Annotated in this window: 48 protein-coding genes and 1 riboswitch (1 of these 49 running past the window's edge); of the genes, 29 read left to right on the top strand and 19 right to left on the bottom strand. The window is 70.6% G+C overall.

The features are described 5' to 3' along the window. Positions 1–522 carry the 3' end of a glycogen debranching protein GlgX gene (glgX, locus tag ACFVDP_RS02580; protein ID WP_383484281.1) on the top strand. 1,554 nt of this gene lie to the left of the window's left edge, so only the last 522 of its 2,076 coding nucleotides appear in the window; its start codon lies off the left edge, out of view; the stop codon is at positions 520–522. A gap of 49 nt (positions 523–571) precedes the next feature. Here the strand turns inward: glgX and ACFVDP_RS02575 are convergent, their stop codons facing one another. Continuing rightward, the gene (locus ACFVDP_RS02575) at positions 572–5,767 is read right to left on the bottom strand and encodes a CHAT domain-containing protein (RefSeq protein ID WP_383482027.1); all 5,196 of its coding nucleotides are present in this window, start codon (positions 5,765–5,767) and stop codon (positions 572–574) included. 308 nt (positions 5,768–6,075) lie between these two features. Here ACFVDP_RS02575 and ACFVDP_RS02570 point away from each other — a divergent pair, with 308 nt between their 5' ends. Next, entirely contained in the window at positions 6,076–6,759 is a 684-nt protein-coding gene (locus ACFVDP_RS02570) for a hypothetical protein (RefSeq protein WP_383482024.1), read from the top strand. Continuing rightward, the gene (locus ACFVDP_RS02565; RefSeq protein WP_383482021.1) at positions 6,759–7,448 is read left to right on the top strand and encodes an RES family NAD+ phosphorylase; all 690 of its coding nucleotides are present in this window, start codon (positions 6,759–6,761) and stop codon (positions 7,446–7,448) included. Before ACFVDP_RS02570 ends, ACFVDP_RS02565 begins: the two co-directional genes overlap by 1 nt. A gap of 263 nt (positions 7,449–7,711) precedes the next feature. On the opposite strand, the gene ACFVDP_RS02560 is transcribed toward ACFVDP_RS02565, so the two are convergent. From ACFVDP_RS02560 to ACFVDP_RS02545, 4 genes are read right to left on the bottom strand one after another with little or no spacing between them, the layout of a single operon-like run. Further along, positions 7,712–8,674, bottom strand: a complete 963-nt coding sequence (locus ACFVDP_RS02560) for a LysR family transcriptional regulator (protein ID WP_383482018.1) — start codon at positions 8,672–8,674, stop codon at positions 7,712–7,714. A 25-nt stretch (positions 8,675–8,699) separates the two neighbouring features. Further along, positions 8,700–9,938: an acyl-CoA dehydrogenase family protein gene (locus ACFVDP_RS02555; protein ID WP_383482015.1), complete on the bottom strand. Its 1,239-nt coding sequence runs from the start codon at positions 9,936–9,938 to the stop codon at positions 8,700–8,702. Continuing rightward, on the bottom strand, positions 9,935–11,143 hold the full coding sequence (locus tag ACFVDP_RS02550; protein WP_383484278.1) for a CaiB/BaiF CoA transferase family protein: 1,209 nt from the start codon (positions 11,141–11,143) through the stop codon (positions 9,935–9,937). The genes ACFVDP_RS02555 and ACFVDP_RS02550 overlap by 4 nt, the downstream gene beginning before the upstream one ends. Positions 11,144–11,145: 2 nt before the next feature. Next, complete coding sequence (locus tag ACFVDP_RS02545; RefSeq protein ID WP_383482012.1) at positions 11,146–12,516, bottom strand: MFS transporter; 1,371 nt, start codon at positions 12,514–12,516, stop codon at positions 11,146–11,148. Positions 12,517–12,683: 167 nt separating this feature from the next. Between ACFVDP_RS02545 and ACFVDP_RS02540 the strand changes: the two genes are divergently transcribed. From ACFVDP_RS02540 to ACFVDP_RS02530, 3 genes are all read left to right on the top strand, one after another. Then, positions 12,684–13,793: a PIG-L deacetylase family protein gene (locus ACFVDP_RS02540; RefSeq protein WP_383482009.1), complete on the top strand. Its 1,110-nt coding sequence runs from the start codon at positions 12,684–12,686 to the stop codon at positions 13,791–13,793. Between the two features lie 143 nt (positions 13,794–13,936). Then, entirely contained in the window at positions 13,937–14,899 is a 963-nt protein-coding gene (locus ACFVDP_RS02535; RefSeq protein WP_383482006.1) for a S8 family peptidase, read from the top strand. Between the two features lie 89 nt (positions 14,900–14,988). After that, positions 14,989–15,074, top strand: a riboswitch (ZMP/ZTP riboswitch). Between the two features lie 22 nt (positions 15,075–15,096). Further along, complete coding sequence (locus ACFVDP_RS02530; RefSeq protein WP_383482003.1) at positions 15,097–15,957, top strand: bifunctional 5,10-methylenetetrahydrofolate dehydrogenase/5,10-methenyltetrahydrofolate cyclohydrolase; 861 nt, start codon at positions 15,097–15,099, stop codon at positions 15,955–15,957. 27 nt (positions 15,958–15,984) lie between these two features. Here the strand turns inward: ACFVDP_RS02530 and ACFVDP_RS02525 are convergent, their stop codons facing one another. Next, on the bottom strand, positions 15,985–16,971 hold the full coding sequence (locus ACFVDP_RS02525) for an alpha/beta fold hydrolase (protein ID WP_383482000.1): 987 nt from the start codon (positions 16,969–16,971) through the stop codon (positions 15,985–15,987). A gap of 139 nt (positions 16,972–17,110) precedes the next feature. Between ACFVDP_RS02525 and ACFVDP_RS02520 the strand changes: the two genes are divergently transcribed. Beyond that, on the top strand, positions 17,111–17,761 hold the full coding sequence (locus ACFVDP_RS02520) for a helix-turn-helix domain-containing protein (RefSeq protein WP_383481999.1): 651 nt from the start codon (positions 17,111–17,113) through the stop codon (positions 17,759–17,761). 7 nt (positions 17,762–17,768) lie between these two features. Here the strand turns inward: ACFVDP_RS02520 and ACFVDP_RS02515 are convergent, their stop codons facing one another. The 3 genes from ACFVDP_RS02515 to ACFVDP_RS02505 all read right to left on the bottom strand — a co-directional run bounded on the left by ACFVDP_RS02515 (position 17,769) and on the right by ACFVDP_RS02505 (position 19,980). Further along, the gene (locus ACFVDP_RS02515; protein ID WP_383481997.1) at positions 17,769–18,173 is read right to left on the bottom strand and encodes an FKBP-type peptidyl-prolyl cis-trans isomerase; all 405 of its coding nucleotides are present in this window, start codon (positions 18,171–18,173) and stop codon (positions 17,769–17,771) included. 81 nt (positions 18,174–18,254) lie between these two features. Continuing rightward, complete coding sequence (thpR, locus tag ACFVDP_RS02510) at positions 18,255–18,887, bottom strand: RNA 2',3'-cyclic phosphodiesterase (RefSeq protein ID WP_383481995.1); 633 nt, start codon at positions 18,885–18,887, stop codon at positions 18,255–18,257. 106 nt (positions 18,888–18,993) lie between these two features. Further along, a complete protein-coding gene (locus ACFVDP_RS02505) occupies positions 18,994–19,980 on the bottom strand; it encodes an Lrp/AsnC family transcriptional regulator (protein WP_383481993.1) in 987 nt (328 codons plus the stop codon). A 156-nt stretch (positions 19,981–20,136) separates the two neighbouring features. Between ACFVDP_RS02505 and ACFVDP_RS02500 the strand changes: the two genes are divergently transcribed. Together ACFVDP_RS02500 and ACFVDP_RS02495 are read left to right on the top strand one after the other, a co-directional pair. After that, entirely contained in the window at positions 20,137–21,579 is a 1,443-nt protein-coding gene (locus ACFVDP_RS02500) for an MFS transporter (RefSeq protein ID WP_383481990.1), read from the top strand. Between the two features lie 46 nt (positions 21,580–21,625). Then, entirely contained in the window at positions 21,626–22,825 is a 1,200-nt protein-coding gene (locus ACFVDP_RS02495) for an amidohydrolase (RefSeq protein WP_383481987.1), read from the top strand. Positions 22,826–22,855: 30 nt separating this feature from the next. Here ACFVDP_RS02495 and ACFVDP_RS02490 read toward each other — a convergent pair whose 3' ends face one another. Beyond that, the gene (locus ACFVDP_RS02490) at positions 22,856–23,635 is read right to left on the bottom strand and encodes an isocitrate lyase/phosphoenolpyruvate mutase family protein (protein ID WP_383481984.1); all 780 of its coding nucleotides are present in this window, start codon (positions 23,633–23,635) and stop codon (positions 22,856–22,858) included. Between the two features lie 184 nt (positions 23,636–23,819). On the opposite strand from ACFVDP_RS02490, the gene ACFVDP_RS02485 reads away from it, so the two are divergent. Further along, the gene (locus tag ACFVDP_RS02485) at positions 23,820–24,245 is read left to right on the top strand and encodes a pyridoxamine 5'-phosphate oxidase family protein (RefSeq protein ID WP_383481981.1); all 426 of its coding nucleotides are present in this window, start codon (positions 23,820–23,822) and stop codon (positions 24,243–24,245) included. Between the two features lie 34 nt (positions 24,246–24,279). On the opposite strand, the gene ACFVDP_RS02480 is transcribed toward ACFVDP_RS02485, so the two are convergent. Next, positions 24,280–25,023, bottom strand: coding sequence for a hypothetical protein (locus tag ACFVDP_RS02480; RefSeq protein WP_383481978.1), 744 nt, complete (start codon positions 25,021–25,023; stop codon positions 24,280–24,282). Between the two features lie 574 nt (positions 25,024–25,597). Between ACFVDP_RS02480 and ACFVDP_RS02475 the strand changes: the two genes are divergently transcribed. Continuing rightward, positions 25,598–26,638, top strand: coding sequence for an acetyl-CoA carboxylase biotin carboxylase subunit family protein (locus tag ACFVDP_RS02475; protein ID WP_383481975.1), 1,041 nt, complete (start codon positions 25,598–25,600; stop codon positions 26,636–26,638). Positions 26,639–26,677: 39 nt separating this feature from the next. Beyond that, a complete protein-coding gene (locus ACFVDP_RS02470) occupies positions 26,678–28,708 on the top strand; it encodes a hypothetical protein (protein WP_383481972.1) in 2,031 nt (676 codons plus the stop codon). 222 nt (positions 28,709–28,930) lie between these two features. Here ACFVDP_RS02470 and ACFVDP_RS02465 read toward each other — a convergent pair whose 3' ends face one another. Next, complete coding sequence (locus ACFVDP_RS02465; RefSeq protein ID WP_383481969.1) at positions 28,931–29,332, bottom strand: MerR family transcriptional regulator; 402 nt, start codon at positions 29,330–29,332, stop codon at positions 28,931–28,933. Between the two features lie 114 nt (positions 29,333–29,446). Between ACFVDP_RS02465 and ACFVDP_RS02460 the strand changes: the two genes are divergently transcribed. Both ACFVDP_RS02460 and ACFVDP_RS02455 read left to right on the top strand, forming a co-directional pair. Then, a complete protein-coding gene (locus ACFVDP_RS02460; protein ID WP_383481965.1) occupies positions 29,447–30,352 on the top strand; it encodes an NADP-dependent oxidoreductase in 906 nt (301 codons plus the stop codon). A 584-nt stretch (positions 30,353–30,936) separates the two neighbouring features. Then, a complete protein-coding gene (locus ACFVDP_RS02455) occupies positions 30,937–31,083 on the top strand; it encodes a hypothetical protein (protein WP_383481963.1) in 147 nt (48 codons plus the stop codon). A 235-nt stretch (positions 31,084–31,318) separates the two neighbouring features. Here the strand turns inward: ACFVDP_RS02455 and ACFVDP_RS02450 are convergent, their stop codons facing one another. From ACFVDP_RS02450 to ACFVDP_RS02430, 5 genes are all read right to left on the bottom strand, one after another. After that, entirely contained in the window at positions 31,319–32,125 is an 807-nt protein-coding gene (locus tag ACFVDP_RS02450; RefSeq protein ID WP_383481960.1) for a lasso peptide biosynthesis B2 protein, read from the bottom strand. Continuing rightward, positions 32,122–34,023 carry an albusnodin/ikarugamycin family macrolactam cyclase gene (locus ACFVDP_RS02445; protein ID WP_383481957.1) on the bottom strand — a complete coding sequence of 634 codons (1,902 nt, stop codon included), beginning with the start codon at positions 34,021–34,023 and terminating at the stop codon, positions 32,122–32,124. Before ACFVDP_RS02445 ends, ACFVDP_RS02450 begins: the two co-directional genes overlap by 4 nt. Positions 34,024–34,040: 17 nt before the next feature. Further along, the gene (locus ACFVDP_RS02440; protein ID WP_383481955.1) at positions 34,041–34,244 is read right to left on the bottom strand and encodes a lasso RiPP family leader peptide-containing protein; all 204 of its coding nucleotides are present in this window, start codon (positions 34,242–34,244) and stop codon (positions 34,041–34,043) included. Positions 34,245–34,638: 394 nt separating this feature from the next. Further along, complete coding sequence (locus tag ACFVDP_RS02435) at positions 34,639–35,832, bottom strand: ROK family transcriptional regulator (protein WP_383481953.1); 1,194 nt, start codon at positions 35,830–35,832, stop codon at positions 34,639–34,641. 605 nt (positions 35,833–36,437) lie between these two features. Then, entirely contained in the window at positions 36,438–36,812 is a 375-nt protein-coding gene (locus ACFVDP_RS02430; RefSeq protein ID WP_383481950.1) for a winged helix-turn-helix transcriptional regulator, read from the bottom strand. An 84-nt stretch (positions 36,813–36,896) separates the two neighbouring features. Here ACFVDP_RS02430 and ACFVDP_RS02425 point away from each other — a divergent pair, with 84 nt between their 5' ends. Then, a complete protein-coding gene (locus ACFVDP_RS02425) occupies positions 36,897–37,805 on the top strand; it encodes an NAD(P)-dependent oxidoreductase (RefSeq protein WP_383481946.1) in 909 nt (302 codons plus the stop codon). 170 nt (positions 37,806–37,975) lie between these two features. On the opposite strand, the gene ACFVDP_RS02420 is transcribed toward ACFVDP_RS02425, so the two are convergent. Next, entirely contained in the window at positions 37,976–39,616 is a 1,641-nt protein-coding gene (locus tag ACFVDP_RS02420; RefSeq protein WP_383481943.1) for a penicillin-binding transpeptidase domain-containing protein, read from the bottom strand. A gap of 85 nt (positions 39,617–39,701) precedes the next feature. Between ACFVDP_RS02420 and ACFVDP_RS02415 the strand changes: the two genes are divergently transcribed. From ACFVDP_RS02415 to ACFVDP_RS02355, 13 genes are all read left to right on the top strand, one after another. Beyond that, complete coding sequence (locus ACFVDP_RS02415) at positions 39,702–40,661, top strand: LysR family transcriptional regulator (protein WP_383481940.1); 960 nt, start codon at positions 39,702–39,704, stop codon at positions 40,659–40,661. Then, positions 40,658–41,542 (top strand): serine hydrolase, encoded by an 885-nt coding sequence (locus tag ACFVDP_RS02410; protein WP_383481937.1) that lies wholly within the window; start codon positions 40,658–40,660, stop codon positions 41,540–41,542. Before ACFVDP_RS02415 ends, ACFVDP_RS02410 begins: the two co-directional genes overlap by 4 nt. Positions 41,543–41,692: 150 nt before the next feature. Next, positions 41,693–42,343, top strand: coding sequence for an RNA polymerase sigma factor (locus ACFVDP_RS02405; RefSeq protein ID WP_383481934.1), 651 nt, complete (start codon positions 41,693–41,695; stop codon positions 42,341–42,343). Positions 42,344–42,420: 77 nt separating this feature from the next. Beyond that, positions 42,421–43,248, top strand: coding sequence for a hypothetical protein (locus tag ACFVDP_RS02400; RefSeq protein ID WP_383481932.1), 828 nt, complete (start codon positions 42,421–42,423; stop codon positions 43,246–43,248). Positions 43,249–43,470: 222 nt separating this feature from the next. Continuing rightward, positions 43,471–44,247: a polysaccharide lyase family 7 protein gene (locus ACFVDP_RS02395; RefSeq protein WP_383481929.1), complete on the top strand. Its 777-nt coding sequence runs from the start codon at positions 43,471–43,473 to the stop codon at positions 44,245–44,247. A 158-nt stretch (positions 44,248–44,405) separates the two neighbouring features. Next, positions 44,406–45,215: an SAM-dependent methyltransferase gene (locus ACFVDP_RS02390; RefSeq protein ID WP_383481927.1), complete on the top strand. Its 810-nt coding sequence runs from the start codon at positions 44,406–44,408 to the stop codon at positions 45,213–45,215. A 4-nt stretch (positions 45,216–45,219) separates the two neighbouring features. Further along, entirely contained in the window at positions 45,220–45,642 is a 423-nt protein-coding gene (locus ACFVDP_RS02385) for a hypothetical protein (RefSeq protein WP_383481924.1), read from the top strand. 420 nt (positions 45,643–46,062) lie between these two features. Continuing rightward, positions 46,063–46,845 (top strand): endo alpha-1,4 polygalactosaminidase, encoded by a 783-nt coding sequence (locus tag ACFVDP_RS02380; RefSeq protein ID WP_383484275.1) that lies wholly within the window; start codon positions 46,063–46,065, stop codon positions 46,843–46,845. 136 nt (positions 46,846–46,981) lie between these two features. Beyond that, positions 46,982–48,310 (top strand): ABC transporter substrate-binding protein, encoded by a 1,329-nt coding sequence (locus tag ACFVDP_RS02375; protein ID WP_383481921.1) that lies wholly within the window; start codon positions 46,982–46,984, stop codon positions 48,308–48,310. Between the two features lie 67 nt (positions 48,311–48,377). Beyond that, a complete protein-coding gene (locus ACFVDP_RS02370; RefSeq protein WP_383481918.1) occupies positions 48,378–49,406 on the top strand; it encodes a carbohydrate ABC transporter permease in 1,029 nt (342 codons plus the stop codon). After that, the gene (locus tag ACFVDP_RS02365) at positions 49,403–50,260 is read left to right on the top strand and encodes a carbohydrate ABC transporter permease (protein WP_383481915.1); all 858 of its coding nucleotides are present in this window, start codon (positions 49,403–49,405) and stop codon (positions 50,258–50,260) included. The genes ACFVDP_RS02370 and ACFVDP_RS02365 overlap by 4 nt, the downstream gene beginning before the upstream one ends. 61 nt (positions 50,261–50,321) lie before the next feature. Further along, a complete protein-coding gene (locus ACFVDP_RS02360) occupies positions 50,322–51,308 on the top strand; it encodes a carbohydrate kinase family protein (protein ID WP_383481912.1) in 987 nt (328 codons plus the stop codon). 64 nt (positions 51,309–51,372) lie between these two features. Continuing rightward, positions 51,373–52,713 (top strand): alpha-glucosidase/alpha-galactosidase, encoded by a 1,341-nt coding sequence (locus ACFVDP_RS02355; RefSeq protein ID WP_383481909.1) that lies wholly within the window; start codon positions 51,373–51,375, stop codon positions 52,711–52,713. A 117-nt stretch (positions 52,714–52,830) separates the two neighbouring features. On the opposite strand, the gene ACFVDP_RS02350 is transcribed toward ACFVDP_RS02355, so the two are convergent. After that, entirely contained in the window at positions 52,831–53,433 is a 603-nt protein-coding gene (locus tag ACFVDP_RS02350) for a hypothetical protein (RefSeq protein ID WP_383481907.1), read from the bottom strand. 372 nt (positions 53,434–53,805) lie between these two features. On the opposite strand from ACFVDP_RS02350, the gene ACFVDP_RS02345 reads away from it, so the two are divergent. After that, positions 53,806–57,351, top strand: coding sequence for a choice-of-anchor D domain-containing protein (locus tag ACFVDP_RS02345; RefSeq protein ID WP_383481904.1), 3,546 nt, complete (start codon positions 53,806–53,808; stop codon positions 57,349–57,351). Positions 57,352–57,460 lie beyond the last annotated feature (109 nt).

Raw genomic sequence — 57,460 nt, 5'->3', positions numbered from 1 at the left:
TGCCAGGACGGCGAACTCACCTGGATCGACTGGGAGTTGACGGACGAGGACGCGTCCCTGCTCGACTTCACCCGGCAACTCGGAGCCCTGCGCACCGCCCATCCCGTCCTGCGCCGACGCCGCTTCTTCTGGGGCGACAGCGCCCGGCACGACGACGAGCTGCGGCTGCCGGACCTGGTCTGGCTGCGCCCCGACGGCGCCGAGATGACGTCCAAGGACTGGCGGTGGCCCGACGCCCACGCACTCGCCGTCTTCCTCAACGGCGACGCGATCACCGAACCCGACCCGCTCGGCGACCCCGTCGTGGACGACTCCTTCCTGATGCTGTTCAACTGCTACTGGGAGCCCATGGAGTTCCGGCTGCCCGACGCGGCGTACGGAGCGACCTGGACGACCCTCATCGACACCGCGGAGCCGTCCGGCGACCCCGACGAGAAGGAACACAAGGCCGGCACGCGGCTCATCGTCGAGTCACGCGGGCTCGTCGTGCTCTCGCGGCCGCCGCTGCGGGAGAATGCCTGACGGACGTCGTGCGGAAGGGATCCGCCGCTCCGCCGTAGGGAACGACGTGTCAGTGCCCGTGGTGGGCGAAGGCCGCCCAGATGCGGGGCGAAGCGAAAGAGCGGTCGGGGGTCTCGACGGCGATGCCGTGCAGGGCGGCGGGAACCGTGCGGTGCGGGTCGAGCATCCACATCTGCGCCGCGCGCAGGGCGTCCGCGGGAGAGTCGGCTGCCTCCGGGGCCTCGGCATGCCCATGGCCGGAGAGGTAGTGGTGGAACATGAACATCAGGATCGAGGTGCGGCGGTCGTCCACCACCGACCAGCGTGAGCCGACCACGGAGGCGGCCCCGGCGCTGAGCAACGCGGTCGACAGGGTCAGGGCCTCGTCGTGCGCGGACAGCGCGAGATCGCTGACGCAGTTGGCCAGCACGACGAGACCCCCGGGAGCCCGCGGATCGCGCGCCGCGGTCAGCAGTTCGGCGATGGCCAGGCGGTGGCCGCGGCTGAGGTCGAGTCGCGACTCCGCGGGCGTGGCACCGGGCGTCGCATGGCAGTTGACGTGGCAGACGGCGACACCGGGAGCATCCCGGACGGGCCGTCCCGGCAGCAGTCGCCGCACCGTGTCGGCGGTGGCGGGCACCGGTGCCGGACCGGTCCACGGGCCGTCGCGCTCGGCGAGCCACCCGACCGAACCGGTCACCGTGGCCTGAGGATAGAACGCGGACCGGATCAGTCGCGTCTCCTCATGCATGACCGAGGAACCGTCCGGGTCGACGACGAACGCGTGGCGCCCGCCCCACGGCAGCCGTTGCCGCGCGGCGGCCTCGATGAGCTGCCGGGCCGTGGCGCACTGCGAGAGCACGGCCAGCCTGCCCGCGTAGTCGGCTCCTTGAGGACCGGCCACCCGCGCGGCCTGCCACGGCACCACGCCGAGCACCCCGACCGGTGCCAGCACCAGACGCGGCGGCCGCCCGGGCCAGCGTTCCCGCGCCCACCCCAGCACGTGGGTCATCACCGCCTCCCCGGCCCACGAACAGACCGCCTCCAGCGCCGTGGCCCAGCGCTCCTGCGCCTCCCGGGCCCGCTGCTCGGCCCGGTCCCGGACGCTCTGCTGGAGCGGCGTGTCGTGCGGCCCGGGTGGAGCGGGTACGCCCAGCACCGCCGCCTGGAAGGTGCTCAGCGCGTCGGCGTACTCGGTCAACGGCTGCCCGCCCGCCGTGTTGAGCGTCCGCAACGGCAGCTGCTCCACCGCCCCGGTGGCGGTGACCAGCAGGGCGTACCCGGGACCGTCCTCGCCCGGCACCAGGTGGACGAGCGCGTCCGACCCGACCTTGCGCAGGGCCCGGCCGGTCTCGGCGGGGGTCGGCGCCGACAGCACCCGTGCCTCGGCCGCCCCGCCCTCCAGCGCCTCGAGGACCTGGCGGCGCAATGCGCCCGGCCCGGCCTCAAGACCCTTCCCGGTCGCCGCCGTCATGTCCTCCCATGCGTCGGCGAGGCCGGGGTGCCCGGCGTCGCGCAGGAGCCCCGGGACGGTCGCCGAGACGGTGGCCGCGTTGAGCACCAGGCCGCGGCCCAGTTCGAGGGCGTCGAGCGCGGCGGTCGTCTCCCCGTCCTCCATGCACCAGCGGACGAGGCGCAGCATGTCGGGGCGTGCGGACCGGGCGATGAGGAGGGCCCGCGCGGTGCCGGTCTGCAGGAGTACGGCCCGCCTGTGCGTGGCCAGTACCGACTTCGCGGCCTCCCGGGACCAGCGACGCTGAGTGGTGTCCTCGGGCCCGTGGGCGCGGTGGGCCCGCGCCTGCGCACGGCCGAGGACGATCAGGAAGGCGTCCCCGGGCGCGGAGTTCAGCGCCATCCGTGCCTCGCGCAGGGTGTCCACGGCACGCCTCAGATCCTCCCGGTCCCCGCTCCGGTCGAACCGTGCCAGCAGCAGCCGGCCGATCCCGTACAGGCACCGCGAACGTCCGCCCTGGAAGCCCCGTTCGGCGTCGTCGAGTGCGCCGGACAGCAGCTCGATGCCCTGTTCCAGGCGCTCCGGCGCCCCCTCCGGGTGGGCGGAGAGGGTGAGGGCCGCGCGCAGCAGCAGCGCGGGCCGGTGGGCGCTGAGCGGCGGGCATGCTCCGGCGGCCGCGACCACCTCGCCGAGCGCGGCGTCCACCGCGGCCCGGTCGTCGGCCGCTCGGGCCAGGTCGAGGTCCAGCAGGCCGATCTCGCTGCGTACGGCGGGCCCACGGCAGTGGCCTTGCGGCAACCGGCGCAGTACCGCCCGCAGTTGTTCCCCGATCCGGCGCATCTCGGCGGCGCGCGCACCCCTGCTGCCGTGCTGCTGCCCGCGGACCGCCAGCAGCGCGGCGACGGCCGCCGCCGCGGCGAGTCCGGCGTGGAAGTCCCCTGCGGCCAGGGCCGGTACCTCCACCAGTGTGGCGCCCAGTCGCTGCTGCCCGGTGGCTTCCGCGTGCCGGCGCAGCAGCGGTACGAGTCCGGGGTGCTCGCCGCGTTCGGTGACGCGCCTCAGCAGTGCGGCATAGGTCTCGCGTGCCGTGTCCAGGTCCATCCGGTCGCCCAGCAGGGTGTACCGGTCCAGCAGCATCCCGGCGTGAAGGGCCGTCAGAGCGGTGTCGAGCGGTTCGACGGACCCTGCCGCGCCGATCGCCACCTGTGCGGCGGCGATGGCCCGCGTCAGGTCCTCGGTCCGCCGTTCGTGGATCCAACGGTCGTAGCGCGCCAGGGCGCCGATCCCGGCGGCGACGGCCGTCCCGACGGGATCACCGGCGGCGGTCCTGCCTTCCTCCGCGAGCTCCTCCACGCGTCCGACGGGTTCGGCGAACGGGTACGGCGACCCGTCGCCCGGCAGTACGGCGGCGACCCGCAGGGCCTCGGCGGTCTCCTGGTCGTCGAAGGCGACTGCGGGGTCCGTCCCGCGGGCGGGGCCGGGGGCATCGGCGGGTGACGGCGTACGGGCTCGACCGTCCTGCGTATCGCCCGTCGTCCGGCCGAACCACTCCCTCAGCAGCCTGGCCGCTCCGGAGTTCCGCGTCCGCAGCTCGGCCGCGAGCCGGTACAGGTCGCTTCCCGGGGGCACCTCCGAGGTGACCGTGTCGAGCAACTGGGTGACGCGGGCCCGCTCGTGCGGCACTGCCAGGCCGCGGTCGGACAGCTCCGTGCCGAACGCGGCGGCGATGAGACTCAGGAGAACCCGGGGGAACGGTTCGTCGATCTTCGCGCGCAGAAGCGTGTCCAGTCGCTCCCACCAGGTGCGGCAGTACGCGTCGGTGAGCGGCTCTCCACGGACGAACTCGACCATCAGATGGATGAGGGCATAGGCGAAGGACTCTGGCCCCGGCCTGCGGGTGGCTGCCGCCCGCAGGAGCTGCTCCAGCAGTTGCAGGCCTTCCTCGATGCTGGGGTGGCGGCTGACGTCGGGCATCGGCGGGGTGGTGGGGCGGCCGGGTCCTGTGGGCGGTGCGAACGGATTGCCGGCCCAGACGGAGAGCATGAGGGCGTGGATGACGAAGAACTCGTACTCCTCCATCGGCACACCGGAGGTGGGTGCTCGCCCGAGGACCAACCGGGTCCAGCGCAGTGCCTCCCGCAGCACGGCCGGATCGCTGTGCGGCAGGACGAGCAGATGGTCCATCAACAGGCAGACGCTGAGCGCCTGGGCGCCCGCCAGGTACATCTCATCCTGATAGTGGTGGAGACCGACGCCCTCGCGGAGGAGCTCGATCGCGCGCGCGGAGTCCTCGCGGGCGTCGGGTGCCAGCCGCGCCAGGGCGAGCGCGGGGTCGGGGACCATCACCCGCATCAGGTGCTCGGACTGCCGGTAGAGATGGGGCCCGACCTTGCGCTGCATGCGCGCGGACAGCGCCAGACCGATCCGGAGACAGATGAGTCCGCGTGCTTCGTCGTCGGCGGGGACGACGTCGACCAACTCCAGTCCGTGCCGCACCAGACGGTCGATGCGCTCGTCCTCGTCCTGGGCGTCCTCGGTGTGCAGCCAGGCGCTGAGCAGTTCGACCAGGCCGTTGAGGCAGTGGAACAGCTCCTCGTCACGGTCGGACGCCGACTCGCCGGCCGGGACCGGGCCGCGCAGCTCCGCCACGATGCGCTCGAACTGGTCGGCCGCCTCCCGAAGATCCGCCTGCGGGTCGTAGGCGCCGACGCGCGGGATGCGGGCCGGCGTCGTCCCATTCCCCGTCCCTGTTCCCGCGCCGCCCGCCTCCGCCAGGTCTATGAGCAGCAGGGCGAGGTCCATACGCACGCCGCGGGCGTCCAGGGGAGACGTTCCTGGATGCGCGATCTGGCGGCGGTAGAGGTCCACGAGCGCCGACGCGTGCTCCACGGATCCGTCATGCCGGTGGCGGTCATGGGCGAGCATCGTGGCAAGCTCCAGCGCCACGGCACCGTCCTCACCCGGATCGGCGGCCAGCGCCAGCAGAGGGGCGATGAGCGGACCGAGCTCCTGCGGCGGGGGAGACGCGGGGTCGCAGCGCTCGTCGTGGTCGGCGAAGCGCAGCCTCGCCAGGTCGAGGAGCACGAGGGGGCCGAGCCCCTCCTCGGTCGCGCCGTCCACTTCGTACGCCTCCTGGAGGTGGGTCAGCGCTGCGGCGCGGTCCGCCAGACGGTCCGGCGTGTCGAAGTCGGCAGCCCGCGAACGGTCGGCCAGTGCCAGCCCGAGCATGGAGTGCAGGAGTTCGAGGTCGGCCACGTCCGCCGCGTGGGGTCCGGCCAGCACCTCGGTCAGCAGCGTCACGAAACGGTCCAGATCCCGCGCCCGGGCCTCGGCGGACGGGACCTCCACGAGCCGATCCCACAGGACCCCGGCCAACTCCACGCGTGCCAGCGCCGCGTGGTACGCGGTCCACGTCTGCGGGTCGTCGGTCCCCGTCGCCGGATCGGTGCTGCCCGCCGGCAGGCCCCAGCGCGGGGCCGGAGCCAGCGCGACGGCGTAGAAGCGTACGGCGTCCTCCAACGTGACCGTGCCGACGCCGAGTTGTGCGGCACGGGCGGACAGCAGCGCGGCCCAGCGGTGGAAGGCGCTGCCGGCGGGGGTGGTGGCCAGCACCCCGTCCAGCAGGGGCAGCGCCTCGGTGACGTCCGAGGTGATCGCCGCCCCGGTCGCGTCATCGTCCAGGCACCGGTCGACGAGTTGCTGGGACAGGTCCAGGGCGGCGGCGATCTGCTCGGTCGAGCCCATGGCCCCGTGCGTGGCGAGCCACCGTAACGACTCGAAGGCGTCGTCCGGTTCGCCGCTCGTCACGGTCACCGGGCCGTGCCGTTCACGAAGGTCCGCCTCGGCGCACCTCCGCGTGTGACGACGGGCATGCGGCACCTCCGGAAACATGTCGGGCCGAATCGGGAAAGCAACGGTATCCGACCCCGATGCTTTTGACGACGGCTTTCCCGACGGCACTTCTGCCGTTCTCCGCGCAGTGTTTCGGGGAAAGATCGGATACCCGACTCGGCCCCGAATCGATGCTCGCCGATTTCGCCGATGGGGAGTTCCCGTTCACTGCGGTCGGTACTCTCCAACTGCGGCCCCGAAAAACCGAGTCCGGGACTGAGGAGGAGAACATGGATGCGAACGACCTGTCGATCCTCGCCGCTCTCACGCGCGATGTCGACGGCGTGCGGAACCTTCTGAGCGAGATCGACCGGAGGGAACTGGACCGGCTGCTGGCCATGTTCGCCCATGCCCCCGACGAGCAGGGCGCCGAGGCCGTCGGCGCGGCCGTCGTCCTGCATCTGATGAACAGCCTGCCGAGCGGCGAGCGGCAGAGACTGCGGCTGCGCGCGCCCACCGCCGATCCGGACCGCGGTGTGCTGCGAGAGCTGGCCGCCGTCTTCGGCTACCGGCAACCGGCCACCGGGCAGCCGGTGGACGAACCACCGCCACCGGCTGCCGGGGGCACGCCCTGGGAGCGGATCCGGACCCGGCTGCTGTCCGAGGCGTCGTTCTCGGAGGAGCAGGTGGAACTGCTCCTCGGCCAGGACCCGTGGCACAGGCACCTGATCCGGCTCTCCGACGCCACGGGTGAAGTACGGTTGCCGACCTTCCAGTTCGGCCCGGACGGAGCGCCGTTGCCCGTCGTGCTCTCGATCAATGAGGAGCTGCGTGCGGACGTGGACCCGTGGGGCGTCGCGGACTGGTGGCTCGGTCGCAACCACTGGCTGGACACCCCGCCCGCACGTGCGCTGGGCCGGGTACCGGACGACGAACTGATCGCCGTGGCACGAACGGTGGGCGAGGGGTACTGATGGGACGAGGTCAAGGCCTGCCGGAGAAGATCCGCCGGACACCGGATGCGCTGGTGTTGCAGCCGGGCACCCGGCTCTTCAGGGTCCACCAACGCAAGTACTCCGCAGAGGAGTTCAACCCGACCGTGTGCGACCCGCACTTCGGCGGTTCGCGGTTCGACGGCACCGAGAACGACCGCTACGCCTATCTCTACGCGGCACCGCGCGTGGAGACCGCGCTGGCCGAGACCGTCCTGCGCGACCTCCCGTTCGAGGACGAGGACAATCCGCGGGTGCTGCAGTACAAGGCTCTGGTGGGCCGGTGCGTGACAGAGCTCGAACTCGTCACCGAGGTACGGCTGCTGTCGCTGATGGACGAACCCGCGCGGGTCGCCGTACGGCAGGACGCCTGGCTGGTGCACGCCGAGGCGCCGGAGTACCCGTTCACCCGCCGCTGGGGCCACTGGATCCGGTCGCAGGCCACGTGGGCGCAGGGCCTGGCCTGGCCGTCCAAGCGGGACGGGCCGTACCCCGCGATCGTCCTGTTCGCCGACCGGCTGGGGCCGCCGCACCCCGCCGAGGTCCTGCGACGGCTGCCGAAGCCGTCGATCGACCTGGACGACGAGGCCGGCGTGCACTGGCTGGAACAGACGCTGTATCGCTACGACGTCTGCGTGGGCGCGCCGCCCGAGGCCGTCGCCGGGCCCTGACCGGTCGAAAACCGGGTGCGGGCCGGTTGTATCTCGGGCACAAGGGGATTTCACAGCCGCGCAGGGGTTCTTTATTCGCTATACCTGTAAGTTCCCTTCACCTTTCAGTGCGCGATTCTGTACGCCTGTGTCTGCGTCACGCATTCGAAAGTGCTTTCCCCGGGGCGGTGCGGGCCGTTTAGCTGAGGCTTGGCTTCCGGTGCGGTGTTCCGGATTCCTTTTTTGTGCGGGGGTGTTTGGATCGGGGAGCGGGAACGGGGCGGTTACAGCGCCGCGTCCCGCGCCGCGACCACCGCGTCGACCAGGTCGAGGCCGTTCGCTCGGTGTGCCGCGATCGCGTCGTACCAGCCACGCAGCGCACCGCGTACGTCGGACACGAATTGCTGGGCCGCCGGGGCCAGCGAGCCCGCGCGGTGGACCACGCCGAACGGTGACTCGATCAGCGGGTACGTCTCGACGACGTGCGCGCCCGCGTCGAGGGCGGCGGCGCACATGCGCAGGGGCAGGAACGCCTGGAAGCCGGAGCGCAGGACGAAGGTCAGCTGGGCGCCGCGGCTGGGGACGGTGGCACCGGTCGTGGCCGCCACCCCGTGCGCGGCCAGGGCCGTGTGGACCGCGTCCTCCTCGTTGCGGGTGACCTGGCGGCGGGCGAGCGGTAGGTCGCCGAGGGCGGTGAGGGGCAGGCGGGAGGTCGGCGCGGGATGGCCCGGTGGGCGGACCAGCAGGAGTCGCTGGACGCCGAGTTCGATGAAGCCGAGGTCGGTGCGGAGGTCCTTGAGAGCGAGGGTGAAGCCGAGTTCGGCGCGGCCGTCGGCGACCGCCGCGACCAGTTCCTGGCGCGAGCCGACCTCGCTGATGTCGAGGCTGACCGCCGGGTAGCGGCGGGTGAAGCCGCCTGCCCAGGAGGCGACCGCTTCCGCCGACATGTCGGGCGTGCACATCACGGTGAGGACGCCGCCGCCGCTCTCGCGGGCCGCGCGCATCGCATCGTGCACGGCGACCACGTCGTCGAGGACACGCCGGGCCAGCGGGACCAGCTGCCGGCCCGCCGAGGTGGGGGCCAGACGGCGCGCGGTGCGGTGGAACAGCTCGACCTTCAGCTCCCGCTCCAGCGCCCTGACCGAGGCGGAGACGGTGGGCTGCGACAGGTAGAGGCGCTCGGCGGCGCGGCCCAGGCCGCCGTGGTCCACCACCGCCAGGAAGTGTTCCAGCTGCCGCAGTTCCATCGGGTCTCCCTGCCGTTTTCCGTCGCTACGGCCTGTCCCTCGAAAGCCGTGCGCCGGGGGCCGCTCCACGGGTGACACGGTAAGTGTCGGGCAGGGTGCCGTCCCGTCCCACCTGCCGGTTCACGGCCCGGCCGAGGTTGCGCTCGTGCACCGGCGAGGAACCCTCGTAGATCCGCAGCGCCCGTACATCGCGCCACATGCGCGGGACGGGATGGTCGCCGACGATGCCCTCGCCGCCGAGGAGCTGGACGCACCGGTCGGCGATGCGGCCCGCCGTCTCGGAGGCGAACAGCTTGGCGGCGGCGATGCGGTGGCGCGGCACCGTGCCGGTGTCGAAGGCGCGGGCCGCCTCCAGAGTGATGGCGCGGGCCGCCTCCAGATCGGAGTAACAGCGCCCGAGATCGGCCTGGACCGCGCCGAGCTCGGCGAGCGGCTCTCCGAACTGTTCACGGGCACCGAGATGACGGGCGGTCTCCTCCAGCATGCGGGTGGCCTGGCCGACGCAGGTCGCGGCGACGTGCAGGCGGGCGTGGTTGATGCCGCGCAGGGCGGCGGTGAACCCGGTGCCGGTCCGCCCGCCGAGCAGTGCGTCGTCGCCGACCCGCACCCCGGCCAGATCGATCTCCGCGACGGGCGCCTCGGCGTGCCCGTTCATCCGGGACGGCAGCCGTGTCGTCACGCCGTCGGCAGCGCGCGGCACGAGGAACGCGGAGACCGCGGCGGCCCCTTGCGACGGTTCGCCGGTGCGGGCGAACACGATCAACTCGTCCGCCCAGTGGGCGTTGGTGATGTAGCGCTTGTGCCCGTCGATGATCCAGCCGTCGCCGGTGCGGCGGGCGGTGGTGGTCAGCGCGGCTGCGTCGGATCCGGCGCCGGGCTCGGTCAGCGCGAACGCGGTGACGTGCTCGCCCGCGGCCATCCTCGGCAGCCGGGACTCGCGCTGCGCGTCGGTGCCGTGGTCGAGGATCGCCTGTGAGCACAGGCCGATCACGGTGGAGAACCGGGATCGGTACACGCAGGAAGCGCGGGTGAACTCCAGGGTGAGCAGCACCTGTTGGGTCATCGTCCACTCCAGGCCGCCCAGGCGGCGGGGGATGGAGATCGCGAACAGTCCGTCGCGGGCCAGGGCGTCGAGCACGTGGCCGGGTACCTCGCCCGCCTCCACCATCTCCTGCTCGGCGGGGATGAGGACGTCGTCGGTGAGAGCGGCCACCCGCTTCAGGTGAGCGTCGAAGTCGAGGCCGTGGACCTCCGGGGCGATCATGTTGTTGCTGTCTCCTTCCGGTGGGGAACCGGACCTGTGACGGTGCCGGTCGCGGCCAGGGCGGCTATCTGTGCTTGTGTGCGGCCCAGTTCGGCGAGTACGGCGTGGGTGTGCTCGCCCACCTCGGGTGCGGGAGGTGTGGTCGCGGGGCGGTGGCCGTCCAGCGAGAACGGGGTGGTGGGCGCGGTCCCGCCGTCCCCGCATCCGGCGATCAGACCGGAGGCACGTACATCGGGGTCGTCGACGACCTCGTCGAAGCGGCGCACGGCCCCGCACACGATGTTCGCCGCGCGCAGCAGATCGAGCGCCTCGCTGCGGTCGAGGCGGCCGAGCGTCGCGTGCAGCACGGCGAGCAGGTCATGACGGTGGGCGACGCGGGCCGGGTTGGAGGCGAACCGCGGGTCGTCGGCGAGTTCGGGGCGGCCGATGGCCCGGCACAGCGCGGCGAACTTCTGCGGGGTGTAGGCGGAGACGACGACCGCCCCGCCGTCGCGGGTGCGGACCAGGTCGGCGGCGGGAGCGGCGAGAGCCTGACCGTTGCCGCGCCGCCGGGGCGCACTGCCGCTGAGCTCGTACTCGGCCCAGGTCGCCGCCTGCGCGTGCACCACGGCCTCCATGAGCGAGGTCTCGACGACGCCGCCCCGGCCGGTCACCCCACGGCGGACGAGCGCGGCGAGCACCCCGGAAGTGAGCGCTTGGGCGGCGAGTACGTCGGCGACGGTGAAGCCGACCCGCTGCGGATCGCCGTCGGCCGGGCCGGTGAGGTCCATGACGGCGAACTCGGCCTGCGCCGCGATGTCCAGGCCGACCCGGTACGCGGACGGGCCTCGGGTGCCGAACCCGGTGACGAAGCCGTAGACGAGACGGGGATGCCGGCCGAGCAGGGCGTCGGGGCCGAGCCCGAGACGTTCGCTGACACCATGGCGGAAGTTGTGCAGGAGCACGTCGGCGCCGGCGATCAGGTCGCGTACGATCTCCTGCCCCGCGGGGGCCCGCAGATCGACGGCGATGCTCCGCTTGCCGCGGTTGTTGGCGCGGACCATCGCGGCGCCGAAGTGCCCGATGCCCCGCGCCTGGTCACCGGTGGGAGGCTCCACCTTGATGACGTCGGCGCCGAGGTCCGCGAGGTTCTGTCCGGCGCCGGGGGCGGCGATGTACTGCCCGAAATCAACGACGCGCAGCCCCTTCAAGGGCTCGTTCACCATGGTCACAGGACGGCTCCCGCGTCGGCGGCCCGGCGGCGCGCGGTCTCGGCGAGCAGCGCCGTGCGCGAGCGCGCCGGGTCGAGCAGCAGCCCGCCGGCGACCGCGAAGACGCAGATGCTGATGCCGACGACCAGGAACCCGTCCGCGTACCCCTGCGAGACGGTGTCGGCGGCGTCCACGATCACGCCGAGCAGCCAGGGTGCGACGATCCCGGCGACGCTGTAGACAGCGATGATGCAGCCGAAGAATCCGGGCCTGTGCCTGCGCGGCAGGAAGTCGGCGGCGCCCGCGAACGCGACGGAGAACGCCACGCTGTTGATGGAGAACGCGGCGACGACCAGAGCCAGTTGCACCCCGCCCGGCGGCACCTGCGTGAACGCGATCATGGCGAGGCCCGCGAAGCAGAGACATCCCATGGTCAGCAGCCCGCGTGCGGCCCGCGCCGAGCGGCCTGCACGCAGCATCCGTCCCGAGACCAGGCCCGCCGTCAGCAGCACGACGATCGCCAGCCCGTACGGAAGGGTGGCGAGCAGGCCGACGGTCTCGCGGGAGTAGCCCATGCCGTCGTGCAGGAACGACGGCAGCCAGGACACCTTCAGCGAGGAGATCAGATACCCGGCGAAGGAGAGCAGGGCCAGGCCCCAGAAGCTGCCGGTGCGCAGCAGCGCGGTCAGCGGGACGTCGATGTCGCCGTTGGGGTCCGGTTCCTCCTCGGCCCGCTCCTTCGTGGCGGCACCCGCCCGCATGCCGGGCTCGCGCCGGGTCACCCACAGCCAGACCACCGTCCACAGGGTGCCCACGGCGGCCAGCACGGCGAACGCCGCATGCCAGGTCCAGGTGACCAGGATCCAGGTGAGAACGGGCGTGGCGATCAGCGGGCCGACCGAGGATCCGGCGTTCACCACCGCACCGGCGAAGGCGCGCCGCTCGGCCGGGAAGCGGTCGGCGACGACCGACTGGCACAGTGCGTGCGCGGGCCCCTCGAAGAAACCGAGCGCCATCCGGGAGGCGATCACCACGGTCACTGTGGTGGGGACGGTCAGCGGAACCATGCTCGCGACCCAGGCGAGCATCAGTCCGCCCGCGGCCCAGCGCCAGCCGATCCGCCGGAAGAACACCGCGAGGATCACGGCACCGGCCGCGAACAGCCAGAAGAACGCGCTCGACATGAGGCCGTACTGGCTCGCGGTGAGCCCGAGGTCCTTCTCCAGGTCGGGCGCGGCGAGCCCGATGGCCGCCTTGTCGGCGAAGTTCAGGGTGAAGAAGGCCAGGAGCAGACCGATGATCCACCGGTCGGCCGGGGTGACACCTCGGCCGGGTCCCGGTTCCTTCCGGTCTGCGGCCATCGCCTGCGGCGCTGCATGCGCGGTCACGTCCACCTCCATGATCCGGCGTCACCGGTGCGGATGACGCACTCGCCAGGGAATCGGAGGCGCTGGGCGCGATCAAGCGCGGTCTTCCTGAGGGACCCTTCGGTGATTCCGAAGGGAACTGCTCAGGGGTGTCGATCGGTGGGGGAGCATCTAGGCTGACGGGTGTTATGTCACCTTCTGATGCATTTGAGGCAGAGCCTTCCCGGCAGTCCCGCGGCTCCGCCCTGGTGGGCTCGCTGCTCCTCCTGGTCGACCGTGACGCCGAGCGCGCGGCCCGGCAGGTCGAGCTGTTGCGGGCTCACGACGCGGAGTCCATCGAGGTGCAGGCCGACCTCGGCGAGTACGAGAGCGCTCGCCGGAGCGGAGAGCGCGACTTCAACGTGTGGGACGCCGTGGTGTGGCACTGCGATGCCCGGACCGACGCGGAGGAACTGACCCGCACGCTCGTCGCGTGGTACGAGCGATTCCCGGCCGTCCCGGTCGTCGTCGTGGCGAACGAACCGGACATGACGGTCGCGATGGCGGCCCTGCGCGGACGAGCCGCCGATCTGGTCGCCCGGTCGGCGGGTGACGACGGCCTGCTCGCTGTACTGGAACGGGTACTGCGGCAACGCCCTGATCCGATCGACGCCATCAGTCCCAGCAACAAGCGGGCCCTGGTGGTCGGGGCGCACCCGGACGACGCGGAGATCGGGGTCGGCGGCACCATCCACCGGCTCGTCAGGCGCGGATGGGACGCCACGGTGCTGACCATGTCCCACGGCAGCGGAGGCGGTGACCCCGCAGAGCGCACCGCGGAGGCGCAACGGGCCGCGCACGTACTGGGCGCCGTGCTCGTGATGGAGGACTTCCCGGACGGTGCCATCGACGATTCCTCGGCCACGGTGCGGGCCATCGAGCGGGTCGTGCGCCGCGTCCAGCCGGAGATCGTCCTCGTCCATTCCGACAAGGACACGCACCAGGACCACCGGGCCGTGCACCGCGCCACGCTCGTCGCCGCCCGCTCGGTGCCGCGCGTCGGCTGCTACCAGTCACCGTCCGCCATGGTCACCTTCCAGCCCAACCGTTTCGTGGACCTGCGCGAGCGGGACCTGGAGGCCAAACTCGCCGCGATCCGCGCCCATGGCTCGCAGGCACGGACCCGCGCGTACCTCGACGAAGACCTGGTCAGAGCCACCGCCCGCTACTGGGGGCGCTACGCCAACGCGCACTTCACCGAGCCACTGGAAATGATCCGTGCCTCCACGCCGACCCGGTTCCGGCCCGACGGACACTGACGTGACGGCCGGCCCGCGTTCCTCGACGAAGTCAACCCCCGCCCACCCGGGGGCATGTTGCCGGTGATCGCCTCGGGTGCGCACATGCCCCGTATGGCGGGTTCCTGCATGCGGGGTCACCGGCCCGACCGCAGGCTCGAACCATGCGTATCCGGACACCTCTCGCCTGTTGTTTCGCGGCCGCACTGCTGCTGACCGTCACCGCCTGCGGGGGCGACGACAGCAAGCCCGATCCGAAGCGCGACGACCAGTGGGCGCTCGACGCGATCAAGCTGCCGGACGCCTGGAAGACGTCGAAGGGCGACGACACGGTCATCGCCGTCGTCGACACCGGCGCCGACCTCGACCACCCCGACCTCAAGGGCCGCTTCGTGGACGGCCACGATTTCGTCGACAACGACGACGAGCCCAAGGACATGAACGGCCACGGCACGCACGTGTCCGGCATCGCCGCGGCCCACACCGACAACGGGGTGGGCATCGCGGGCGGCGCGCCCAGCGCGAAGATCATGCCGGTCCGGGTGCTCGGCGCCGACGGCTCGGGCTCCAACGCGAACATCACCAGGGGCATCGTGTGGGCGGCCGACCACGGCGCCGACGTCATTAACCTCTCTCTCGGCGAGGGCCCGCTGATGTCCAACCTGCTCCAGGGCGGCATCCTCAACCAGGCCATCCAGCACGCCCACGACAAGGGCGCGGTCGTCGTCGCCGCCGCGGGCAACGACGGCGAGAACACCCAGCCGTACAAGGTCGACACCCCGGTGCTCGTCGTGGGCGCCAGTGACCAGAACGGCAAGGCGGCCTCGTTCTCCAACTTCGGCGCGGAGAAGGCCGTTTCGGCGCCCGGCGTCGACATCCTCTCCACGCTGCCCACGTACCGCACGAAGGAGTCCCTGAAGAACACCTCCGGGTACGGGGAACTGTCCGGTACGTCGATGGCCTCGCCCTACGTCTCCGCAGTCGCCGCGCTGCTGCACCAGCAGGGCCTGAAGCCGGACGACATCATCGCCACCATCCGCGACACGGCCGCCAACCCGGACAAGGCCGCCAAGCTGGGCCTGGGCATCGTCGACGCCGCGGCCGCGGTCAAGAAGAAGGACTCGTAGGACTTCGAGAATCAGGCGGACCGGCCCGGTGATTCCGGTAGCGCTCCGCAAAGGGCCATGACGGTCTCCATGACGGTCTACTAAAGTGACGTGCAGGCCGTGACTGGCGCTGAGGTGGAGCACCACCGGGGAGCGGTCCGACGAGATGTCGATGCCGTGCGCCTGGGCGAGTGGTCAGCAACGCCCGGAGAGCCACGATGTCCCGTACAGCACAGCTCATGGACGGCACCCGCCTCGCCGCACGTCTCGTCGAAGAGACCGCCGCCAAGGCGGCGGAGATCGCACACCGCACCGGAACCAGCCCCTGCCTGGCGACCGTGCTGGTCGGCGAGGACCCCGCATCCGCCACCTACGTCCGCATGAAACGAGCCCGGTGTGCGAAGGCCGGCATCCAGTCACGCCACATCGCTCTGCCCGCCACCACCACGACCACCGAGCTCGTCGACACACTCGCCGGCCTGTCCGACGATCCGGACGTGCACGGCATCCTGCTCCAGCATCCGTGCGGCCCGCACATCGACGAGCGAGCGGCATTCGAGGCCATCGCCCCGGAGAAGGACGTCGACGGGGTCACGATGCGTTCCTTCGCCGCGATGAGCTTCGCGCTTCCGGGGTTTGCCTCCTGCACACCGGGCGGGATCATGCGCCTGCTGGAGGAGTACGACGTCGACCTCGCCGGTAAGCACGCCGTCGTAGTGGGGCGCAGCGCGATCCTCGGCAAGCCGGTAGGCATGATGCTGCTCGCCAAGGACGCGACACTGACCTACTGCCACTCCCGGACGGCGGGCCTGTCGGAGATCGTCCGGGAAGCGGATGTGCTGGTCGCGGCTGTGGGACAGCCCCGGCTGATCCGTGGCGAGGACATCAAACCCGGTGCGGTGGTGATCGACGCGGGTTACAACCCCGGCAACATCGGTGACGTCGACTTCGAATCCGCCCTCACCCGCGCCCGCCTGATCACTCCGGTGCCCGGCGGTGTCGGGCCGATGACGATCGCTGTGCTGCTGGCGCAGACCGTCTCAGCTGCCGCGAACCAGCTCGCACTCCACCAGTCCTGAGCGCTGGAACAGGCTGCTCGGCATCACCTAGCCGTGGAGGGTGGCGAGCCAGTCGGTCAGCAGGCGGTTGACCTCGTCGGGGCGCTCCTGCTGGATCCAGTGGCCGCAGCCGTCCAAGAGGTGGGAGGCCGACAGGCCGGGGAGGGTCGTGGGGTAGGCGTCGATGGCGTCGGCCATCCAGGTAGTGGACGCGTCCCGGGCGCCGCCGATGAACAGGGACGGCTGCTCGATCGGGGCTCCGCGGTGCGGGGTCAGGTCTGCCCAGTCCCGGTCCATGTTGCGGTAGCGGTTGAGTGCGCCGGTGATCCCTGTGCGCTCGAACTCCCCGGCGTACACGTCGAGTTCGTCCTCGTTCAGCCAGGTCGGGAGGACCCCCGTGGGGAAGCGGTCGCGCAGCCGGCCGCCGTGGGCGACGAAGTGCGGGTCGGGCTCGCCCTGGGCGGGCATGGTGTCGGCGGACAGCGCCGCGTAGAAGCCGGCGAGCCAGCCCCGGACGTCGGGCTCGATCTCCGCCTCGGCGCGGCCCGGCTCCTGGAAGTAGGAGACGTAGAACTCCTGCTCGGGGCCGCCGATCCGGCCGAAGACATCGGTGGGGCGGGGGCCGCCGGGCGGCGTGTAGGGGACGCTCAACAGGCCGACCGCGCGGAACACCTCCGGGTGGAGCAGGGCCGAGGTCGCGGCGATGTTCGAGCCCCAGTCGTGGCCGACGACCACCGCGTGCTCCTCGCCGAGGGCGCGTACGACGGCGACGTTGTCCGCCACCAGGTCGAGCATCCGGTAGGCGTCCGTCGCCTCCGGCTTGGAAGAGCGACCGTAGCCGCGCACATCGACGGCCACCGCCCGGTAGCCGGCCGCGGCGAGGGCCGGGAGCTGGCGGCGCCAGGAGTACCAGGACTCGGGGAAACCGTGCACGAGCAGGACCAGCGGACCGCTGCCCTGCTCGACCAGGTGCAGGCGCCCGGCCGGGGCGTCGACGGTGCGGTGGCGGGGTTCGGCGGACGGCTCGGGCTGCATGGGGTTCTCCTCGGTTCGCTGGCGACGCGACTACCTGTCGATCATGCAGCGCGGCATCCGTCCGACGCGATCAGCGTTGACATTCTGGCAAACTCGCAGGACAGGGCGGTAAAGCGGCACGGCAAGAAGGGGCGGCAGGGTGGCAGTCGACGACGTGGACGGCGCACTGGCCGCGATGGGGTCCCGGCTGCGGGCCGCGCGCGAGCACCGCGGCGCGACGCTCACCGGTGTCAGCCGCGCGACCGGCATCTCGATCAGCACGCTGTCCCGGATCGAGACCGGCCGGCGCAAGCCCACCCTGGAGGTGCTGCTGCGACTGGCGAAGGAGTACGGCGTTTCCCTGGACGAGCTGGCCGGCACCGCACCCGCCTCCACGCCCGAGCCGCGCGCTGCGGTGCCGCTGAGCTTCGGCGACGACAAGGTGGTGCTGCCACTGACCAGATACGTCGGCGGCCTGCACGCCCACAAGCACGTACTGCCCGCCCTTGAGGACCCGCCCGCGCGGCCCCGGCAGGTCTCCCACGACGGCCACGAGTGGCTGTGCGTCCTGTACGGGCGGCTGTGGCTCGCGCTCGGCGACCAGGACCTCGTCCTGACGTCCGGGGACTTCGCCGAGTTCGACACCCGGACCCCGCACGGGGTGGCGAACGCCGGCCCCGGCGGTCCGGTCGAGTACCTGATCATGTTCGGACCGCAGGGCGAGCGCCTGCGACCACGCACCCCTCCAGCCGCCGGTCGCGGGAACCGCCGACCGAATCGCGCCCCGGCCGGCCGAGAAGAACAGCCGTAGACACTCCCTAGGAGTTGCTCCACCCGGCCGTGCTGGAATACGAGTCGAGCAGGTCCACCACGAAGACGAGGGTCGAGCCCGCCGGGATCAACGGTGACGGTGACTGATTGCCGTAGCCGAGACGTGGGGGAACGATGATCTCGCGTCGGCCGCCGACCTTCATCCCCTTCACCCCACGGTCCCAGCCCTTGATGACCCTGCCACCGCCCAGGGCGAATTTGAACGGCTCGCCGCGGTCCCAGGAGGCGTCGAACTGCTTCCCGGACTCGAAGGCGACCCCGACGTAGTGGACCCTGACGACCATGCCCGGCTTGACCTCGGCCCCGTCCCCGACGACCAGGTCCCGGATGGTCAACTCGGTAGGAGCGGCACCCTCCGGAACGTCCACCTCGGGCTTCGTCAGTTCACTCATCGCACCCTCATCGCTCTCCGCCGAATGCCCTCCGCACGGGCCGGCCGGACACATGGACACCCCATGCGGCAGATGGACACGCTACCGGTGCTCATGCACGGCAGTCCGTGGCGGACTCGGATCTTGACGCGTGTGACCAGTGACGAGAGTCCATGCGTCGATGTCCTGATAGCGCCGCGGGCCCGGACGGCCTGTTTCCGTGCTGCCGACCAGGTGGAGGCGGTCGGCCCGCCAGGGAAGTCCGGTGAAGCCGTCGAGGCAGGCGGCCGCCGCTGTGACGGACGTGCTGTCGTAGCGACGGGCGCGGGCCAGTGTGAGGTGCGGACGCAGCGGACGTCCGGCGAAGGCGATGCCGCAGTCCTTGATCCGCGCTCGCACTGCTTCGGCCAGCTCGTGCAGTTGGTCGAGGTCGCCCTTGAGGCCGCTCCACAGCACTCGCTCGTCGAAGTGTCCGCCACCGAGCAGTGCCAGTTCGAGAGAGGGCCGGGCGGCAGCCAGGTCGGCGAGGGGTGAACGGAGCCGGTGGACGGCCTGCACCGGCAGCTCGCCCAGGAAGGCCAGGGTGATGTGCCAGTCCTCGATGCGGTTCCAGCGCAGATCGGGATGGGCGGCGTAGGCCGGGCCCAGCGCGTGCGCCAGCTCGTTCTTCGCGTCGTCGGGCGGCGCGAGGGCGATGAAGGCGCGCTGGGCGGCGGTCCGGGGCGGTTCGGTCACGGATGTCTTCTTACCTCATGCGTCCGCGGGGCCGAAGCCCGACGGAGTCGGGCGGTGAGGAGGCTGTCGGCCGGGCGGCGGTCCCGCCCGTCCTGTCGCGGATGCTTCACCGGGCGCTGACAGCGCGGCCTGCCCGTTTGTACGTGCGCATCAGAAGCGCCGTCTGGACCTCGCGCACACCGTCGAGTCCGGAGAACGTCCGGGCGTGGAACGCGTCCATGTCCGCTGTCGTGGCGTGGCTGCTGTAGCCGAGGACGTTGTCGCTTCCCGTGGTGACGACGAGATGCCGGATCGAGGGCTCGCCGGCGAGACGGCGCATCGCGGTGTCGAGATGGGCGTGTTCGACGCGGAGCCGGAAGCGCGCCTCCACCGGATGACCGAGAACGCTCGGCTCCGCGAACAGACGCAGCTGGAACACATGCGACCCCATGAGCCGGTTGAGCCGGCGCCGCACGGTGGACTCGCCGAGGTTCAGCCGCAGCGCCAGGCTCGTCATCGGCATACGGGCGTCCTCGGCCAGCAGGTTCACCAGCTCCCGGTCGATGTCGTCGACGGGGAGCGGGGGCGGCGGCCGCAGCCCGTCCATCGCCAGCCGGCGCATGTGCGTCGGCTCCGCCGCGTACGGCGTCCAGTCGACCGCGGTGAGCAGCAGCCGCAGCACCAGCGCGGAGTGGATGTCGAGCACGCCCGGCATGCCGCCGATCGTCCGGTCGATGAGATCGATCAACTCGGTCTCGTCGGCGACCTCCATCTCCGCGAGGACCACCAGGTCGCCCGTGGCCACCTCGACCGAGCGGGCGTCCGGTCGGACGGCGATCGCACGGGCCACCTCCTCAAGGCGTCCGGGAGCGCACCGCACGGCCAGTTCGACGACCAGCCCCTCGCCGAGGTGCTCGCCGACCAGCGCGGCGATGAACCGCACCCGCCCCGTCCTGAGCATCCGTTCGAGGCGCCGGGCCACCGTCCGCTCGTGCAGGCCCACCTGCTCACCGGCGTCGGCGAACGAGGCGCGGGGCCGCTGGGCGAGGTACTGCAGGATCGCCAGGTCCGGACCGTCGAAAGACGACTGTTCGGAGGGATCGCTTTCCGCCATCTCTGTCTCTCTCCTGCCCGAAAGCGCCGGGAACAGCGCCTGCATGCCTGGTTCAGGCTTTCTCCGGGACGGATCTTGCCTGGATCCGAGGGTGACCCGCAGATTACCGGACAGCATCCATCAGCCGACCTTCGGCCGTCAGCAGAGGTACCGCCCATGCCTGAGGCAGTCACCAGACCCTCGCCCAGCACCACCCCGCCGAACCGCCCCGTGCCCGTGCCCGCCGTGGCGCTCGTCGTCTCGATCGTGCTCGTCGAACTGTCCAGCGGCATCACCCAGGGCTTCCTGGCGCCGGTGCTGCGCAGCCTGACCGACGTCCTGCACGTCACCGCCGCGGATCTGAACTGGATCAGCATCGCCAACCTGATGGCCAGCGTCGCCTTCACGCCGTTGCTCTCCCGGCTCGGCGACCTCCACGGACACCGCCGCGTCCTGCGGTGGAACATCGCCGTCGTCCTCGCGGGATCCGTCGTCGTCGGCCTCGCCGGTTCGTTCCAGACCCTGCTCGTCGGCCAGGTACTCCAGGGAGCCTTCGCGGGCTTCTTCCCCCTGCTGGTCGGCATCCTGCGCAACCGCGGCGACGCCGCGCAGAGCAGGAACGCCATCGGCACCATGGTGGCCGCGCTCGTGGGCGGCATCTGCGTCGGCGGCGTCGCCAGCGGCCTGGTCGCCCACTACGTCGACACTCCGACGGCGGCGCTGTGGGTGCCGACGGCGGCCGTCGGAGTCGCGTTCCTGGTCACCTGGCCGCTGCTGCCCGAGACGACGGAGCGTCCGGGCGGGCGTCTCGACGTGAGCGGCGGCGTGCTGCTGTGCGTCGGCCTCGTCGCGATCATGCTCGGTCTCGGGCAGGGCGGAATGCCGGGCTGGGCGTGGACCTCACCGCGGACCCTCGCCTGCCTGGTCGGCGGCGCCCTCGTGACCGCCGTGTGGGCCCTGGTGGAGCTGCGCTCCCCGGACCTGATGATCGACGTACGACTGTTCCGCCGCCGCAACGTGTCCGTCGTCGCCGTGGTCACCACGACCTTCTCGTTCTGCATGATCGGCCTCCAGGTGGCCGGAGCCGTCTTCATGGGCACCCCTAAGGACGGCGTCGGCTACGGACTCGGCCTGTCGCCGCTGCAGATCGCCTTCGCGATGATCCCGTCGATGGCCGCGACCGGCCTCGCCGCGCTTCTCGCCCCCAAGCTGGCCGGGCGGATCGGCGACCGCGCCACGCTCGTCACCGGATCACTCCTGATGGCGGCGGGCTACCTGCTCACACTCGCCCTGCACGACGCCGTCGCCCCCTACCTGATCTGCCAGGCCGTGGCGGGTCTCGGGGCCGGTGTGCTCCAGCAGTCCACCCGCACACTCGCCGTCGAGTCGGTCCCGCGGGAACAGACCGCCGTCGGCTCCGGCATCAACGAACTGCTCATCAACGTCGGCGGCTCGCTGGGCGCCGCGTGCGTGCTCGCCGTCACCGCCGCCAGCACCCCGGCCGGCTCCGTCCTGCCGCGGTACGCCGCCTACACGACCTGCTGGAGCGTGTGCGCGGCGACGGCCCTCGCGGGGGCGGCGGTCGCCCTCCTCTACCGCTCCACCGCCCGCCCCGCCTGACACCCGGCGCAGCCGTCGCCCGACCTCTCGCGAAGAAGGAACAGCAATGAGCCAGAACGATCCCCGGGAACACGCCCGCGCCGTTGTCACCCGACGCCAGGACGAGGTGCTCGCCCTCAGCCACAGCCTCCACGCCGAACCCGAACTCGCCTATGAGGAACACAAGTCGGCCCGGAAGATCGCCGATCTGGTGGAGCGGTCAGGCTTCGCCGTCCGGCGGGGCGCCTACGGCCTCGACACGGCCTTCGAAGCCGTGGCGGGCAGCGGTGATCTGGTCATCGCCGTCACCGCCGAGTACGACGCGCTCCCCGGCATCGGCCACGCCTGCGGGCACAACGTCAACGGCTCCGCGGCGGTGACCGCCGCACTGGCCCTGGCGCCGCTCGCCGACGACCTCGGCCTCACCGTCAAACTCCTCGGCACCCCGGCGGAGGAGTACGGCGGCGGCAAGGTCGACCTCCTCGACCGGGGAGCCTTCGACGACGTGGCCGCCGCCATGATGGTCCACGCCGCACCGGCGGACGGCGTCGGCATGACGTCCCTCGCGATCGGCAGCTGGAAGGTGAGCTACACGGGCCGCGCCGCACACGCCGCCGCCATGCCGCACCGCGGGATCAACGCGGCGGACGCCATGCTCGTCGCCCAGGTGGCGATCAGCGCCTACCGCCAGCAGATGATCCCCGACGGCGTCGTGCACGGCGTCGTCACCGGGGGCGGCGAGGCGCCGAACGTCATCCCCGCGCGCGTGAGCGCGGACTACGACTGCCGTGCCGCCACGGCCGAGGACCTGGCGGAACTGCAATCCAGGATCCGGGCCTGTTTCGAGGCGGGCGCGCTCGCCACCGGCGCCGAACTCGCCCTGGAGGCCGTCGGCAACGACTACGCCGACCTGCGCCAGGACCTCGCCATCACCGGCCTCTACCGCAAGGCGGTCACCGACCTCGGACGCCGCATCCCCGACAGCCCGGACACCATGCGCGGCGGATCGACCGACATGGGGAACGTCTCCCACCTGGTCCCCACCATCCACCCGTCCATCGGCTACGACTGCGGTGACACGATCATGCACAACCCCGAGTTCACCCGGTACGGCACCAGTGCCGGCGCCGACCGTGCCGTGCTCGACGGCGGCCTGGCCATGGCTTGGACGGCCATCGCCCTAGCCACGGCCGAAGACCACCGCGCCGCTCTGCTGACCCGGCTCGCCGACCGCCGGAACACCCCGCGCGCGACGCCCGCCGCATAGCCGCGCCCGGCATCACGCCCCCCGGCCGGATCAGTCCCGGCCCGGTGCAGCTGCGTAGTCGGTCAGGCGCTTCTGCAGCACGGAGTAGGCGGCGGCGTCGGGCAGGGGCCGGCCGTCGCGGACGTTGACGGCGGCGAGGGTGGCTGCCTGGACGGCCGCGCGGTACGGCAGGGACCCGGTGGAGACGCGGCGCACTCCGATGCGGGAGAGCTCGGGCAGCGTCACACCGGGTACGACCAGGACGTTCAGGGGGAGCGGGACGGCTTCGGCGAGGGCGGCCAGGTCGGCCGGGTCCGTCGCGCCGGGTACGAAGACGCCGTCGGCGCCCGCCCGGACGTACCGCTGGGCGCGCTCCAGGGTCGACTTGAGGTTTGCGTCCTGGCCGAGCCAGTAGGTGTCGACGCGGGCGTTGACGAACACGTCGGGACTGCGGCGCTTGACGGCGGTGATCTTCGCGGCGTGTGCGGTGGGGTCGACCAGCCGCTCCTCGGTGCTGTCCTCGATGTTGATCCCGTCGGCTCCCAGGCCGGCGACGTACTGCGCGACCTGCTCGGCGTCGTCGGCGTAGCCGTCCTCGACGTCGGCACTGACGTACACGGGCACCCCCGCCAGGGCACGTACGAGCGTCACGGTCGCCTCGCGGCTGGCGCGGCCACCGTCCGGGTGCCCGGAGGAGGCGGCGACCCCGAAGCTGGTGGTGCCCACGGCGGGGAAGCCGGCGTCGGCGAAGGCGAGGGCGGAGGGCACGTCCCAGGCGTTGGGCAGCAGGAACGGCATCTCACCCGGACGGTGCAGGTCGGCGAAGCTCACGGTCGGGCCCTTCTGTGCGGGGGTCTCGCGGTGCGCGGCGAGGCCTCTCGTGGGAGGTTCAGAGCGAGAGTAGGACGACGGGGGCGGCGGAATAGGACCGCCGCCCGGAGCCTTGTGCGGGAAGCTGGACCGAACCGCCCGACGACGTGACCGCAGTGGCATCCACCTCCGAAGGAGCAGTTCCATGGCCCTCACCCGCGAAGAGCGTGAGCAATTCCTCGCCGAGCCCCACATCGCGGCCCTGGCCGTCGACGCAGGCGACGGGAGGGCGCCGTTGACCGTGCCGATCTGGTACCAGTACGCGCCAGGCGGCGACCTCTGGATCCACACCGGCAAGGGCTCACGCAAGCATGAACTCATCGCGAAGGCGGGCCGGTTGACGCTCATGGTCGAGCGCGTCGAGCCGACCGTCCGTTACGTGTCCGTCGAGGGCCCGGTGATCTCCACGGTCCCCGCCGGCCGCGGACATCTGACCGAGATGGCCTCGCGCTATCTGCCGGCAGAAAAGGTCGAAGGCTACGTCGAGTTCGCCGAGGCGAACCACGGTGAAGCGGTCATCATCACGGTCCGCCCGGAGCACTGGCTCTCCTCCGACCTCGGCAACGTCTGACCGGCCACGGCCGTCGGCCGCCTCGCGCGGGAGTTCAGGACTCGTCGCGGCGGCCACGGCGAACGACCAGGTAGCCGAACCCGGCGCCGGCCAGGGCGAGACCACCGCCCGCCGCCACCATGAGCGGGGTCTCGGAGCCGCGCGAGGAGACGCCTTCGGCAGCGGCCGGTACGCCGCCCTGCGGCTGCCGTGCCTCGCGCTGGCCCTCCACGGTGGCCGACGTGCCCTTGTCGTACGTGGTGCGGGCTTCGGAGCCGTGCTGCAAGCCGTGCTGCACGGTCCGCTGCTCGTGGACGGGCTGGTGGTGCTTCGGGTGGGCCTTCCGCTGGACCTTCTGGTGGGCCTGGTGGTGGTTGTTCGGGTGCGTCTTCTGGTGGGCCGGGTCGGCCTTGTCCTGCTCGCTGTGCCATCCGTCGGGGTGGACGACGCCCACGAAGCCGTTGGCCTGGTTGAGGACGTAGCGGTAGCCGTGCACGGTGCTGCTCCCACTGCCGGAGCTCAGGCTCGCGACTCGCTGCCCCTTGACGGTGATCCAGGCCATGTACGACCCGTCGGGCAGGGCGTACACGTGCGCCTGGGCGCCGTTGCTCAGGGTGTAGTTCTGCTCCTTGCCCTGGTCCGACGCGGACTGGGCGGGGGTGGGGGAGGCCGGGGAGGTGGTCTGCTGACCGGGTTGCGGCGCGGCGGAGTCCGCGAACGCGGCGGCGGCCGGGACGGTGAGGCCGATGACGAGGCCGGAGACGGCCGCGGTCTGCAGTACACGACGAGGAATCGACATTTCGACTACTTCCTTGCTCCGCTGAGACTGAGATGTCGCCGTTGCGACTCTTGTGAACCTACGGAGCAGCTGTGTGCACTTACCGTCGAATATGTAACAAAAGCCTCACAGCGCCACGAACCGGCACAGATGGCGACTTTGGTCCCGGGTACCAGAGGACCACCGCCCCGAGTCGCACGTCCCTCCCGGACGATCCATGCGCTCAACTCGGTCAGAAGAAGTCGACCTGGACCGCGCCGACTCGGGAACGAGGCGCCTGCGGGGTGAATGAGGTGCTTGCGCGCGGGAAGGAGGTGCTTGCGCGGTAGATCGCCGGGCGCGGTCGTGCCAGCCACGACGTCGAATGGGCGCATGCCCGAAGGAGAATCTGCCTATGACACAGGGCGAGCCGGCCACGAAGAATCCGGACAAAGGCTATGTAGCGCTTCTTGGCTGGAGTCTCAATGCGGTGGAAGCCCTAGACCGATTCGACCGGCGATACGTCGTCGTGGCCCCGGAATGGGCCGAGAAGTACTGCGTAGAACACGAAATCCCCTACGTACTGTGGGATTTCGAACGACTCAACGACCGCTCCATGGAGATCGCCGAAACCCTGCAGAGCATGGGTGTCGACGTCGCGATCCCGTTGTACGAGGAGACGGTCGAATGGGCAGGGGCGATCAACTCGGTCCTGCTGGACAATCCGCGTCTGTACGGTCAGGCCATGCTGCTGCGGGACAAGGCGCTGATGAAGCGCCGTGCGCAGCTCGGCGGCATCCGGGTCGGCATCTTCGAGGAAGCCCACGACCGGGAGGACGTGACCCGCTTCCTCAAGCGCGTCAATCAGACGCTGCTCAAGCTGGACGGCGACCCGAACGACCCGATCCACGTCAAGGCGTTCGACAAGGCGGGATGCCTCGGGCACCGCGTCATCCGCACCCCGGACGAGGTCGACACGATTCCGGACGAGGAGTTCCCGGTCCTCATGGAATCCCACCTCGACGGCTGGGAGTTCGCGGTCGAGGCGTGGGTGCACAACGGGAAGATCAAGTTCCTCAACATCTCCGAGTACGTCACGCTGGGATATTCGGTGTTCGTGCCGGCGACTCCGGAACTGGAGCGCTACCGCCCGCAGATCACGGCGCAGATCGAGAAGCTCATCAAGACGTTCGACATCGAATTCGGCTTCGTGCACCCGGAGTATTTCGTCACCAGTGACGGCGAGATGTACTTCGGTGAAGTCGCCTACCGGCCGCCGGGCTTCAAGGTGTTCGAACTGCTGGAGAGGGCGTACGGGTTCAATGCCTATCAGGGGCTGGTTCTGGCCTTCGACCCGAAGACGACCGAGGAGGAGATCGACGCCTTCTTCCCGCGCGAGGTCGTCGACGCGGCCGGGGTGGCGGGCTGCTTCGGTGTCTACCCGCGGCGCCGCGTCGTCAGCCAACTGGAGATCCCGGAGGAGACCGAGGACGACGAGTACTACGAGTCGCACGACCTCTCGACACCGCTCGAGGAGACTGTCACCAAGAGGACCGCGTTCGGAACCCACTGGGGCCTGCTGTACTTCTTCGGTGACGACCCCTACCGGATGCGCGACCTGTTGAAGAAGCAGGAAGAGCTCGACTTCTACGTCTGACGATCCGTGGACGCAGGAGACCAACGCGAGGAAATCCCTTTGAAACCGACCGTCGACGTCAACGGTGAGGCCACGACGCTGGACAAGCGCGTGACCTCACTCGACGACGCCATCCAGGCCATGGCCGAGACCCGCGAGTTCGGCAAGCACACGAAGCTGAGGCGGGTCCTGGAAGCACTGCGGCGGGTTCTCGCGCAGCCGGGCGGTCTCGCGGCGGTCCAGGACAGGGCGCAGGCCCTCGAGGAAGCCGGGCTGTTCCAGGGGACTGACTGGGCGTCACCGGAGATCCTCGTCCCGTCCCTGGTGAGCGGAAGCCTGCACAGCGGTGTCACGGACACCGTCGTGCTGGAGGCGACCAGCGAGCTGCGGATGCTCGCTGTCGCCCGAGGCGATTTCGCGCACCCGACGTTGCCCGCAGAGGACGCCCGCCAGTTCCTGTCCCAGGTACTGGCGACCAACCTGGAGCTGTTGTTCAGCCAGCCCAGCGAGGCGGAGCGCGTTCAGCAGGGCCGGACCGCACAGCTGATCCGGGACCTGTTCCGCCGCGTCGCCGACGAGATCGGCTACGACAGCGTCCTGGACGACCTGGTCGACGAGATCTGGCGGATCCTGCGCCAGCGTCCGATCCAGGTCGAGGCGGTGCAGGCGCTGATCACCCGGATCTCGATCTACCGCAACGACCCGGACGTCGCTCTCGGAGTGTCGTCCGGGCAGGGCATCGACCGGCTCATCACGAGCCTGTTCGGGACGACCGAGGCGTGCCGGGACGACCCGGGCGTCGACGTCTTCCGTTCCCGGCTGGAAGCGATGGACGCCGGCGGCCTGCAGTACGAGGCGACGGGATTCGCGCGGGCGATGCACGACACCGGCCTCGTGTCGCCGTACCACGCGGAACTGCTCCGGTTCCTCCTGCGGGAGAGCGACTACCTCGTCGGCGAGGCGCTCGGGCTGTCCGACATCGGCCGGAACTGCCTGCTGCGCTACAGCGAACTGGTGCACCGGCTGATCGAGGTGGCCGTCCATCCGCAGACCGCGCAGAGCGTCTACGGGCTTGCGCTGCTGCTCGACCGCGGCATCCTCTACGAGCCTCCGGTGGTGCCCGCGCTGTGGCGCCAGCTGGCGCTGGAACTCTCCCCGGCCGCGCGGGAGCGGCTGACGACGGTTTTCGGCGACGTACCGGGGCCGCAGGCACGGCTGGTGGCGGGGGTGCTCACGATGCTGGGCCAGCCGCTCGGCGTCGGCCAGGGCGACAACCCCACCTGCCAGTCGGCACGCGCGCTGTCGATGTGGTCCTACAACGACCCGGACTACCTGCTGCAGATGGTGGTCTGGGCGGCCCGTGACGACGAGGTCGTCATGCACTTCGAGGGGCAGCCGATCTCGTCGAAGGACAGCGCGGGCGGAGTCGCGAACACGCTGCCGATGGACCTCGATCCCGTGTCGCTGCTCGCGGTACCCCACCTGGACCGGATCTACGCCGAGATGGGGCGGCGCTGCGTCGGGCGGCCGGGGGACCCGCACCGGTGGGTCAACCCCGAGTTCCACGGCTGGTGGACGGCCCGCGAGTTCCACATCAACGTCGATGTCGCGACCGGGAACCTGGTCGACCTCGACACCTTCCTGCGGCAGTTCCACGCCAGCTACCACCCGTCCTACAACGGCGGGCAGCCGCTGATCCACCCGCAGCCGGCCGGCGTCGCCGTCACCGACAGCGCGGCCCGCTACGTCGGCTGGCACGCGATCACGATCCTGCGGGCCGCGCCGGACCCCCAGGACGTCATGCGGGTGTATTTCTTCAATCCGAACAACGACAGCGGCCAGGACTGGGGCGACGGCGTCGTCGTCTCCACAGCGGGCAACGGCGAGCGGTTCGGCGAGGCCTCACTGCCGTTCGACCAGTTCGCCTCGCGGCTCTACATCTTCCATGCCGACCCGCTCGAACACGGCGAACCGGAGCGGGTGCCCGCCGAGGACATCGCCGGGATCGTCGGCTACATAGAGCGCAGCTGGGGCAACGACCGGCTGCCCGGCGGGGCGCTGCAGGCCCTCGAAGGCCGCACGAGCCTGTGAGCCCCGTACTCCGGACGCGGCTCATCCGTCCGTCCTGAGCCGCGCCCGCTCCGCCACAATCGTGAGCCGCCACTGCTCTCGCTCCTGCGACAGCAGTGGCGTCTCTCGGCCTGCCGGCTCGCTGTCGGCGGCCCCGGCTACAGCTGAGGTGTGCGGGAGGCCGGACCGAACCGCCCACGCACCCTGAGCCGAGCGGGGTTCTCCCGTGGGTGGAGACGCAGGTCAGAGCGGTGCAGCGGTGCGAGCCGGGCCGTCCGGCGCCAGGCCGTGAGTGCACTCGGGCGGAGGGTTGCGCGTGGTGGCGATCACGCCGTCGAGCCGGTCGCGCGCAGCGAGGAGATCGGTGATCCGCCCGCTGATCCGCGCGCGCTCGCCCTCCAGCTGTTCCAGCAGACCCGGCGACACCGTGCCGGAGTACACGCAGCGCAGCACCTCTCGCACGGACCTGCTCGGCAACCCGGCGGCGAACAGCTGCTGGATCAGGCGGACCCGGTCGACCGCGGAGTCCGGATACTGGCGCTGCCCGCCGGAGCTTCGCTCGGCCCGCAACAGGTCCTGCTCCTCGTAGTACCGCAGAGCCCGCACGCTCACCCCGGCCTGGCGGGCCACCTCACCGATCCGCACGTGTCCTCCGCTCTCCGGGCCGATGCCTCGACTTGCACCTCACGTCAACGTCAGGTTTTAGCGTAGTCGACGTCAAGGCACACCAAGCCATCCGCACGAACAAGGCAGGTCACCATGCGCGCAGCCCGCTACCACGAGTACGGCGGCACGGACACCCTCGTTGTCGAGCAGGCCCCGGACCCGCTGCCCGGCCCCGGAGAGATCCGCGTCCGTGTCACGGCGGCCGGCGTCAACCCCGTCGACTGGAAGGTGCGCAACGGATCGGTGCGCGAATTCCTCCCGATCGATCTGCCGGCGATCCCGGGACGCGACGCCGTAGGTCTGGTGGACCGGACCGGCGCGGGCGTCACCTCGGTCGATATCGGTGACCGCGTCTTCGGCCTGGGCGGGGTGACGGGCGCGACGGCCGAGCTGGCGGTCCTGTCCGCCTGGGCCCCCGCTCCCGCCAACTGGAGCGACGCGGAGGCTGCCGCGGCCGGCCTGGCGTCCGTGACGGCGCTGGGCGGACTCAAGGCGCTCGGCCGGCTGGAGGGCCGCACCCTTCTGATCGAGGGGGCTGCCGGAGGGGTCGGCGGCGCGGCGGTCGAGATCGCCCGCGCCCTGGGGGCCACCGTGATCGGGACGGCCAGTGAGCGCAACCACGCGTTCCTCACCTCCCTGGGCGCCCTGCCGGTGACCTACGGTGCGGGCCTGGCGGAACGTCTCGCCGGACTGGCCCCGGGCGGAGTCGACCTCGTCCTCGATACCGCCGCCTCCGGCTCCCTGGCCGATCTCGTCGACATCGCCGGCGACCCGGACCGAGTGGTGACCGTCGCCGACCACGTGAACGCACAGCGGCTGGGCGTCCGGGTGGCGAACGCGGTCAACGACTCCACGCTCCTGGCCGAAGCGGGCGCGCTCGGCGAGCAGGGCCGCTACGTGCCGCGCATCGAACGGACCTACCCGCTGGAGGAAATCGCGAAGGCGCACGCTCACTCCGAGCGCGGACACGTGCAGGGGAAGATCGTGGTCACCGTTTGATCCCGCCTCAGCCCTGGCCGGACGCGGCGAGGCGCTGAGATCGCGCTTGTCGCCCAGGACGGTACGCCTCTCTCGAAGAGCTGCAGGACGTGTGACTTGCATCACATTTAAGCGGGTGTGGCTGCTCGTTCGTACGCGAAAAAGGCGGGGGTGCGAGGCGTGCGCAGCATTATTCGATGGGGGTGTGGGGTGTTCGCTCTCCGTTCGCCTTCGAATCGGGTGCCGGGCGTGCCCCGGTGGTGGCTGGGGTGAGGGAAGGCTCGTTGGCGGTTCGGCAGTGCGAGACGGGCTGCCTCTGTGGTGGCCGCTGAGGTGGAGCGAAGGGGGGAGAGCGGTCTCGGTTTTCGGTTCACGTCGCGACGGCATTCATCGCTCGTTGTAAATAGGTGAATTGAAGGGCGGCCCGGAGTGGATTCCCCCGGGATGGGGTTCATGAGGCACGTGGGGGCGAGTCAAAGGGCATTGTCTTGCGGCTGGTTGACGGGAACACTGGCCTTCACGCGGAGTCGCTGCCGCATTCCCGAATTGCCGGGCACCGGTGGCGGCGCGCGGGGAAGGTGAGGTGAAGTCCCATGGGTATGAAGATGACGATGACCACCCGCTGTTCGGTCTCTGTGCACTGGCGGCACGTGCGAGTGGTCATCATCGTCATGATCCTCGTGTTCCTGAGTGTGATGACTCACGGAGCCGGTGACATGACGCTGGTCGACGCGCTGTTGCCGCGCGTCTGAGGGGCGAGCAGGCCCCTCCAACGGGGGCGGTTGCCGGGAGACCGGTGACCGCCCCTTCACTTTGTCAGGCTAGCGCACAAAGTCTGGCCGATGAAGAGGAATTCGCTCGAATTCTCCACGGTGTTCTTGGAACTATCCGGTAGGGGGGCCCGGCGAGCGTCAGGTGTGTACGAATTGAACACGGCGGCGGGAAGAGAATGTGGAAGGGCCCGCTCCAGTCGCCGGTCTGTCCAACTCATCGACCCACGGAGAGAACACGGCGGAATTCGGTGGTGCCGTACTCGTCAGGTGAGGCGATGGCGACTCCCTGCGCCTCCACCCACGCGTGGAAACGGTAGGGGTCGTCCGCCGTGCCGATGCACCACACCACCCGTCGGCCGGTCAGAGCCAGGACCCCGAGCGTGGCCAGGGACAACTCCAGGCAGGCGGCGCGTCCGGGGTACCACCGGGCCGCCCGCCGCACCGCCGCGAGGGAGGCTGAGGCCTGCTCCGGCGTGGCCTCCCGGCGGCACCAGGCGCGTGCGGTCCAGCGCACCGTACGGGAGACGGTTCTCAACGGCAGCCGGATCAGCAGCAGGGCGCCGAGGAGTGCGAACAGGCCGAGTACGGCGGTCACAGCGCAGCGAAGGGAGCGGTCGCCCTCGTGGCGTACCGGTTCGGCGGCCATGGTCATCTCCGCGGTCGCCGGTGCCCGCTGCGCCGTGGGGGGCGGAGCGTCGGCCGCCGGGTACCGGAATGTGGGTGGTCCCGCCGCGGGCGGCGTCCGGCTCGGGGCGGGCGTGGCGAGGAGGCCCAGGCCGATCAGGTTGTCGGCGAGGCGGCGGGCGTCCTCGCGGATGCGGTCGTGCCGCAGGTCCGGGTAGCGGCCGGCCAGCACCAGCACCGCGGAGTCGAAGTCCCCGCTGCGGTCCCATTCCTGCCAGAGGGCGTGGGCCATGGAGTTCATCGCGAAGCAGTGGCCGGACCGGACGTCCAACAGGACGCTGCCTCCGTGCGGGGAGGTGCTCTCGCGGACGTACTCGGACACGCTCAGCCGCGTCATGGCCGCTCCTGTCCGTTGTCGCCGGCGGTCAGCCACAGGTCCGCGCCGAGCAGGCGGTTGAGCGCCGGGAAGGGTGCGGGCAGACCCGCGACCGCGCGTTCGACCGAGGCGATCACCCGGGAGGGTTCGATGATTCCGAGTTCGGCCAGCGGGGACCGGAGGAGCCGTGCCCGGATCTGTGTCGCCGAGCGGCGGGCGCCGCGGTAGTTCTCGGCCGCGTAGTCGCCCTTGGTCCTGCGTCGCAGTACGGGGCCGGGGACCAGGCCGGTCAGCGCGGACGCCAGGAGCGGCTTGGCGGTGAACGGGTCGATCCGGTGCGGCAACGGGAGGCGGGTGCAGGCCCGTACGACCTCGCTGTCCAGGAACGGAGCCTGCGGCCAGATGCCGAACGCGCGGGCTGTGGAGGTGAATTGAGCCTGCACGGCGGCGGAGGTGCGCAGCTCGCACAGGACAGCCCGGGTGCCCGGTGTCGCGGGCGCTGAAAGGGATGCGGGGCCGGCCGATCGGGCGCGCTCCTCGGCCAGTTCGGCCAGGTGCCGACGTGCCCTGGTGGTCAGCCAGGCCGTCTCCGGTCCCGGGGGCGGCCACCAGGCGACCGCGTCCGCCCACTGCGGCGGGTGGTCCAGGGGTTCGTCGAGACGGGAGGCGAGTTCGCTCATCGCCTGGTCCAGGGGAGTGCGTGCAAGGCGCCTGGCACGCAGAATGACGTCGGCCGGCGAGAGGTGACGCATGCGGGCCAGCGCGCGCCCGTCGCTCAGGAGTCGGCGCAGTCCGCCTGCGGCCGCGATGTCACCGAGGTAGGAAGGGGGCGCGGCCAGTAGTGCGTCGCCGCCCTCTCCGGTCAGGTGAATGCCGGGGCCGCCGCGCGCGATGTGGTCCAGGCGCAGTCGTTGTCGGGCGCCGATGACTGCCGCCGGGTCGGGCTGGTCCGCGGAGCCGTGCTCGGGCAGGCCGCTGTAGGGCAGGGAGTCCGCACGGCCACGGGTCACGGCGAGCCGGATCGACGGGGCCTGCTCGGCGTAGGCCAGGGCGTGGGCGAGATCGCCGGCGGGTGCGTCGGGGTGGTGGTAGGCGAAGGTGTCCAAGGGGGGCCCGCCTGCAGCGCGGGCGGCCAAGAAGGCCAGGGAGGTGGAGTCCAGGCCACCGCTGAAGTCCGAGGTGATCCGTGGGGCGCTGTCGGTGCGCAGGGCGACGGCGCGCGTGAGTGCCGACCGTAACTGGGCTGCGCTGTCCTCGAACCGCGTGCCGGGGTCGGCGGAGAGGTCCTCGTACGTCCAATGACTGAAGCCGCCGGAGGGAGCGACTCTCAGGGCCTGGCCGCCACCGAGTCGGCGGATTCCGTCGTACGCCGTGCGCCCTTCCGTGAGTTCGGGCACCGCGGGGCAGACGATGTGCGCGGCGAGCGCGGGCGTGTCGGGCCGGCCCGTTGCTCCGGACAGGGCGGCCGCGGTCCTCGCCCGGGTGGACAGGACCGTGTTCTGGCCGTGGCGCCCGTAGTAGAGGGGAAACTGCCCCGCCGGGTCGGCGTACGCGGTGAGGTGGCCGTCGTCCTGGAGCATGATGAGCAGGTAGGCGCCGGGCCATCGGGTCAGGCGTTCCCAGCGGCCGTCCTGCACAGCCCGGCGCAGGTCATGACGCATCGTCACTTCGTCGGCGAGGCACTGGCCGACGGCGGCCAGCCGGGCGTGCGCGCACTGTACGGTGCGGACCTCACCGGGGTGCCAGGGTCCCCAGGACCAGAGCAGGGGTTCGCCCGGCCACAGCCGGGTGGCTCCACGCGGCGCCGGGGCAGGTGCCGACGACAGCACTCCCGCGATGGTGGGCCCGTCGGGAGGGAGCAGGACAGGAGACGGGCAGCGCAGGTCAATGGCTGCGGCGGGGGCCGCGGGCCGGGGCATGACAGCTGTCCGCAATATCAGTAGTAGTACTGGGCATTGGCATCGGCACTCCCGCTGGGCGAACTGCCCAGCGTCACCTCACGGACATGACCCAGGTCGACCACCATCGGCGATTCGTAGCCGATCGGTTCCTCGGGGGACGGCATGGCCTCGACCTTCACCGCTTGTCGCGGATATCCGAAACCCTCGTACGGGGATACGGCGATGGGCTCGTAGGTCATGAGGCCGCCTCGGGTCAGGGGCATCAGCTGCCCCGGAAAAGAATCGGAACGGGAAATACGCACACGCCGGCCATCCGGCGTCGTAGGGACCCAAAGTGTAGCGATGCTCCAGCCGCTCCAGGTGCAGAACCGGCCCGTGATCGCAGGTGCTCCGGCCTGGCAGTTCCTGCCCTTGTTTCCCGGCGGCAGGAGCATTTCCGGCCCCACAGACGGGTCCGCTGTCGGGAGGTTGACTCATTCGGTCAACGGCGCTCACTCATTTGAACGAGCGCGGCGGCGACATCGGGTCCGCGGCGCCATATCGAAGAAGGGAGCGGCATGCGCGGCTCGTTGGCCAACGAGCATCACCGTAGGCGCCCCTGGCGCCTGGCATACGAGTTCGAAAATCGGGTCCCTAGGTGATGTTGGCCGCGTGCTCCATGCCGCGAAGTCCCAGGATCAAAGCGCCCTGGGCTTCGGCCCGGGTGTCCAGTTCGCTGAGACCGAGGACGAACTCGGTGTCGTCGGCGACCGCGCCGGGCAGTGCGAAACGGTGCAAGGACTCCTTGCAGCCGTCCAGCAGCAGCGGACTCTGGGCGAGCTGCCCGCCGATGACGACAAGGTCGGGGTTGAGCAGATTGCACAGCTGGGCCAGGGACTGCCCCAGGCGCCGGCCGGCGTCGTGGATCACCCGCATGCAGACCGCATCCTGTGCCTGGGCGGCTCCGATGACCTGCTCCAGTGTCTCTGGTGCGGGCGCGCTGTTGCGGGCCCGCGCGGCACGGACCTGCGCGATCAGCGCGTCGGCGCCGATCACCGTCTCCAGGCAGCCGCGTCCACCGCACTGGCAGACCGCGCCGTGCGGGTCCACGGTGAGATGACCCAGTTCTCCTGCCATGCCGCCGTGGCCCCGCAGCACGCTGTTGTGCACGATGATGCCGGCGCCGACACCCGTCGACGCCTTCACGAAGACCACCGTTTCGGCGTGTTCCCGTGTGCCGTAGGTCTGTTCGGCCAACGCGCCGAGGTTGGCGTCGTTGTCGATGAAGGCGCGCACGCCGAGCCACGTGCCCAGGTCGTTCGCCGGGTCGTCGCCCGTTCGCCAGGGCGGCAGGATCGGTGGGGTGAAGTCACCGGTGCGCGGGTTGATCATCCGGGGTACGGCGACGCCGAGGGAGAACACGTCGGAGCGGCGCCGCCCCGTTCCTTCGATCGCCTCGTCGATCATCTGCCTGACCTCGGGCAGGGCCCGGGACCAACCCCTGCTGACGCCCTCCGAGCTGACCCGCGAGGTCACCTGGTCGAATTCCTTGTCGAGTCTGCGAGCGACCACGGTCATGTGGTTGAACCCGAGGTGCACGCCCACGCCGACATCGTTCACAGCCGCGAGGCAGACCTTGCCGCGATCCTTGGCCGGGGGCACGAGGCCGGTGTCGGCGAGTTCGCGGACCGCGGCCGACACAGTGGCCTGCGAGAGCAGGGTGCGGTGCGAGATGTCGGCCTGGGTGCCGGACTTGATCGCGACGGCGAGAAGGACCTTTCTGCGGTTGGCTGCGCGGGTGGGGCCGGCCGCGGGCAGCCGGCCTAAGAGATCGTCCGCGTTCGCCATTGGTCCCCCAGCCCCGGTAACCGCATCTCGATTTGTTAGATCGAAGAGGAAATAATACCAGCGGAGCCTTCAATTCGAACCTGTTTCGGCTTCGAATAGTTGAGTGACGGTGGGGTGACTGGTGGGGCTTCTGGGTGCCCCGATGTGTGTCGGTGATCTCTCTGGTGGTCCGCAGTTGGCTTAAATTGTCCGGAGAAAGTCGTTGGTGTGGACGTTCTTGGCCAGGATGCTCGTCTATTGATCGAACGAGAGGGCGCCGACGGCGGACCCGATCCTGGCCGCTCCCTTCGGACATCACGGTCACTGACGCCGCCGGTCGGACCTGGCGGCGCTATCCGGACGGCTCCCTCGTGTCCGTCAGGTTCCTGAAGAGGGATCCGATCGAGAGCCTCGCGCCGGGCCCTTTGTCCGGCCCCGCTGTGACCATGACGACCGTGGAAAAGTGCGGTGCCTCGGACTGACACAGCCCGACATCTCAGTGAGCGCGACCTATGGGGACATGGCGGAGGCCGGCCGCGCCCAGAAGACCCCCGCCCCGTCGCCCCGGCCCGCAGCATTCAGCCCTCAGGAGTGGCGTGCACGCAAGGAGTTGGTGGCCGGGATGGCTACCCGCGTGAGGTCTCGGCCACGTCGACCGCTTCGGACGGCCCTTCGCGACGCATCCGCTCAACCCCCCAGGCGCCGAGCGGCCCGAGCGCTTGATTGAGCGTGCGCCCGTGCTCAGTCAGGGAGTACTCCACCCGTGGCGGCACCTCGGCATACACCTCCCGGTGCACGAGACCGTCCTCCTCCATCTCGCGCAGGTGCTGCGTCAGCATCTTCTCGCTCACTCCCGGCAGACCGCGACGGAGTTCAGCGAAGCGGCGTACACCATGGGCGTCGAGTTCCCAGAGGATCAGTCCCTTCCACTTGCCGCTCACCACGTCGAGCGCAGCGTCTATGCCGCAGATGTAAGGCCCGCGTCTCGGCGCCTTGGCCATTGCTGATCCCCCTTACGAAAAGGTAAGTACCGCAGAAAATAGTAGGTACTTCCGAGAGTGGTGCCCCTCTCCGAGCATGGAGGGGTGAACGGACAACAGAACCACACCACCAGGCAGGACAGTGCTGTCACCGTGATCGGGCTTGGCCCGATGGGCCAGGCCATGACCCGCACTCTCCTGAACGCCGGGCACCCGGTAACCGTTTGGAACCGCACCGCCAGTCGGGCCGACGGCGTCGTCACCGACGGGGCGACGCTCGCGGCGACACCCGGCGAAGCGGTCGAAGCGAGTGACCTCGTGATCCTCAGCCTGACCGACTACCGGGCGATGTACGACATCCTCGACAGTGACACTTCATCGCTGGCCGGCCGGACGCTGGTCAACCTGAGCTCTGACACTCCCGACCGCTCACGCGAGGCGGCAACGTGGGCAGCGGGCCACGGCGCCGCCTTCCTCACCGGAGGTGTCATGGTCCCCGCGCCGATGGTCGGCACGGAGGCGGCCCATGTCTACTACAGCGGCCGCGACCAAGTGAGGGAGAGCCACCTGGCGGCGCTGGCACTGCTGGGAACACCGAAGTATCTGGGCGAGGACCCGGGCCTCGCCCAGATGATGTATCAGGCCCAACTTGCCGTGTTCCTCACTACCTTGTCCGGGCTGATGCAGGCCACCGCGATGCTGGGTACCGCTGGAATGAAGGCCGAGGAAGCGCTGCCAGAGTTGCTCTCCGCCGCCGACTCGATCGGTGACATCCTGAGGGCTGGTGAGGAGAATCCCGGCACCGCGCTTGATGCCGGAGAACATCCCGGCGACCTCAGCACGGTCACCATGATGGGCGCGACGTCCGACCATATCGTCGAGACCAGTAGGTCACTCGGCCTCGACCTCGCGCTCCCTCTGGCCGTGCAGGCCCACTACCGGCGCGCGATCGAGAACGGGCACGGCAGCGACAACTGGACCCGCATCATCGACAGCGTCCGAGGACCGCGGTGACCACAACATGCAGGACCGCTGAGCACACGTCCAGCCGCGACTCGGCCCAGGCCCCACCGCCTCCTTGCGCTCTCGGCGGACCATGCCTCGGCATCTGATGCGCCTCGTCCTCGCCGGACAGGTCAACGGGCGTCACCGCAGTCGACCATGTCGACGCGCCTCGGACCGCCTCAGCTGGGGTCCCCGGGGACGGCGGACAGCAGGTGGTGCAGGATCGGGCCTGCCGAGCCGCCGCCCGTGACGCCCTGCTCGACCACACACGCCACGGCGACGTTGCCGCGCCGGGCCACGAGCCAGCCGTTGTTCTCCTCGCCCTCGGCGACCTCGGCCGTGCCCGTCTTCGCGCCTATCTCGCCCGGCAGGTCGGCCAGGACGTGTGCTGTCCCGTCGGTGACGGTCGCCCGCATCATCGTGCGCAGCTGGGTGACCACCGATCCCGGCAGCGGTGTGGTCGAAGTGTCGTCCTTGCTGCCGGGCACGATCGTGGGCTGGTGGAAGCGGCCGGACGCCGCGGTCGCGGTCACCGACGCCATGATCAGGGGGTTCGCCTGCACACGGCCCTGGCCGATCATCGCCGCCGCCTTCTCGGTCTCGTCCTTCGGCACCGGCACCGCCCCGTCGTACGAGGGGATTCCGACGTGCCACTCCTGGCCGACGCCGAAGTACTTGCGCGCCACGTCGCCGCTCTCGGCGTCCCCGAGCTTGCCGCGCAAGCTGATGAACGCGGTGTTGCAGGACTCCGTGAAGTCCTTCTGGAAGGTGGCGCCGCGGAACTCGGAGGTCTCCACGTTGTGGAACTCCTTGCCCACGGTGAGGTGTTTGGGGCAGTCCACGACCGTGTCCGGCGTGACGGCGTTCTTCAGCAGAAGCGCGCTGCTGGTGACGATCTTCCAGGTGGAGCCGGGCGCGTACGTTCCCGAGACGGCCCGGTTGAAGCCGGTGGCGGGGGAGTTGGCCATGGCGAGCACCTCACCGTTGTCGACGCGCAGCGCGACCAGTGAGGCGTTCTTCCCCTTGGCTTCGGCGGCGAGCGCGGCGTCGGCGGCGGACTGCCAGGCGGCGTCCAGAGTGGTCTTGACCGGTGCGTCGTCCGCCGCGCCGCCCTCAGCCCCGTCGCCCTTCGATCCCTTCCCGAACGTGGTCTCCGTTCCCTTCGTCTCTCCGCTGACCCTGTCGACGAGCCGGATCGCTCCGCGAGGCCTGCCACTGCCGTCGCCCGCGAACTGGGTGAGCAGAGGCTGCAACGAGGGGTACGCGTCACCGGCGAGCGACTTCCCGTGACGGTCGGAGACCTCGGGCGCGTCGGTGTCCTCGCGATCCAGGCGGAACTTGGCCTTCTCGCTCAGGTGTGGGTGAACGATTCCCAGGGACCAGTCGACTTTCCAGCTGCCGTTGGCACCCTCACGAAGCGGCAGCTGCGACGTGTACGTCCAGGTGCCGAGCCCCTTCACCGGCATCTTCGCCGTGAACGGCACCCGTACGGTGCCGTCGTCCGCGCTCTCGGCCGTGGCCGCGGTCAGCCGGGGCTCGGCGATGTCGAGTCCTGCGGTGAAACTCTGCAGCACGTCCTCGGCCCGGGCGGGGTTGGTCGTGCGGGCGGCGGCTCCGCCGTAGCGACCGTGGGACCAGTCGGCGAGGAAGGCCCGTGCCTGCTCGGCGGCGGCGGGGTCGCGAGCGTCCGAACCGCGGTCGAAGGGGCCGAGTCCTGCGGCGTAGGCGCCGCCGGCAACGACGGCACAGACCACGGCGACGGCGCAGACGGCCTTGAGCGGAGAGCGCGAGGCTCTCCTCCTGGTGGGAAGGTGTGTCATGCCGTGAGGAGAGCAAGCGAGTGCACCGCATGTCCAAGACCGATATGATTTGCCTACTCATTAAAAATGGATATGGTTGCTGGTCGTGGACCTGATCCGGCACCTGGAGTGCTTCGTGGCTGTTGCAGAAGAGTCACACTTCGGCCGGGCCGCGACCCGTCTCGGCATGGCGCAGCCTCCCTTGTCGCAGCGCATCCAGCGCCTGGAGCGGGAGCTGGAGGTGCGGCTGTTCGACCGGACGAGCCGCCAGGTCGCCCTCACCAAAGCCGGGACGCTGCTGCTGCCCGAAGCACGGGAACTGCTCGCGAGGGCCGGGACGCTGCGTGCCGCCGCCCGCCGCATCAGGGACGGGGAGAGCGGTTTGCTGCGCGCGGCGCTGCCGCCCGACATCGCGGGTGCCACGGTCGCCGCCGTGCTCACGGAGTTCCAGCGGCGGTGCTCCGAGGTGGAGCTGGAGCTGCACGAGCTGTCGACCGCCGAGCAACTCGACCGCTTCGGGACACGGGAGCTCGATGTAGGCCTGGTGCACCATCCCTGTGACGTGGCCGGTCTCGAACTCGGCCCGGTGCTCCGCCGCGACCTGGGCGTCCTGCTGCCGCCCGGCGCACCCGCCGCCGAGCACACGGAAGTACCACTCGCCGCGCTCACCGGCCACGACCTGGTTCTCTTTCCTCGGGCCGGATCCCCCGCGCTTTACGACGATCTGCTGACCACCTGTGCGCGCGGCGGCTACACGCCGCCCGCGATCCGGCACGGCCGGGGAGCCAGTTTCACCCGCGGCCTCGTGCTGTCCGCCGCGGCCGTCGCCTTCACCCCGCGCGACACCCAGGGCGACTACGCACACCCCGATCTCGTGTGGCGCCCGCTCGCCGGCGCGCCACTGGCCTGGCGGCACTCCGTCGCCTGGCCCCACCTGCACGGCGACGCCGCCGTACGCGCCTTCACGGATGCCGCCGAGCACGCGCTGCGCACCACGGCCGACGCTCGCCCCGACACCCCGTCACGTCCCATGCATCTGCGCCCCGCAGCGGAGTACTGGCTATGACCGACACGTCCAGCGCCATCGGTACGGCGTTCGCCGACGCCGGAGTCACCGGGTGGCTGCACGCCCTCGACATCGACACCGGCGCCGAACTCGACTGGCAGGGGCACCAGTTGGTGTGCACCGCCAGCGTCCACAAGCTGCCCCTGCTGGTCGCGCTGCACGAGCGGGCGGCGGCCGGCGACCTGGACCTCACCGAGCAGATCGAGTGCCCGCCCGTCGGGCGCACCGCGGGGCCGACCGGCCTCGCGGCCATGCTGGACACGGCCCGGCTCTCCCTGCGCGACCTGGCCTACCTCATGATGGCCGTCAGCGACAACGCCGCCGCCGATCTGCTCCTCAGGCGCGTCGGTCTGGACGCCGTCAACCGTACGACGCTCCGTATCGGCCTCACCCACACCCGGGCCGTGCACTCCTTCGGAGCGGCCATGGCCATGATCAAGGAGGACGCGGGACCCGACGGCGCCCGGGCCCTGGCCGACCCGCACGTCATCGCCCGGCTGCGCGCGCTCGACCCGGCGCGGGCCAACCGCAGCACCCCGCGCGACCTGACCCGGCTGCTCGCGGCCATCTGGCGCGACACCGCCTGCGCACCCGAACACTGCGCCGCCATACGCCGCCTGATGGCCCTTCAGGTGTGGCCGCATCGGCTCGCGTCCGGATTTCCCTTCGACGACGTGCACGTCGCGGGCAAGACCGGGTCGCTGCCGACCCTGCGCGGCGAGGTCGGCACCGTGGAGTACCCGGACGGCGGCCGCTACGCCATCGCCGTGTTCACCCGCTCCGTACGCAGCGCCGCGATCCTGCCCGCGGCCGACGCCGTGATCGGCACAGCCGCGAGGATCGCCGTGGACACGCTCCGCGCGAACGGAAAGGTGAGCTGAACCTCGGGCCGCGCTCAGCGGACCACCCCCGTCTCCTCCCGAGTGGGCGCCGTCCCTCGCGACGCCTGTGCCGTGCATGAGGGGACGCGCCTGCGGTGAGCGCGGAGAATCGGCGGGAACCTTCGGATGAGAGCCGGACACGTACAGAGCATGGAACTGAACGATGCCGGCTCAGCTGCACCGGACGGAGGAATATCCGATCGTCGACTGTGGGCGAGAGCTGTCGAGGGCGACCAAGAGGCGTTCGGCCGGATCTTCGACCGGCACGCGAAAGCCGTCTACAACTACCTGTTCCGCAGGACGGCCGACTGGTCGGAGGCGGAAGACCTCACCTCGGCGGTGTTCCTGCACGCCTGGCGTCGTCGATCCGAGACGGTGCTGGACCGTGACTCCGCTCTGCCCTGGCTGCTGGGGATCGCCAACGGTCTGCTGTCGAACACCAGACGGCGGTTGAGACGGGCCGAGGCCCTCCTGCACCGGCTCGTCTCCCATGACGAGCCGGTGGGCGACCACGCCGACCGCGTTGCCGGCCTGGTGGACGACGAGCGTCGCATGTCGGAGATCCACAGGGCGCTTGCTCGCCTGCCACGCCATGAGCGCGAGGTCGTCGAACTCTGCGTCTGGTCGGGACTCGACCAGCAGGCGGCCGCGGCAGTGCTGAAGGTGGCGGTCGGGACGGTGAAGTCCCGAATGCACCGTGCGCGACAGAGGTTGGGCGCCGACATTCTCGGCGCGGCCGGAGTTCCCGAGCCTTCGTTCAGTTCCAGGAACACCGTCCACTCGAAGGAGGTCGCACGATGACCGACAGGCAAGACATTCCTGCGGCTCCTTCCGATCGAGATCTGCCGAATCAGCGGCGGATGCGTGAGGAGCTCCTGATGAAGATCGACCCGCAGGACCGTGCAGTGTCGTTCCGGCGCAGATGGGGGGTGCCCCTGGGCGTCGCCACCGGTGTGACAGCGGTGAGTGTGGCGGCGGTGGCCGTGTTCAGCGGGGTGGGGGACGCCAAGCCGGATACGACCGACCGTGCCCTCAGCGGCGGAAGTCCGACGAAGACCGCTTCACCGAGCCCGAGGCCGTCGGACGGCGCGCAAGCGGGCGGAACGGGCTCGTCGCCCTCGTCCGACCGGACCGGTGACCCCAACGCGTTCACGATCACCGACACGAAGACGACGGCGATCGACCCCGGGACCGCCGCGAAGATCCTGTCATCGTGCCTGGGGGCGGACGCCGCGCAGTACCACGCCGTCGCCGCCGTCCGCGCCCCCCTCGCCTCTCGGAACGCGGACGGAGTGGTCATCGGGATCAACTCGGCCGACCAGTACGTGCAGTGTGCGTCCGAGGGCGACAAGGGTTCCAGCCCGGATTCCCCGCCCACCTTCATCAACGATCGCCTGTGGGGCACCGGCCGGGTGATCGAGTATTTCGATTCCACTCTCGAACCTGCGGGCAACGGCAAGCACCTCGCGGTGGGCGCCGGGCACTACAGCTCCGACGTCGCCAAGGTCACGGTGAGTTTCGGCGACCAGAAGAAGGAGTACCCGACCGTCATGGCCGGTGGTGCATTCGTCTACGCGGCGGCCCTCAAGCCGGACACGCCCGTCGGACGGCACTACATGGGCCCCGATCCCCACATCCATGCCTACGACGCAGCCGGCAAGGAGATCTACAACCAGGCCGAGGATCCGAAGTTCCGGAGCAACTAGCAGGCCCGGAGCCGGGTGACTGATCCTGGCCGGCCGCAGGACGAGGTCCCGTGGGGCGAGCAGCCCGCTCCCGGGGCTCACTCCTGCCGGTCGGCGTCTCTGTTCATTCTCTTGACTGTGTTGGTGCAGACCTTTAGGTTCAGCGCACGTCGAGTTCATAAGTGAACTCAACCTTCAGATATGTGAACGCGAATCGTCGCCCCAGCCCTGGAGGAACCCCCCATGCACCGCACCAGAATCCTGTCCGCCGCCACGGTCGTCGGCATCGTCTCCGCCCTCGCCCTGCTCGGCGGTCCCAGCGCCAGCGCGGCCGACCCGGGCAAGGCGCCCGGCGGCAACTTCGACCTGTCCGTATGGCAGTTGCAGGAACCCGTCGGCTCGCCCGGTTCGCCGACCACCATCTCTTCGTCGCGACTCCAGGGTGCGAACGGCTTCCAGGACGCGTACTTCTACACCGACACGCGCGACGGCGCGATGACCTTCTGGGCGCCGGAGAAGGGCGTCACCACCCCGAACTCGAACTACGCCCGGTCCGAGCTGCGGGAGATGAACCGCAGTGGCAGCGCGGCCGACTGGTCGCTCGGCGGCAGCCACCAGCTGAACGCGACCCTGCGCGTCGTCTCGGTCACGTCCAACGTGTGCGTCGGGCAGATCCACCTCGGCACCGGCGGCAGCTCCACCAAGCCCCTGGTGGAGCTGTATTACCGGTCGAGCGGCGACATCGTGGTGGGCACGGAGAACTCGCCGTCGGGCGGCCAGACGACGCACACGGTGGGACATGTGGCGGTCGGCAAGACGTGGAGCTACACCATCGCCGTCTCCGGCGGCGACACGCTCGACGTGACCGTCAACGGCAGCACCACCCACTACGCCATACCCTCGTCGTTCTTCCCGTACAAGCAGTACTTCAAGGCCGGTTCCTACAACCAGTCCTCGTCGAGCAGTACGACCAAGGGCGCGCGGGTCGCCTTCTACGGGCTCAACGTCTCGCACGGCTGACACATCCTCGCCCGCCGCGCCTCGCCTCGCAGGAGGGCGGCGCGGCGGTCGAGGAACACCGGGCCGCTCCGGCGAGGGAGTCTGGCCTGTCCACGGTGCGTGAAAAGAGGCCTGTCGCACCCGAGTTGACCTTGCCACCCCTTGCGCCGTGTGAAGCTATGCCCATGGATGATGTGAATGCTGATGTGAAGAGCAGGCTGCAGACGGACCGCCCGCACTCGGCCCGTGTCTGGAACTACCTGCTGGGCGGCAAGGACAACTACCCCGTGGACAGTGAGGTCGGCGATGCCATTCTGTCGACCTTCCCGGAATTCGCGGCCGTGGCCCGGCTGCAGCGAGCCTTCCTCACGCGTGCCGTGCGCTTCCTCGCGGCCGAGGCCGGCATCAGGCAGTTCCTCGATATCGGCACCGGGCTGCCCACCGCCGACAACACCCACGAGGTGGCGCAGCGTGTCGCGCCGGACAGCCGGATCGTCTACGTCGACAACGACCTGCTCGTTCTGGCCCACGCCCGCGCCCTGCTCACGAGCAGCCCGGAAGGGGCGTGCGCGTACATATCGGAGGACGTGCGCAACCCGGAACGCATCCTGGCCGAGGCGGCGAACACACTGGACTTCAGCCGGCCGGTCGCTCTGACCCTGCTCGGCATCATGGGGCAGCTCTCGGACGCCGACAGGCCCGGGGAACTCGTCGCCGCGTACCTGGAGGCGCTGCCCGCCGGAAGCTACGTGGCCCTGAGCGACGGGATCAACACCAACGACGCGCTGAACGCGGCCGTGACCGCCTACAACGCGCAGTCGGCCAACACCTACCACCTGCGCTCGCCGGAAGAGATCGCCGCCTATTTCAATGGCCTTGAGGTCGTGGCCCCCGGCGTCGTCGCCACATCGGCCTGGCGCCCGGACGACATGCAGCCCACGGAGGAGACCGTGGAGGTCGCGTACTGCGGTGTGGCCCGCAAGAGTTGAAACCGTGGCCGTCGCCCACCTCCACCACCCGTCAGGCGTCGTCCGTACGGCGAGCGGCGCCACGGGCGGCGAGGAGCCCGGCAATCATCTTGGGTGGCAGTTACTGATGTCTGCAATTGTAGGTTTCACGGGTGGTGGCGACTGGTCCGTCGGCCGCCGGGGTTGGTCTGCGCTGCTTGCGAGGACCCGCGAGAAGCTCCGCGGGGAAGGCAGGGAGAGTATGCAGTGGGAGATCTTCGATTACGGCGTAGACCTTGAAGCGCATGAGGAAGATGTGCGCATCCCGCTCGTTCAGGCGCTGTTGTCTGCAACCCGGGAACTGCAGAGTGAGTTCGCTGCAGCAGAAGGGTGGGACGTCGTGGAGCGAGGGCCGTATTTCGGAGATCTGGAACATCTACTTGAATGTGAGTTGGACGTTTCCAGATAGGTCCGGCGTCGACGCGGCCTGAAGATGAGGGTTTCCACCTGGTCGGACACGCGCGAATGGCAGCTTGACAGGCGAGGCTCCCTGAGCGCGCGGCACACGTGAGGACCCCGGATGTGCGGCGCGGGTCGCCCGGGTCCGTGCCCGTATGTGCTCCGACTCGCGGCCGGTGGGGGAGAGTTGTGGCGCCGGGGTCTGTTGACACGGGGAGAGCTGATCGCTTTACTCCTCGCAACGCCGGAGCCGAGGACTCGAAGCCAAGCTCGCGGCGTTGAGAGGTACGCCTAGCCGGTACGCGTCAGGGCCCACCGCCCCGCAAGTCCGGACACAGTCGCCAGGGTCACTCCAGGGCCCGAGGCGGGGACGTACCCGCCACCACACTGGAGCTCGACAGTGAGCATCGATCGTGCCCGCGCCCGCCGGATCTCCGTGGCGGCAGCGGCCCTCACGGCCACGCTGGTCGCCCCATTCCTCACCGCGTCTCCCGCGTCCGCCGCGGTGACCCTCCCGCCCGCCCATGCCGGGTTCGACTACCAGATCGGCGGCGCCTACACCCCGCCCGCCGGGGTGTCCGTCGTCAGCCGTGACCGCGAGGCCGCGCCGGCCGCGGGCCTGTACAACATCTGTTACGTCAACGCCTTCCAGGTGCAGCCCGACGAACTGGGCGACTGGGACGCCGACCTGCTCCTGCGGGACTCCGCGGGCGACGTCATCATCGACGAGGAGTGGAACGAGGCCATCCTCGACGTCGGCACGGCCGCCAAGCGCGAACGGATCGCCGCCAAGGTGAACGGCTGGATCGACGGCTGCGCGGCCAAGGGCTTCCAGGCCGTCGAGCCCGACAACTACGACAGCTACACCCGCAGCCAGGACAAGTTCGGCTCCTCCGCCGCCATGGCGTACATCGAGCTGCTCTCCGCCCACGCGCACGCCAAGGGCCTGGCGATCGCCCAGAAGAACACCTCCGACCTCGCCGAGTACCGCTCCAGCACCGGCCTCGACTTCGTCGTCGCGGAGGAGTGCGGCCGGTACGACGAGTGCGGCCACTACACCGAGTACTTCGGCGACAACGTGATCGACATCGAGTACGGCGCCAAGGGCCTGACGGCCGCCTGCGAGGGCTGGAAGGACAAGCTGTCCATCGTCCGCCGTGACCTGGACGTCTCCCCGATCGGCAGCAGCGGCTACCTCCGCCAGACCTGCTGACCCGCCACCCTCCCCGTCCGGCGCCGCGGCGCCGGGGCCCTGCTCGACAGGGCCATCGGCCTGCGGTGAACCCGAGTTCGACCAGGCCTTCGGTGATTCGGCACGGCGTGCTCCGCACGCCTCGTTGGAGGTGCACATGGCGGCGAACTCTCGTATGTCCCACCCGTCCCGCCGCGGGTTCCTGCGCCGGGGGACCGGCCTCGCGCTCGGCGCCACCGCGTCGGCGGCGCTGTCCGGGTGCGGCACGGACACGGCGGACGGTGTCGGTCCCGACGGCCGTGTCACGGTCGAACTGTGGCACGGCCAGACCGACACGGCCCGCACCGTGATCGAGTCGCTGGTCCGGGAGTTCAACCGGACCCATCCCCGCATCCGCGTCGACCCGGGCGGCGGCGTCCTCGCCGACGCGATGCTCCAGAAGATCACCGCTGCGCTCGCGTCCGGCTCCTTCCCGGACGTCGTGTACGTCTTCGGCTCGGACCTCGCGAGCGTCGCGCGCAGCCCCTCGGCGGTCGACCTCACCGACACGCTGCACTCGGGCTCCGTCCCGTGGAACGGGTTCTGGAAACCGGCCAGGGAGGCCGTCACCGTCAACGGCCGGGTCCGCGCCGCCCCTGCCCTGATCGACTCGCTCGCCGTCGTCTGCAACAAGAAGGTCTTCCGCGACGCCGACGTGCCGCTGCCCGAACCCGGCTGGACCTGGCGGGAGTTCACCGAGACGGCGGCCCGCCTCACCGACCGGCGACGCTCCGTCTTCGGCACCGGCTGGCCCGGCGTGGGAGACGAGGACACGGTGTGGCGGCTGTGGCCCATGGTGTGGGACCTGGGCGGCGACGTCATCGCGCCGGACGGCAAGTCGATCGGCTTCGCCAAGGAAGGCGTACGGGCCCTGGGGACGGTGGAGGAGCTCGCGCAGGCGAAGAGCGTGTACATCGACCCGAAGCCCGGCAGCGAGCAGATGTACCAGGTCTTCCTCGCCGGACGGATGGGCATGGTCGTCACCGGGCCGTGGCAGCTCCCCGACATCCAGGACGCGAAGATCGACCACCACGTCGTCCCGCTGCCCAGCTACAGCGGCCGCCCGATGACCATTTCGGGCCCGGACACCTGGACGGTCTTCGACAACGGACCGGCGCGGGTCCGGGCCGCGCGCACCTTCGTGACGTGGCTGACCCGGCCCGAGCAGGACGTGCGCTGGGACGTACGGGCGGGCAGCCTGCCGCTCAGCAGGCCGACTGCGGCGCTGCCGGCCTGGCGCGAGCAGGACGCGGCGACCGAAGGACTCTCGGTGTTCACCAAGGCGCTGGACTCCGCCCGGGTCCGCCCGGTGCACCCCGCGTACCCGCAGATCTCGCAGGCGCTCGGCCAGGCGATCTCCGCCGTGCTGCTCGGTCGCAGCAGTCCGGCCGAGGCGCTGCGCCAGTGCGCGCGGGAGGCCGACGCCGCGCTCCTCATCCCGCGGTGACCGGGTGCACGGCACCGCCCGTGCGCCCGCGCACGTACCTGCGTTCCTCGCGCTCAGGAGAACCGCCATGCCCCGACTGCCCGCCCCTCTCACGCTCCCCGACCAGGACACCGGCTCCCTCCGCGCCGGCCGCACCCGCGGGAAGGACCCCGGCCGCCCGGCCGACGGCGTCGCGCACCGGTCCCCGCGCACCGGCCGCTCGCCGCTGCGCCGCGGCGAGACCGCGACCGCCTGGGCGTACATCTCGCCCGCCGTCCTGATCATCCTCGGGCTGAGCGTCGTCCCCGTCCTGTGGTCCCTGCTGCTCTCGTTCCAGGCGGACGACCTGGTCACGCCCAGCCGGTGGGTCGGGCTCGACAACTACCGCGCGCTGCGCCAGGATCCGCACTTCGGCGAAGCCGTCTGGAACACCCTGCGCTACACGGCGCTGTACGTGCCGCTCTCCATCGGCCTCGGCCTCGCGCTCGGCCTCGCACTGAACCGGCGCATCCGCCTCGTCGGGCTCTACCGGACGCTGTTCTTCGTGCCGTTCGTCGTCTCGGCCACCGCGCAGGGTGTGCTGTTCTCCTTCATCCTCGACCCGGAGTTCGGCGCCGCCAACTCCGTACTGCACCACCTCGGCATCTCCCCGCAGGGCTTCCTCTCCGACCCGGGACAGGCCCTCCTCGTCCTGGTCGCGATCTCGCTGTGGAGCGGCACCGGCTTCTGCGTCGTCGTCTTCCTCGCCGCCCTCCAGGACGTGGACCCGTCCCTGATCGAGGCGGCCCGCCTGGACGGCGCAGGCCGCCGGCACCTGCTGCGGCACGTCACACTGCCCGCGCTGACACCGGTGAGCGTGTTCCTGCTGGTGTGGCAGACCATCAACGCCCTGCAGGTCTTCGACCTGGTGTACGTGACGACCAAGGGAGGGCCGCTCGGCTCGACCACGGTGATCGTCTACTTCATCTGGGAGCAGGCGTTCAAGAACTTCACGGCCGGCTACGGCGCGGCGGCGGCCTACGTGCTCGCGCTGGGGCTGGGCGTCATCACCGTGGGGATGCGGCTGGTGCGGAGCCGATCCGTACGCCCGGCACCCCTGGAAGGAGCCGACCGGTGACGGTCACCACCCCGCCCGCCGCGCGACCCGCAGGCCGGGCCCGGCTGCCCTTCAGCCCCTGGCACCTGCTGCTCGCCCCGCTCGCCCTCGTCTTCGCGGTCCCGCTGATCTGGCTGCTGCTCAGCTCCGTGATGACCGACGCCGAGATCAACCGCTTCCCGCCCGCCCTGTGGCCCTCCGGGATCGACCTCGGCGGCTACCGGTACGTCCTCGGCAACGCGATGTTCCCGCGCTGGTTCGCCAACTCGCTGATCGTGTCGGTCGTCGCGGTCGCCTCCAACCTTGTCTTCGGGGCGCTCGGCGGCTACGCGTTCGCCCGGATGCGGTTCGCCGGGTCCAAGCTGCTGATGGGCCTGATGCTGGCGACGATGGCGATCCCGTTCCAGCTCACGATGATCCCGACGTTCCTCGTCATGAAGCGGCTCGGGCTCATCGACACCCTGGGCGCACTCATCGTGCCGTCGCTGGTCACCCCGTTCGCCGTGTTCCTGCTGCGGCAGTTCTTCCTGTCGCTGCCCAGGGAACTGGAGGAAGCCGCCTGGATGGACGGCTGTTCACGGCTGCGCGTGCTGTTCCTCATCGTGCTGCCGATGTCGCGCCCCGCGCTGAGCACGGTCGCGGTGCTGACCTTCCTGACCACCTGGAACGACCTGACCTGGCCGCTGATCGCCATCAACCACGACACCCGGTACACGCTCCAGCTCGGCCTGACGACCTTCCAGGGCCTGCACCACACGAAGTGGTCGGCGGTCATGGCGGGCAACGTGATCACCGTGCTGCCGGTGCTGCTCGCCTTCCTCTTCGCACAGAAGTCGTTCGTCCAGTCCATCACCTCGTCCGGGCTCAAGGGATGACCCTGCGATGAGACCGGACCACCCCGCACACCTCTCCGTATCCCGAACCCAGGAAAGCCGGATGCCGCACATCTCGTACGCCTCCCGCACCTTCGACCTGCTGGTCGTCGGCGACGCCAACCCCGACGTCGTCCTCGGACCGCTGGACGCGCCGCTCGCCTTCGGCCAGCGCGAACAACTCGTCGACACCGGACTGCTGACCCTCGGCGGCTCCGCCGCGATCATGGCCTGCGGCGCCGCCCGCCTCGGCCTGAAGGTGGCCTTCGCGGGACGGGTCGGGGACGACGAGGCAGGACGGTTCGTCACCGCCGCGCTGACCGCCCGCGGCGTCGACACCGGAGCCCTCCGGGTCGACCCCGACCTGTCGACACCGCTCACCGTCGTGGTGACGCGCGGCGACGGCGACCGTGCGATCCTCACCGCGTCCGGCACCCTCTCCGCCACCGGCCCCGACGACGTGCCCACGCAACTCCTCGGCGACTGCCGCCACGTGCACGCCGCCTCCTACTTCCTGCTGCCGCGGCTGGCCGGGGCACTGCCCGCGCTCTTTCGCACGGCACACGAGCACGGGGCCACCACCTCGCTCGACACCAACGACGACCCGGCCGGAAAGTGGGACACCGGCGACCCCGACGGGTTCGCGGCGGTGCTCGCCGCCACCGACGTCCTGCTGCCCAACGCCCGAGAGGCCCGCGCCCTGGCCGGCCTGCCCGAGGACGCGCCCCTGGACGAGGCGGCCCGCCTGCTCGCCCTGCGCGGACCGCTGGTCGCCGTCAAGGACGGTGCGGACGGCGCCCTCGCGCACGACGGCCGGACGGTCCTGCGCACCCGTGGCATCCCGGCCCGGCCCCTGGACACCGTCGGCGCGGGCGACAGCTTCGACGCCGGATTCGTCGCCGCCGTACTGGCCGGGCGCGCCACCACCGGCGCGCTCGAACTCGCCTCGGCCTGCGGCGCCCTGTCCACCCGGGCGTTCGGCGGTACGCCCGCCCAGGCCACCTGGGACGAGGCGCACGACGCGCTCCGCGGCGCTGCTGAGAGCCCGTGAAGCCCGCGCCCACGCGTGACGACCGCGCGCACCCGCACAGCACCCGCAACGGAAAGAACACCTCATGACCAGCACGAAGACCACCACGAAGACCACCACGAAGATCGCCTTCATCGGTGCCGGAAGCGTCGTCTTCACCCAGGGGCTCCTCACCGACCTCTTCGCCTTCCCCGACCTGCGCGACCTGCACATCGCCCTCCACGACATCGACGCCGAACGCCTGGAGACCGCCCTCGGCGCGGCCCGGCACATCGCCGACCGGGCCGACGCCACCCCGTACGTCACCGTCACCGCGCACCCCGACCGCCGCGAGGCCCTGGCCGGTGCCGACTTCGTCATCAACATCGTCCAGGTCGGCATGGGCGAGGCGACCCGGACCGACTTCGACGTGCCCGCCCGGTTCGGCGTGCGCCAGACCATCGGCGACACCCTCGGTGTCGGCGGCATCTTCCGCGCGCTGCGCACCTTCCCCGTCCTGAAGGCGCTCGGCGCGGACATCGCGGAGCTGTGCCCCGAGGCGTGGCTGCTCAACTACACCAACCCCATGGCGATGAACGTCCAGTACCTCACCGCCGCCACCGGACTGACCCGCGTCGTGGGCCTGTGCCACTCCGTCTACTGGACCCTGCGCGACCTCTCCGACCTGCTGAAGGTGCCCTACGAGGAGGTCACGTACCGGGCTGCCGGCGTCAACCACCAGGCGTGGCTGCTGCGGTTCGAGCACGACGGCCGGGACCTCTACCCGAAGCTCGACGAACTCATCGCCTCCGACCCGCAGTTGCGGCGCCGGGTACGCGTTGACATGTACCGCCGCCTCGGCTACTACCCGACCGAGACGAGCGAGCACTCCGCCGAGTACGTGCCCTGGTACCTGCACCACGACAGCGAGATCGAGCGGCTGCGGCTGCCCGTCGGCGCGTACCTCGGGATCGTCGACGAGAACGTCGCCCTGTACGAGAAGACCCGCGAAGCGCTCGGCGCCGGTGCACCCCTCGACGTCGAGGCCACCATGGAGTACGCGCCGCAGATCATCCACAGCATCACCACCGGCACCCCGCGCACCGTCTACGGCAACGTCCCCAACCACGGCCTGATCGACAACCTCCCGGCGACCGGCACCGTCGAGGTCCCCTGCCTGGTCGACGCCTCGGGCGTGCAGCCGACCCGGATCGGCGCGCTGCCCGCGCAGTGCGCGGCGCTCAACCGCACCTACCTGAGCATGAACGACCTGGTCGTCAGGGCCGCTCTGGAGGACGACCCGCGCTCGATCCGGCAGGCCGCGATGGCGGACCCGGCGACGGCCGCCGCGCTGCCGGTGGAGCGCATCTGGGAGCTGTGCGACGCCATGGTCGAGGCGCACGGCGACCTGCTCCAGCCGTCCCTGCGGGCGACCGGCCTGCTCTGACCGGGGCCGCCGCGGATCGTGGCCGGCCACGTCATGGCGTTGGTGACTTGCCTGTGACTGTCAGGGAGCGACGAAGCCCCGCCGGATGCTGCCGGCGGGGCTTCGTCATGCAGTGGGTCAGGCTCCGACCCACGCGACGGTGGTCAGCGCTCCCAGAGTGGCGCCCGCCACGGTCTGCATCACGGTGTGATAGCCCAGAGCCACTCGGGACCAGCACACCATCGCGGCGACGGCGTATCCCGCCAGCCACCACGGACTGTGCACGACAGCGAGGAGCGCGACGGCGGCCGACGCGACCGCGGAGTCCACGGAGATCTTCCAGACGGTGTTGATGCCCAGCAGGACGACGGTCATCAGCCACAGCGCGACCATCGCTCTGACGACGTCCGACGGGGCATGACCGACCGTCATCAGGAGCAGACCGAACCCGATCGACAGCAGGATGACGAGAAAGATGGGCGCTCGCTTCGTCCGGTCGACCACGTGACGGTCGCCCCAGGTGCCCCGCTTCCGTTCGAACTCGATGTACGCGGCGGGCACGAGCCCGGCACAGAGCGCCCCGAGAAGTCCCCACGCGAGACCGGCGGGACCACCCGCGACGGCGCCGATCCCGAGCATGGCGGCCACGAGAACGTTGCGCGGCTGCAAGGCGTCCGTGACGACCCGGGCGACGTTGCTCCCGGTTGCCGGGTGGGTGGATCGCGCAAGGGGCGGATTCATCTCTGTCCTTCGTTCACCGGGCAGAACGCGAGCCTGTCGACGGGTGCCGACGCTTCATCAGAACTGCGCAGGCATCCATCTTCGACGACGTGCCGCACGCCCGATGAGGCAGGCCGAACCGGCTGATCGCGAGGCTCGACGGGAAGGCTCTTTCAAAATCTAGTAAGGAATCTGCAATCCAGTATCTGGATATTGCGCTGTGGCGTTCGAGTCAATACGGTCCCCCTTGCGCCGACACCGCCGCTCCTCTCCCTGCCGGCTCCTGCGTCCCGCACCCTGTACCTCGCTCCAACGCTGCGTTGCGTCCGGCCCGCGGTGCCGACGGTCCGATCCGGCTTTCCCGTCCCCAAGGAGCTCACGGTGTTTCAGTCGTTGAGAGGTCTCAGACGGTGGCTCGCCCTGACGGCGAGCGCCTCGACGTTGTTCGCCGCGGGAGCGCTGGCGGTTGCCGCGCCCGCGGTCGCGGCGGCGTCCGCGGCGACCGGCGGCAATGGCGCCAACCTGCCCTACGTCGAAGTGCAGGCGGAGAACTCCGCCACCAACGGCACGGTGATCGGCCCGAGTTACACCCAGGGCCAGCTCGCCGACGAGGCCTCGTACCGCAAGGCCGTGACGCTCAAGGGCAGCGGCCAGTACGTCACCTTCACCACCCCGGTCGCCACCAATTCCCTCGACTTCCGCTACAGCATCCCGGACGCCTCGGGCGGCTCGGTCTACACCGCCCCGCTGTCGCTGTACGTGAACGGCGTCAAGCAGAGCGACTTCAGCCTCACCAACGCCTACAGCTGGTACTACGGCAGCTACCCGTTCACCAACACGCCGGGCAGCAACCCGCACCACTTCTACGACGAGGCGCACCGCCTCTTCCCGACGACCTACCCGGCCGGCACCACCTTCCAGCTGAAGGTCGACGCGAGCGCCACCGCGTCCTCGTACACGATCGACTTCGCCGACTTCGAGCAGGTCGGCGCGGCTCTCACCCAGCCCTCCGGCTCGGTCTCCGTCGTCGCGCAGGGCGCGGACGCGAGCGGCGTCAAGGACTCGACCGACGCCTTCAACTCCGCTATCCAGGCGGCCGGTTCGGGTGGCACGGTCTGGATACCGCCGGGCACGTTCAAGATCCCGGTCCACATCGCGGTCAACAACGTGACCGTGGCCGGGGCCGGCATGTGGTACTCGACCGTCACCGGCGCGGCCCCCGGGTTCTACGGCAAGTCCGCGCCGTCACCGAGCACCAACGTCCACCTCCAGAACTTCGCGATCTTCGGCGACGTACAGGAACGCGACGACAGCGCCCAGGTCAACGGGATCGGCGGCGCGATGAGCAACTCGTCCGTGTCGAACCTGTGGATCGAGCACGACAAGGTCGGCGCCTGGATGGACGGGCCGATGGACAAGCTGACGTTCAGCGGGCTGCGCATCCGCAACACGACCGCCGACGGCATCAACTTCCACGGCGGCGTCACCAACTCCACGGTCACCAACAGCGACCTGCGTAACACCGGTGACGACGGCATCGCGACCTGGGCCGACTCCGCGCTCGGCGCCGACGCCTACGACACCATCTCCAACAACACCGTCCAGTTGCAGATCCTCGCCAACGCCATCGCCATCTACGGCGGCCACGACAACACCGTCAGCGGCAACCTCGTCAAGGACACCGGGCTCGCACAGGGCGGCGGCATCCACGTCGGCCAGCGCTTCACCTCCACCCCCGTGGGCACCACGACGATCTCCGACAACACGTTCGTGCGGGCGGGCGGCCTCGACCCGAACTGGCAGTTCGGCGTCGGCGCTCTCTGGTTCGACGGCAGCCAGGGCGCCATCACCGGCCCGATCAACGTGACCAACGCGCTGATCCAGCAGAGCCCGTACGAGGCCGTGCAGTGGGTCGAAGGGACCATCAGCGGCGTCAACCTCAAGAACGTCACCATCCAGGGCACCGGCACCTTCGCCCTCCAGGAACAGACCGGCGGCGCGGCAAGCTTCACCAACGTGACGGCGACGGGCGTCGGCGCCTCCAGCCCCGTGTACAGCTGCGAGGGCGACAACTTCAAGGTCACCGACGGCGGCGGCAACTCCGGCATCAGCGGCACCCCGGTGTGCGGCCCCTGGCCGACGCCCGACTACCCGCCCTACCCCGCCGAGGGTGTCAGCGCCTCGCCCAGCGCCCTCGACTTCGGCGCCGTGGCCAACGGCGCGACCAGCGCCCCGCAGACGGTGACCGTCTCCAACCCGACCGGCTCGGCCGCGGCCGTCTCGTCCGTCGCGGCGACCGGCGACTTCGCCCAGACCAACACCTGTGGCTCGTCCATCGCCGCGCACGGCTCGTGCACGGTGAGCGTCACCTTCAAGCCGACCGCGACCGGCTCCCGCAGCGGCTCCCTGACCGTGAACGCGGGCGGCGTCACCAACACCGTGGCCCTCTCGGGCACCGGCACCGCGCCGGGCCCGGTCGTCTCGGCCTCGCCGGGCAGCCTCTCGTACCCGGCGACCGCCGTCGGCGCCACTGCGGCCGCGCAGACCGTCACCCTCACCAACTCCGGCACCAGCGCGGCCACCGTGTCCTCGGTCGCGGCGAGCGGTGACTTCACGCAGACCAACAACTGCACGTCCATCGCGGTCGGCGGCTCGTGCGCGGTGACCGTCACCTTCAAGCCCACCGCCGGCGGCTCCCGCACCGGCACCCTCACCGTCACCGGCAACGCCAACAACAGCCCCACCAAGGTGTCCCTCAGCGGCACCGGCGTCGACAGCTCCACCAACATCGCGGCCGGTCAGAGCGCGACCGCCAGCTCCAGCAACAGCCCCTACGTTCCCGGCAACCTGACCGACTCCGACGCCTCCAGCTACTGGGAGAGCGCCACCTCCTTCCCGCAGTGGGCGCAGGTCGACCTCGGCAAGACGTGGAGCGTCGGCAAGGTCGTCCTCAAGCTTCCGCCGTCCACCGCCTGGGCCACCCGCTCGCAGACCCTCTCCATCCAGGGCTCCACGGACGGCTCCTCCTTCACCACGCTCAAGGCGTCGGCGGCCTACACCTTCGACCCGTCCTCCGGCGGCAACACCGTGACCATCACCTTCCCGGCGGCGAACGCCCGCTACGTCCGGGCCAACATCACGGCCAACACCGGCTGGGGCGCGGGCCAGCTCTCCGAGTTCCAGATCTTCCCCAGCGGCGGGACCTCGTCGGCTGCCAGTCTCGACGCCTCACCCACCTCCCTGACCTTCGCGAGCACGGCGCCCGGCAGCACCAGCGCCGCGCAGACCGTGAAGGTCACCAACTCCGGTGACGCGACAGCGTCGATCTCCTCGGTCGCGGCGAGCGGCGACTTCGCCCAGACCAACACCTGCGGCTCCTCCCTCGCCGCCGGTTCCTCCTGCAACGTCAGCGTCACCTTCAAGCCGACCGCGTCCGGCACCCGCACCGGCACCCTCACCGTCAACAGCAACGCGTCCAACAGCCCGTTGACCGTGGCCCTGTCCGGTACGGGATCGGGCTCGGCCGGCACCAACCTCGCGGCGGGCCGCCCGACCTCGGAGTCGAGCCACGCCGACGTCTACCCGTCGTCCCACCTCACCGACGGCAGCCAGAGCACGTACTGGGAGAGCGCCAACAACGCCTTCCCGCAATGGGTCCAGGTCGACCTGGGCGCGGCCAAGAGCGCGAGCCGCGTCGTCCTCCAGCTCCCCGCGGCCTGGGAGGCCCGCAGCGAGACCCTGTCCCTGGCCGGCAGCTTCGACGGCTCGGCCTTCACCACCGTCAAGTCCTCCGCCGCCTACTCCTTCACCCCGTCCGCCGACAACACCGTCACCCTCACGTTCCCGGCGACCAGCCAGCGCTACTTCCGGCTGAACTTCACGGCGAACACCGGCTGGCCCGCCGGCCAGCTCTCGGAGTTCCAGGTCTGGGACTCCTGACGCCACCACCCCCGGGCCAGGGGCGCTTGCGCGCGCCCGGAACGGGGAGCACCTCCCTCGATGCTACCAACGCCTTTTTCACCGGGTTTCTCTTTTCCTCACCCAACCC

It is taken from the genome of Streptomyces sp. NPDC057694, from assembly GCF_042799415.1.
In the GTDB taxonomy this organism is placed as follows: Bacteria; Actinomycetota; Actinomycetes; order Streptomycetales; family Streptomycetaceae; genus Streptomyces.
The sequence above is the reverse complement of the archived record's forward strand: the minus strand, read 5'-3'. Positions and strand labels throughout refer to the sequence as shown.

What these genes read in the sequence shown, in the direction of transcription:
- ACFVDP_RS02360 (WP_383481912.1), top strand. Translation starts at nt 50,322, where the DNA reads ATGCCGCACATCTCGTACGCCTCCCGCACCTTCGACCTGCTGGTCGTC.
- ACFVDP_RS02410 (WP_383481937.1), top strand. Translation starts at nt 40,658, where the DNA reads ATGACCGACACGTCCAGCGCCATCGGTACGGCGTTCGCCGACGCCGGA.
- ACFVDP_RS02515 (WP_383481997.1), bottom strand. Translation starts at nt 18,173, where the DNA reads ATGAGTGAACTGACGAAGCCCGAGGTGGACGTTCCGGAGGGTGCCGCT.
- ACFVDP_RS02505 (WP_383481993.1), bottom strand. Translation starts at nt 19,980, where the DNA reads ATGGCGGAAAGCGATCCCTCCGAACAGTCGTCTTTCGACGGTCCGGAC.
- ACFVDP_RS02450 (WP_383481960.1), bottom strand. Translation starts at nt 32,125, where the DNA reads ATGACGCGGCTGAGCGTGTCCGAGTACGTCCGCGAGAGCACCTCCCCG.
- ACFVDP_RS02435 (WP_383481953.1), bottom strand. Translation starts at nt 35,832, where the DNA reads ATGGCGAACGCGGACGATCTCTTAGGCCGGCTGCCCGCGGCCGGCCCC.
- ACFVDP_RS02560 (WP_383482018.1), bottom strand. Translation starts at nt 8,674, where the DNA reads ATGGAACTGCGGCAGCTGGAACACTTCCTGGCGGTGGTGGACCACGGC.
- ACFVDP_RS02565 (WP_383482021.1), top strand. Translation starts at nt 6,759, where the DNA reads ATGGGACGAGGTCAAGGCCTGCCGGAGAAGATCCGCCGGACACCGGAT.
- ACFVDP_RS02405 (WP_383481934.1), top strand. Translation starts at nt 41,693, where the DNA reads ATGGAACTGAACGATGCCGGCTCAGCTGCACCGGACGGAGGAATATCC.
- ACFVDP_RS02570 (WP_383482024.1), top strand. Translation starts at nt 6,076, where the DNA reads ATGGATGCGAACGACCTGTCGATCCTCGCCGCTCTCACGCGCGATGTC.
- ACFVDP_RS02390 (WP_383481927.1), top strand. Translation starts at nt 44,406, where the DNA reads ATGCCCATGGATGATGTGAATGCTGATGTGAAGAGCAGGCTGCAGACG.
- ACFVDP_RS02440 (WP_383481955.1), bottom strand. Translation starts at nt 34,244, where the DNA reads ATGACCTACGAGCCCATCGCCGTATCCCCGTACGAGGGTTTCGGATAT.
- ACFVDP_RS02395 (WP_383481929.1), top strand. Translation starts at nt 43,471, where the DNA reads ATGCACCGCACCAGAATCCTGTCCGCCGCCACGGTCGTCGGCATCGTC.
- ACFVDP_RS02530 (WP_383482003.1), top strand. Translation starts at nt 15,097, where the DNA reads ATGTCCCGTACAGCACAGCTCATGGACGGCACCCGCCTCGCCGCACGT.
- ACFVDP_RS02480 (WP_383481978.1), bottom strand. Translation starts at nt 25,023, where the DNA reads ATGTCGATTCCTCGTCGTGTACTGCAGACCGCGGCCGTCTCCGGCCTC.
- ACFVDP_RS02555 (WP_383482015.1), bottom strand. Translation starts at nt 9,938, where the DNA reads ATGATCGCCCCGGAGGTCCACGGCCTCGACTTCGACGCTCACCTGAAG.
- ACFVDP_RS02475 (WP_383481975.1), top strand. Translation starts at nt 25,598, where the DNA reads ATGGAGATCGCCGAAACCCTGCAGAGCATGGGTGTCGACGTCGCGATC.
- ACFVDP_RS02540 (WP_383482009.1), top strand. Translation starts at nt 12,684, where the DNA reads ATGTCACCTTCTGATGCATTTGAGGCAGAGCCTTCCCGGCAGTCCCGC.
- ACFVDP_RS02525 (WP_383482000.1), bottom strand. Translation starts at nt 16,971, where the DNA reads ATGCAGCCCGAGCCGTCCGCCGAACCCCGCCACCGCACCGTCGACGCC.
- ACFVDP_RS02455 (WP_383481963.1), top strand. Translation starts at nt 30,937, where the DNA reads ATGACGATGACCACCCGCTGTTCGGTCTCTGTGCACTGGCGGCACGTG.
- ACFVDP_RS02370 (WP_383481918.1), top strand. Translation starts at nt 48,378, where the DNA reads ATGCCCCGACTGCCCGCCCCTCTCACGCTCCCCGACCAGGACACCGGC.
- ACFVDP_RS02495 (WP_383481987.1), top strand. Translation starts at nt 21,626, where the DNA reads ATGAGCCAGAACGATCCCCGGGAACACGCCCGCGCCGTTGTCACCCGA.
- ACFVDP_RS02355 (WP_383481909.1), top strand. Translation starts at nt 51,373, where the DNA reads ATGACCAGCACGAAGACCACCACGAAGACCACCACGAAGATCGCCTTC.
- ACFVDP_RS02500 (WP_383481990.1), top strand. Translation starts at nt 20,137, where the DNA reads ATGCCTGAGGCAGTCACCAGACCCTCGCCCAGCACCACCCCGCCGAAC.
- ACFVDP_RS02445 (WP_383481957.1), bottom strand. Translation starts at nt 34,023, where the DNA reads ATGCCCCGGCCCGCGGCCCCCGCCGCAGCCATTGACCTGCGCTGCCCG.
- ACFVDP_RS02400 (WP_383481932.1), top strand. Translation starts at nt 42,421, where the DNA reads ATGAAGATCGACCCGCAGGACCGTGCAGTGTCGTTCCGGCGCAGATGG.
- ACFVDP_RS02430 (WP_383481950.1), bottom strand. Translation starts at nt 36,812, where the DNA reads ATGGCCAAGGCGCCGAGACGCGGGCCTTACATCTGCGGCATAGACGCT.
- ACFVDP_RS02350 (WP_383481907.1), bottom strand. Translation starts at nt 53,433, where the DNA reads ATGAATCCGCCCCTTGCGCGATCCACCCACCCGGCAACCGGGAGCAAC.
- ACFVDP_RS02420 (WP_383481943.1), bottom strand. Translation starts at nt 39,616, where the DNA reads ATGACACACCTTCCCACCAGGAGGAGAGCCTCGCGCTCTCCGCTCAAG.
- ACFVDP_RS02460 (WP_383481965.1), top strand. Translation starts at nt 29,447, where the DNA reads ATGCGCGCAGCCCGCTACCACGAGTACGGCGGCACGGACACCCTCGTT.
- ACFVDP_RS02535 (WP_383482006.1), top strand. Translation starts at nt 13,937, where the DNA reads ATGCGTATCCGGACACCTCTCGCCTGTTGTTTCGCGGCCGCACTGCTG.
- ACFVDP_RS02375 (WP_383481921.1), top strand. Translation starts at nt 46,982, where the DNA reads ATGGCGGCGAACTCTCGTATGTCCCACCCGTCCCGCCGCGGGTTCCTG.
- ACFVDP_RS02485 (WP_383481981.1), top strand. Translation starts at nt 23,820, where the DNA reads ATGGCCCTCACCCGCGAAGAGCGTGAGCAATTCCTCGCCGAGCCCCAC.
- ACFVDP_RS02550 (WP_383484278.1), bottom strand. Translation starts at nt 11,143, where the DNA reads ATGGTGAACGAGCCCTTGAAGGGGCTGCGCGTCGTTGATTTCGGGCAG.